The 55,340-nt window shown below is 73.4% G+C and carries 51 protein-coding genes and 1 pseudogene (1 of these 52 only partly in view); 27 read left to right on the top strand and 25 right to left on the bottom strand.

What is annotated here, in order from left to right; translation table 11 throughout:
* From ACH54P_RS01100 to ACH54P_RS01090, 3 genes are all read left to right on the top strand, one after another.
* Positions 1 to 1,028, top strand: the 3' portion of a protein-coding gene (locus ACH54P_RS01100; protein WP_489910403.1) for a PucR-like N-terminal domain-containing protein. The gene continues 220 nt to the left of window position 1, outside the view; only the last 1,028 of its 1,248 coding nucleotides appear in the window; its start codon lies off the left edge, out of view; it ends in the stop codon at positions 1,026 to 1,028.
* Positions 1,029 to 1,109: 81 nt separating this feature from the next.
* Positions 1,110 to 2,162 carry an aldose epimerase family protein gene (locus ACH54P_RS01095; RefSeq protein ID WP_489910402.1) on the top strand — a complete coding sequence of 351 codons (1,053 nt, stop codon included), beginning with the start codon at positions 1,110 to 1,112 and terminating at the stop codon, positions 2,160 to 2,162.
* A 49-nt stretch (positions 2,163 to 2,211) separates the two neighbouring features.
* Positions 2,212 to 2,922 carry a transporter substrate-binding domain-containing protein gene (locus tag ACH54P_RS01090; protein ID WP_489910401.1) on the top strand — a complete coding sequence of 237 codons (711 nt, stop codon included), beginning with the start codon at positions 2,212 to 2,214 and terminating at the stop codon, positions 2,920 to 2,922.
* A gap of 141 nt (positions 2,923 to 3,063) precedes the next feature.
* Here the strand turns inward: ACH54P_RS01090 and ACH54P_RS01085 are convergent, their stop codons facing one another.
* The 3 genes from ACH54P_RS01085 to ACH54P_RS01075 are packed head-to-tail and all read right to left on the bottom strand — an operon-like array spanning position 3,064 to position 4,885.
* Complete coding sequence (locus tag ACH54P_RS01085) at positions 3,064 to 4,020, bottom strand: TIGR03557 family F420-dependent LLM class oxidoreductase (protein WP_489910400.1); 957 nt, start codon at positions 4,018 to 4,020, stop codon at positions 3,064 to 3,066.
* 35 nt (positions 4,021 to 4,055) lie between these two features.
* A complete protein-coding gene (locus ACH54P_RS01080) occupies positions 4,056 to 4,469 on the bottom strand; it encodes a nitroreductase/quinone reductase family protein (RefSeq protein WP_489910399.1) in 414 nt (137 codons plus the stop codon).
* Positions 4,466 to 4,885 carry an ester cyclase gene (locus ACH54P_RS01075; RefSeq protein ID WP_489910398.1) on the bottom strand — a complete coding sequence of 140 codons (420 nt, stop codon included), beginning with the start codon at positions 4,883 to 4,885 and terminating at the stop codon, positions 4,466 to 4,468. Before ACH54P_RS01075 ends, ACH54P_RS01080 begins: the two co-directional genes overlap by 4 nt.
* 93 nt (positions 4,886 to 4,978) lie before the next feature.
* On the opposite strand from ACH54P_RS01075, the gene ACH54P_RS01070 reads away from it, so the two are divergent.
* Entirely contained in the window at positions 4,979 to 7,390 is a 2,412-nt protein-coding gene (locus ACH54P_RS01070) for an ATP-binding protein (RefSeq protein ID WP_489910397.1), read from the top strand.
* A gap of 132 nt (positions 7,391 to 7,522) precedes the next feature.
* Here ACH54P_RS01070 and ACH54P_RS01065 read toward each other — a convergent pair whose 3' ends face one another.
* Positions 7,523 to 7,984, bottom strand: coding sequence for a MarR family winged helix-turn-helix transcriptional regulator (locus tag ACH54P_RS01065; protein ID WP_489910396.1), 462 nt, complete (start codon positions 7,982 to 7,984; stop codon positions 7,523 to 7,525).
* An 87-nt stretch (positions 7,985 to 8,071) separates the two neighbouring features.
* Between ACH54P_RS01065 and ACH54P_RS01060 the strand changes: the two genes are divergently transcribed.
* The 3 genes from ACH54P_RS01060 to ACH54P_RS01050 are packed head-to-tail and all read left to right on the top strand — an operon-like array spanning position 8,072 to position 10,816.
* Positions 8,072 to 9,109 (top strand): LLM class flavin-dependent oxidoreductase, encoded by a 1,038-nt coding sequence (locus ACH54P_RS01060; RefSeq protein ID WP_489910395.1) that lies wholly within the window; start codon positions 8,072 to 8,074, stop codon positions 9,107 to 9,109.
* Positions 9,102 to 10,142, top strand: coding sequence for an LLM class flavin-dependent oxidoreductase (locus tag ACH54P_RS01055; protein ID WP_489910394.1), 1,041 nt, complete (start codon positions 9,102 to 9,104; stop codon positions 10,140 to 10,142). The genes ACH54P_RS01060 and ACH54P_RS01055 overlap by 8 nt, the downstream gene beginning before the upstream one ends.
* Complete coding sequence (locus ACH54P_RS01050; RefSeq protein ID WP_489910393.1) at positions 10,139 to 10,816, top strand: NADPH-dependent F420 reductase; 678 nt, start codon at positions 10,139 to 10,141, stop codon at positions 10,814 to 10,816. Before ACH54P_RS01055 ends, ACH54P_RS01050 begins: the two co-directional genes overlap by 4 nt.
* Before the next feature lie 45 nt (positions 10,817 to 10,861).
* Here the strand turns inward: ACH54P_RS01050 and ACH54P_RS01045 are convergent, their stop codons facing one another.
* The 6 genes from ACH54P_RS01045 to ACH54P_RS01020 all read right to left on the bottom strand — a co-directional run bounded on the left by ACH54P_RS01045 (position 10,862) and on the right by ACH54P_RS01020 (position 18,226).
* Positions 10,862 to 12,265, bottom strand: a complete 1,404-nt coding sequence (locus ACH54P_RS01045) for a tryptophanase (protein WP_489910392.1) — start codon at positions 12,263 to 12,265, stop codon at positions 10,862 to 10,864.
* 1 nt (position 12,266) lies between these two features.
* Complete coding sequence (locus ACH54P_RS01040; RefSeq protein ID WP_489910391.1) at positions 12,267 to 13,412, bottom strand: cation:proton antiporter; 1,146 nt, start codon at positions 13,410 to 13,412, stop codon at positions 12,267 to 12,269.
* A 155-nt stretch (positions 13,413 to 13,567) separates the two neighbouring features.
* Positions 13,568 to 14,926 (bottom strand): tryptophan 7-halogenase, encoded by a 1,359-nt coding sequence (locus ACH54P_RS01035; RefSeq protein WP_489910390.1) that lies wholly within the window; start codon positions 14,924 to 14,926, stop codon positions 13,568 to 13,570.
* Positions 14,926 to 16,668 (bottom strand): amino acid adenylation domain-containing protein, encoded by a 1,743-nt coding sequence (locus ACH54P_RS01030; protein ID WP_489910389.1) that lies wholly within the window; start codon positions 16,666 to 16,668, stop codon positions 14,926 to 14,928. Before ACH54P_RS01030 ends, ACH54P_RS01035 begins: the two co-directional genes overlap by 1 nt.
* Positions 16,661 to 17,443 (bottom strand): thioesterase II family protein, encoded by a 783-nt coding sequence (locus ACH54P_RS01025; RefSeq protein ID WP_489910388.1) that lies wholly within the window; start codon positions 17,441 to 17,443, stop codon positions 16,661 to 16,663. The genes ACH54P_RS01030 and ACH54P_RS01025 overlap by 8 nt, the downstream gene beginning before the upstream one ends.
* 483 nt (positions 17,444 to 17,926) lie before the next feature.
* Positions 17,927 to 18,226, bottom strand: a complete 300-nt coding sequence (locus ACH54P_RS01020) for an EthD family reductase (RefSeq protein ID WP_489910387.1) — start codon at positions 18,224 to 18,226, stop codon at positions 17,927 to 17,929.
* 124 nt (positions 18,227 to 18,350) lie between these two features.
* Here ACH54P_RS01020 and ACH54P_RS01015 point away from each other — a divergent pair, with 124 nt between their 5' ends.
* Entirely contained in the window at positions 18,351 to 19,172 is an 822-nt protein-coding gene (locus ACH54P_RS01015; RefSeq protein ID WP_489910386.1) for a SigB/SigF/SigG family RNA polymerase sigma factor, read from the top strand.
* Positions 19,173 to 19,195: 23 nt separating this feature from the next.
* Here the strand turns inward: ACH54P_RS01015 and ACH54P_RS01010 are convergent, their stop codons facing one another.
* The 7 genes from ACH54P_RS01010 to ACH54P_RS00980 all read right to left on the bottom strand — a co-directional run bounded on the left by ACH54P_RS01010 (position 19,196) and on the right by ACH54P_RS00980 (position 28,722).
* Entirely contained in the window at positions 19,196 to 19,546 is a 351-nt protein-coding gene (locus ACH54P_RS01010) for a CU044_2847 family protein (RefSeq protein ID WP_489910385.1), read from the bottom strand.
* Between the two features lie 10 nt (positions 19,547 to 19,556).
* Positions 19,557 to 20,858, bottom strand: coding sequence for an ABC transporter substrate-binding protein (locus ACH54P_RS01005; RefSeq protein WP_489910384.1), 1,302 nt, complete (start codon positions 20,856 to 20,858; stop codon positions 19,557 to 19,559).
* The gene (locus tag ACH54P_RS01000) at positions 20,855 to 21,967 is read right to left on the bottom strand and encodes a GlnX family signal transduction membrane protein (RefSeq protein WP_489910383.1); all 1,113 of its coding nucleotides are present in this window, start codon (positions 21,965 to 21,967) and stop codon (positions 20,855 to 20,857) included. The genes ACH54P_RS01005 and ACH54P_RS01000 overlap by 4 nt, the downstream gene beginning before the upstream one ends.
* The gene (locus ACH54P_RS00995; protein ID WP_489910382.1) at positions 21,964 to 23,376 is read right to left on the bottom strand and encodes a VWA domain-containing protein; all 1,413 of its coding nucleotides are present in this window, start codon (positions 23,374 to 23,376) and stop codon (positions 21,964 to 21,966) included. The genes ACH54P_RS01000 and ACH54P_RS00995 overlap by 4 nt, the downstream gene beginning before the upstream one ends.
* Before the next feature lie 29 nt (positions 23,377 to 23,405).
* Complete coding sequence (locus tag ACH54P_RS00990; protein WP_489910381.1) at positions 23,406 to 25,736, bottom strand: serine/threonine-protein kinase; 2,331 nt, start codon at positions 25,734 to 25,736, stop codon at positions 23,406 to 23,408.
* The gene (locus tag ACH54P_RS00985) at positions 25,733 to 27,361 is read right to left on the bottom strand and encodes a S1 family peptidase (RefSeq protein WP_489910380.1); all 1,629 of its coding nucleotides are present in this window, start codon (positions 27,359 to 27,361) and stop codon (positions 25,733 to 25,735) included. The genes ACH54P_RS00990 and ACH54P_RS00985 overlap by 4 nt, the downstream gene beginning before the upstream one ends.
* Before the next feature lie 218 nt (positions 27,362 to 27,579).
* Complete coding sequence (locus ACH54P_RS00980; RefSeq protein WP_489910379.1) at positions 27,580 to 28,722, bottom strand: glycosyltransferase; 1,143 nt, start codon at positions 28,720 to 28,722, stop codon at positions 27,580 to 27,582.
* 211 nt (positions 28,723 to 28,933) lie between these two features.
* Between ACH54P_RS00980 and ACH54P_RS00975 the strand changes: the two genes are divergently transcribed.
* Entirely contained in the window at positions 28,934 to 29,893 is a 960-nt protein-coding gene (locus ACH54P_RS00975; protein ID WP_489910378.1) for an extracellular catalytic domain type 1 short-chain-length polyhydroxyalkanoate depolymerase, read from the top strand.
* A gap of 59 nt (positions 29,894 to 29,952) precedes the next feature.
* Here the strand turns inward: ACH54P_RS00975 and ACH54P_RS00970 are convergent, their stop codons facing one another.
* Entirely contained in the window at positions 29,953 to 31,344 is a 1,392-nt protein-coding gene (locus ACH54P_RS00970) for a glycoside hydrolase family 10 protein (RefSeq protein WP_489910377.1), read from the bottom strand.
* 211 nt (positions 31,345 to 31,555) lie between these two features.
* Here ACH54P_RS00970 and ACH54P_RS00965 point away from each other — a divergent pair, with 211 nt between their 5' ends.
* Positions 31,556 to 32,320, top strand: coding sequence for a DUF1206 domain-containing protein (locus ACH54P_RS00965; RefSeq protein WP_489910376.1), 765 nt, complete (start codon positions 31,556 to 31,558; stop codon positions 32,318 to 32,320).
* 13 nt (positions 32,321 to 32,333) lie between these two features.
* On the opposite strand, the gene ACH54P_RS00960 is transcribed toward ACH54P_RS00965, so the two are convergent.
* Positions 32,334 to 33,233: a CHAT domain-containing protein gene (locus ACH54P_RS00960; protein ID WP_489910375.1), complete on the bottom strand. Its 900-nt coding sequence runs from the start codon at positions 33,231 to 33,233 to the stop codon at positions 32,334 to 32,336.
* A 737-nt stretch (positions 33,234 to 33,970) separates the two neighbouring features.
* On the opposite strand from ACH54P_RS00960, the gene ACH54P_RS00955 reads away from it, so the two are divergent.
* The 3 genes and pseudogenes from ACH54P_RS00955 to ACH54P_RS00945 all read left to right on the top strand — a co-directional run.
* The gene (locus ACH54P_RS00955) at positions 33,971 to 34,240 is read left to right on the top strand and encodes a hypothetical protein (protein ID WP_489910374.1); all 270 of its coding nucleotides are present in this window, start codon (positions 33,971 to 33,973) and stop codon (positions 34,238 to 34,240) included.
* 534 nt (positions 34,241 to 34,774) lie between these two features.
* Positions 34,775 to 35,212: a hypothetical protein gene (locus tag ACH54P_RS00950; RefSeq protein WP_489910373.1), complete on the top strand. Its 438-nt coding sequence runs from the start codon at positions 34,775 to 34,777 to the stop codon at positions 35,210 to 35,212.
* A 428-nt stretch (positions 35,213 to 35,640) separates the two neighbouring features.
* A pseudogene (locus tag ACH54P_RS00945) lies at positions 35,641 to 35,844 on the top strand (3-hydroxyacyl-CoA dehydrogenase NAD-binding domain-containing protein); the annotation flags it as partial.
* Between the two features lie 145 nt (positions 35,845 to 35,989).
* Here the strand turns inward: ACH54P_RS00945 and ACH54P_RS00940 are convergent.
* Positions 35,990 to 36,754 (bottom strand): IclR family transcriptional regulator, encoded by a 765-nt coding sequence (locus tag ACH54P_RS00940; RefSeq protein ID WP_489910372.1) that lies wholly within the window; start codon positions 36,752 to 36,754, stop codon positions 35,990 to 35,992.
* A gap of 105 nt (positions 36,755 to 36,859) precedes the next feature.
* Between ACH54P_RS00940 and ACH54P_RS00935 the strand changes: the two genes are divergently transcribed.
* On the top strand, positions 36,860 to 37,630 hold the full coding sequence (locus ACH54P_RS00935) for a CoA transferase subunit A (RefSeq protein WP_489910371.1): 771 nt from the start codon (positions 36,860 to 36,862) through the stop codon (positions 37,628 to 37,630).
* Position 37,631: 1 nt separating this feature from the next.
* A complete protein-coding gene (locus tag ACH54P_RS00930; protein WP_489910370.1) occupies positions 37,632 to 38,273 on the top strand; it encodes a CoA transferase subunit B in 642 nt (213 codons plus the stop codon).
* A gap of 16 nt (positions 38,274 to 38,289) precedes the next feature.
* Here ACH54P_RS00930 and ACH54P_RS00925 read toward each other — a convergent pair whose 3' ends face one another.
* Positions 38,290 to 38,712, bottom strand: a complete 423-nt coding sequence (locus ACH54P_RS00925; RefSeq protein WP_489910369.1) for a MarR family winged helix-turn-helix transcriptional regulator — start codon at positions 38,710 to 38,712, stop codon at positions 38,290 to 38,292.
* Between the two features lie 75 nt (positions 38,713 to 38,787).
* Here ACH54P_RS00925 and ACH54P_RS00920 point away from each other — a divergent pair, with 75 nt between their 5' ends.
* Both ACH54P_RS00920 and ACH54P_RS00915 read left to right on the top strand, forming a co-directional pair.
* The gene (locus tag ACH54P_RS00920; protein WP_489910368.1) at positions 38,788 to 39,570 is read left to right on the top strand and encodes an alpha/beta fold hydrolase; all 783 of its coding nucleotides are present in this window, start codon (positions 38,788 to 38,790) and stop codon (positions 39,568 to 39,570) included.
* Between the two features lie 21 nt (positions 39,571 to 39,591).
* Positions 39,592 to 40,347, top strand: a complete 756-nt coding sequence (locus ACH54P_RS00915; protein ID WP_489910367.1) for an MBL fold metallo-hydrolase — start codon at positions 39,592 to 39,594, stop codon at positions 40,345 to 40,347.
* Positions 40,348 to 40,353: 6 nt separating this feature from the next.
* On the opposite strand, the gene ACH54P_RS00910 is transcribed toward ACH54P_RS00915, so the two are convergent.
* Entirely contained in the window at positions 40,354 to 41,187 is an 834-nt protein-coding gene (locus ACH54P_RS00910) for a MarR family winged helix-turn-helix transcriptional regulator (protein ID WP_489910366.1), read from the bottom strand.
* A gap of 206 nt (positions 41,188 to 41,393) precedes the next feature.
* On the opposite strand from ACH54P_RS00910, the gene ACH54P_RS00905 reads away from it, so the two are divergent.
* From ACH54P_RS00905 to ACH54P_RS00865, 9 genes are all read left to right on the top strand, one after another.
* Positions 41,394 to 42,272, top strand: a complete 879-nt coding sequence (locus ACH54P_RS00905; RefSeq protein ID WP_489910365.1) for a serine/threonine-protein kinase — start codon at positions 41,394 to 41,396, stop codon at positions 42,270 to 42,272.
* A 7-nt stretch (positions 42,273 to 42,279) separates the two neighbouring features.
* Positions 42,280 to 43,602, top strand: a complete 1,323-nt coding sequence (locus ACH54P_RS00900; RefSeq protein WP_489910364.1) for a DUF5919 domain-containing protein — start codon at positions 42,280 to 42,282, stop codon at positions 43,600 to 43,602.
* 30 nt (positions 43,603 to 43,632) lie between these two features.
* Positions 43,633 to 44,073 (top strand): SMI1/KNR4 family protein, encoded by a 441-nt coding sequence (locus ACH54P_RS00895; protein WP_489910363.1) that lies wholly within the window; start codon positions 43,633 to 43,635, stop codon positions 44,071 to 44,073.
* 107 nt (positions 44,074 to 44,180) lie between these two features.
* Complete coding sequence (locus ACH54P_RS00890; RefSeq protein WP_489910362.1) at positions 44,181 to 45,329, top strand: hypothetical protein; 1,149 nt, start codon at positions 44,181 to 44,183, stop codon at positions 45,327 to 45,329.
* A gap of 107 nt (positions 45,330 to 45,436) precedes the next feature.
* A complete protein-coding gene (locus ACH54P_RS00885) occupies positions 45,437 to 45,796 on the top strand; it encodes a hypothetical protein (protein ID WP_489910361.1) in 360 nt (119 codons plus the stop codon).
* On the top strand, positions 45,793 to 46,404 hold the full coding sequence (locus tag ACH54P_RS00880; protein ID WP_489910360.1) for a hypothetical protein: 612 nt from the start codon (positions 45,793 to 45,795) through the stop codon (positions 46,402 to 46,404). Before ACH54P_RS00885 ends, ACH54P_RS00880 begins: the two co-directional genes overlap by 4 nt.
* A gap of 104 nt (positions 46,405 to 46,508) precedes the next feature.
* Positions 46,509 to 48,092, top strand: a complete 1,584-nt coding sequence (locus ACH54P_RS00875; RefSeq protein ID WP_489910359.1) for an AMP-binding protein — start codon at positions 46,509 to 46,511, stop codon at positions 48,090 to 48,092.
* Between the two features lie 435 nt (positions 48,093 to 48,527).
* Complete coding sequence (locus ACH54P_RS00870; RefSeq protein WP_489910358.1) at positions 48,528 to 49,622, top strand: J domain-containing protein; 1,095 nt, start codon at positions 48,528 to 48,530, stop codon at positions 49,620 to 49,622.
* Positions 49,623 to 49,683: 61 nt separating this feature from the next.
* The gene (locus ACH54P_RS00865; RefSeq protein ID WP_489910357.1) at positions 49,684 to 50,313 is read left to right on the top strand and encodes a LysE family translocator; all 630 of its coding nucleotides are present in this window, start codon (positions 49,684 to 49,686) and stop codon (positions 50,311 to 50,313) included.
* A gap of 49 nt (positions 50,314 to 50,362) precedes the next feature.
* Here ACH54P_RS00865 and ACH54P_RS00860 read toward each other — a convergent pair whose 3' ends face one another.
* Complete coding sequence (locus ACH54P_RS00860; protein ID WP_489910356.1) at positions 50,363 to 52,831, bottom strand: M14 family zinc carboxypeptidase; 2,469 nt, start codon at positions 52,829 to 52,831, stop codon at positions 50,363 to 50,365.
* Positions 52,832 to 53,033: 202 nt separating this feature from the next.
* Between ACH54P_RS00860 and ACH54P_RS00855 the strand changes: the two genes are divergently transcribed.
* Entirely contained in the window at positions 53,034 to 53,681 is a 648-nt protein-coding gene (locus ACH54P_RS00855) for a DUF998 domain-containing protein (protein ID WP_489910355.1), read from the top strand.
* A gap of 57 nt (positions 53,682 to 53,738) precedes the next feature.
* Here the strand turns inward: ACH54P_RS00855 and ACH54P_RS00850 are convergent, their stop codons facing one another.
* Both ACH54P_RS00850 and ACH54P_RS00845 read right to left on the bottom strand, forming a co-directional pair.
* Positions 53,739 to 54,266, bottom strand: coding sequence for an RICIN domain-containing protein (locus tag ACH54P_RS00850; RefSeq protein WP_489910354.1), 528 nt, complete (start codon positions 54,264 to 54,266; stop codon positions 53,739 to 53,741).
* Positions 54,267 to 54,388: 122 nt separating this feature from the next.
* Positions 54,389 to 55,042 carry a GTP pyrophosphokinase gene (locus tag ACH54P_RS00845; RefSeq protein WP_489910353.1) on the bottom strand — a complete coding sequence of 218 codons (654 nt, stop codon included), beginning with the start codon at positions 55,040 to 55,042 and terminating at the stop codon, positions 54,389 to 54,391.
* Positions 55,043 to 55,340 lie beyond the last annotated feature (298 nt).

Raw genomic sequence — 55,340 nt, 5'->3', positions numbered from 1 at the left:
AGGCGGTGGTCAGCTGCATCGACAGCATCGAGGATCTGGCGTCCACACAGGACAATTGGGCGAAGCTGTTCATGGAGGTCGGAAAGCGCGTTCACCACGACGGCGGCAGCCTGAACTCGCTGCAGGCCGCCTACCGCGCGGGCGGTCGCGCGGCGTGGCGCTACATGGCGGAACTGGGCCAGGCCCACCGCTTCCCGGCGGCGGTGCTCTGCGTCAGCGCGGAGGCCATTTTCGCCTACGTGGAAGAGATTTCCTCGTACTCGGTGGAGGGGTACACGCTGGCGCAGGCGATGGCGTCGGGCCCGCTCGAACGCCGCCGCCGTCGCCTGCTCGAACTGCTGCTGGCCACGCCGCCGTCGTCCCCGGCGACGATCGCGACGATGGCGCAGGCCGCGAAGTGGGCCATGCCGGAGTGGGTGACGGTCGTCGCGCTCGACCCGCGGACCGAGCAGCACCTGACGCCGGCGCCCCAGGTCGCCGACGACGTGCTGCTCGACCTCGAAGGCACCGAACCCTGCCTGCTGACCCCGAACCCGGACCGCGACCTGCGGCGGCTCGAAGGCCGCCTGCCGGGCCGGCGCGCGGCGGTCGGCCCCCGCGTCCGCCCGGCCGACGCGGCGACGTCGCTGCTCTGGGCGCGCCGCACCCTCGACCTGGCCCGCCGCGGCCTGGTCGGCGACCGCCCGGTGACGCACACGGCCGACCACCTGGCGACGCACTGGCTGCTGCTCGACCGGTTCCTGCTGGACGCGCTTTCGGCGAAGACGCTCGCGCCGTTCGCGGGCCTGACGGTGAAGCAGCAGACCCGGTTGGCCGAGACGTTGCTGAGCTGGCTGGAGCACAACGGGAACACGCCGGACATCGCGCAGGCGCTGGGCATCCACCCCCAGACCGTCCGCTACCGGGTGAGCCAGCTGAGCGACCTGTTCGGAGACCGGCTGACCGATCCGGCGCAGCGGCTGGAAATCCAGATGACCCTGCGTGCCCACCAGCTGCTGGGCACGCGGCCGGAGGCGGGTGACCACTGACCGGGCCTTGACGGTGCGCCGCGCCCGAACTTAAGGTGCCAGCACACTGTTAGCGCTAACAGTACGCTGGAGGACACGCCGATGCCCCTTTCCGAACCTGCCCGGGAGTTCTTCGGCCGCGTCGGCGACACCGACGTCCACCGCTACACCCTGACCCGGCCCGGCGGGCTGACCGTCCGCGTCCTCGACTACGGCGGCGTCATCCAGTCCCTGGACGCGCCCGACCGCGACGGGCGGCCGGGCAACGTCGTCCTCGGCTTTCCCGGCCTCGACGGGTACGTCGCGAACAACCGGCCCGGCGCGCCGCGGGTCTTCCTGGGCGCGGTGATCGGCCGGTTCGCCAACCGGATCGCCGGCGGGGCGTTCACCCTCGACGGCGTCCTGCACCGGGTGCCGGTGAACGACGGGAAGAACAGCCTGCACGGCGGGCCGGCCGGGTTCGACACGCGCGTGTGGTCCGCGACGCCGCTGCCCGGCGGCCTGCGGCTGACGCTGGTCAGCCCGGACGGCGACCAGGGCTACCCCGGCCGGCTCACCACCGAGGTCACCTACCGCCTCGACGACCGGCTGACCATCACCTACCGCGCGACCACCGACGCGCCGACGGTCGTCAACCTGACGAACCACACGTACTGGAACCTCGCCGGCACCGGCGACGTCCGCGAACACCGGCTGGCGATCGCCGCGAGCCGCTACTGCCCCACCGACGAGAACCTGATCCCCGAGGGTGATCCGGTGCCGGTCGGCGGCACGCCGTTCGACTTCCGCCTGCCGACGGCGATCGGCGCCCGGCTGGACGACCCCCACCCCCAGCTGGCCGTCGGGCACGGCTACGACCACAACTGGGTCCTCGACGGCGGCTCGCCGTTCGCCGCCCGGGCGTGGGACCCGGTGTCCGGCCGGCTGCTCACCATGACGACGACCGCGCCGGGCCTGCAGTTCTATTCGGGCAACCACCTCGGCAAGGACGGCCGCCCGTACCACCGCGGCGCGGGATTCGCGCTGGAGGCGCAGCACTTCCCGGACTCCCCGAACCGGCCGGGCTTCCCCAGCACGGTCCTGCGGCCGGGCGAGGTCTACCACCAGGAGACGGTGTTCGAGCTGACCACGGCGGACCGGCCGCCCGTGGCGTGAGCAACACAGCCGGGGCGGACGCGGGGCCGCGCCGTTACCCTCGCCGGTCATGGGAGATCTTGCCGCCGACCTCGCGCCCACCGGTGTGCTGCGCGCCGCCGTCAACCTCGGCAACCCGGTGCTCGCGCACGGAACGCCGGCTGCGCCCGGAGGCGTCACCGTCGACCTCGCGCGCGAGGTGGCGGCCCGGCTGGACGTGCCGGTGGAGTTCCGCTGCTTCGACGCGGCCCGCAAGTCGTTCGAGGCGTTGACCTCGGGGGCGGCCGACCTGTGCTTCCTGGCGATCGAACCGGCCCGCGCGGCCGAGGTCGCCTTCACCGCGCCCTACGTCGTCATCGAGGGCGTGTACGTCGTCCCGGACGGCTCGCCGTTCGAGACCCCGGCCGACGTCGACCGCGAGGGCGTCCGGATCGGGGTGAAGCGGGGCTCGGCCTACGACCTGTACCTCACACGGACCCTCGAGCACGCGACGATCGTGCGCGGCGAGGACGGCGTCGTCGCCTTCGAAGAGCAGGGCCTCGAAGTGGCCGCCGGCATCCGTCAGCCGATGACCGCCTACGCCGCCGCGCACCCCGGAACGCGCGTGCTCGGCGAGCGGTTCATGCAGATCCGGCAGGCGGTCGGCACGGGCCCGGACCGCCGGCCGGAGACGGTGGCGTTCCTGCGGGACCTGGTCGAGGAGCTGAAGGCGGACGGGTTCGTCGCGGAGGCTCTGCGCCGCGCGAACCAGCCGGACGCCGCGGTGGCCCCGCCCGCCTGATCACCCCCGGGCGGCGGCACGCAGGGCGGCGGGCCGGCCGCCGGACCTCGTGGGTCGACGGCACCGGCACCGTGCGGGCCAGCCGCCGAGGGGCTCGGCGTCCGCCTGCTGCCATGGCGGGCCTCGAGCCGGCCGTCGCGCTCAGCCGCGAAGCCGGGGCAGCACCTGGGTGCGCCAGGCCTCGAAGAACTGCTCCTGGCCGGGCCCGATCTGCTGGACGTAGACCTCGTCGAACCCGGCGTCGGCGAACTCGCGGACCGCGGCGACGTGCCGGTCGGCGTCGGGGCCGCACGGGAACTGCTCCCGCACCATGTCCTCGGTCACCAGGCTCGACGCGGCCGCGTAGTCGGCCGGGGTCGGGAGGGTCGACGGGAGCTTGCCGGGCAGCAGTTCGTTGCGCCACCGCTGGTGCGCCGTGCGGACACCCTCCTCTTCGGAGCCGGCCCAGCAGACCTTCAGGCCGCCCTGCACCGGCCGGTCGCCGCCGCCCGCCTCGCGGTACTTGCGCACCAGGTCGGCGTCCGGCATCACGGTGCAGAAGCCGTCCCCCACGCGCGCGGCCAGCTCGGTGGCCGACGGCCCGAACGCCGAGACGTAGATCGGCACCGGCTCGTCCGGCACCGTGTAGAGCCGGGCGTGGTCGACGGTGTAGTACCGGCCGCGGTGGTTGACCTCCTTGCCGGTGTGCAGCTGCCGGATGACGTCGATCGCCTCTTCGAGCATCTCCAGCCGCACCGCGGGCGGCGGCCACTGTTCCCCGGTGACGTGCTCGTTGAGCGCTTCCCCGGTGCCCACACCGAGGACGAACCGCCCTTCGCACTGCACGGCCACGGTGGCGGCCGCCTGGGCGATCACCGCGGGGTGCGTCCGGATGATCGGGCAGGTCACCGCCGTGGAGATCGGCAGCGACGTCACCTCGCTGAGCGCGCCGAGCACGGACCACACGAACGGGCTGCTGCCCTGCTCGTCGAGCCACGGGTGGAAGTGGTCGGAGATCCACAGCCGCTCGAACCCGGCGGCCTCGGCGAGCCGGGCCTGCCGGACCAGCTCACGCGGCGAAAACTCCTCGGACGACAGAAAATATCCGACACTCACCATGCCCGGGGGCTACCACCGCGGCGCCGGCCGAAACGTCACCGGACGGGAGTGAGCAGGCAGAGCGGGACGGTCCGGCCGGACTTGCGCTCGTAGTCCGCGAAGAACGGCGCCCGGCGCAGGACGACGTCCCGCCACAGCCGGTCGCGTTCGGCCGCGTCCGGGACGCGGACGTCGACGTCCCGGTGCCGGTCGCCGGCCCGGACGTGCGCGTGCCCCGCCGCGCGGACGTTGCGGAACCACTGCGGCTCCCGCTTCGCCCCACCCGCGGACGCGGCCACCAGGTAGGCGCCGTCGTGCTCGAAGTAGGCGACGGGGACCGTGTGCGGGGTGCCGGTCCGGCGGCCGGCGACGGTGAGCAGCAGGACAGGCACGTGCTTCGCGGTCCGGCCGACACCCCGGCCGTAGAGGGCCACCGCCAGCCTGTTCGCCAGGCGCGGGAGCGTCTTCACGACCCGAGTCCCAGCTGGACGCGGACGGTGTGCTCGTCCCAGAGCGTCCACCGCCGGGTGAAGCGGCCGGCCGGGCCGATCCGGTAGATGTCGACGACGCTGACCCGCAGGCGGGCGCCGGCCGCCGGCCGCCCGGCGAACGCCGCGCCGCGGTGGGTGCCGGTGACGGTGAGCCGCTGGGCGAGCGTGTCGCCTTCGACGACCTGCTGGTCGGTGTGCGCGCGCAGGTCGGGGAACGCGCGCCGGAGCCCGGTGACGAATCCGGCCAGCTCCGCGGCCCCGGTCGTGCGGTCCTCGGCGGCGAGGTACTGGACGTAGGCGGGGTCGACGAGCTCGTCGAGGACCGCCACGTCGCCCTGGTTGAACAGCTCGTCGGTGATTCTGCGGGCCCGCGCCCGGATCTCGTCGGGGGTCATGCGGCCAGCCTCGCGCCCGGGCACGGACGGGACCACGACGTTCACCCACCGTCGGCATGACACATCCGGCCGCCCCGCGACGATTCACAGGCCGTGAGCTTTTCCGCCCTGCTCAAGCGGCTGCGGCTGGCCGCGGGCCTGACCCAGGAGGCGCTCGCCGAGCGCGCCGGGGTGAGCCCGCGCGCGGTCAGCGACCTCGAACGCGACCCGCGCCGGATCCCGCGGCTGGACACGGTCCGGCTGCTCGCCGACGCCCTCGGGCTGGCCGGGCCGGACCGGGCCGCGCTGCTGGCCGCGGCCCGCCCGGCCGGCGCACCGCCCGCGCCGGGCCCGCCCCGGCTGCTGCCGCCGCTGATCGGCCGCGACGGGGTGGCCGCCGCCCTGGTCGAGCTGCTGGAACGCGGCGAGACGCGGCTGCTCACCCTCACCGGCCCCGGCGGCGTCGGCAAGACGCGGCTCGCGCTGGACGTCGTCGAGACGCTCCGGCCGCGCTACCCGGACGGCGCGCTCTTCACCGATCTCGCGCCGCTGCGCGATCCCGGGCAGGTTGTCGCCGCGATCGCGCACGAGGCCGGGCTCGACGACCGCGGGCCGGTCCCGGTGGCCGGCCGCCTGGCCGCCGCGTTCCGCGAGAAGCGGGCGATCCTGCTGCTCGACAACTTCGAGCACCTCGTCGACGCCGGCGCCGACGTCCTGGCCCTGCTGGGTGCGTGCCCCGGGGTGACGGTCCTGGTCACCAGCCGGGTGCCGCTGCGCGTGCGTGCCGAGCGCGAGTACCGCATCGCGCCGCTCGAGCCGGACCCGGCCGTGCGGCTGTTCACCGAGCGCGCCACCGCCGCGGGCGTGTCCCTCGAGGCGGACGACACGGTCATGCGGATCTGCCGCCGGCTCGAAGGCCTGCCGCTGGCGATCGAGCTCGCCGCCGCGCGGACCCGGGTGCTGCCACCCCGCGTCCTGCTCCGGCGCCTCGAACAGCGGCTGCCGATGCTGGTCGGCGGCCCGCGCGACCTGCCCGACCGGCAGCGCACCATGCGGGACGCGATCGGCTGGAGCCACCAGCTCCTGTCGCCGCCGGCGCAGGCGTTGTTCCGGACGCTGTCGGTGTTCGTGGGCGGCTGCCCGCTCGAGGCCGTCGACGACCTGGATACGCTCACCGAGCTCGTCGACGCCGGCCTCGTCACGGCCGAACGGGACGGCCGCCTGGGCATGCTCGAGACGATCCGGGAGTACGGGCTCGAACGGCTGCGGGCGGCCGGCGAAGAAGACGCCGCCGTCGCCCGGCACCTCGCGTTCTTCGCGGACCTGGACGCCGCCGCCGTCGAGTCCGAAAAGGACAATCTGCGGGCCGCGCTGGAGCGGGCCGTCACGCGCGGGGACGCGGAGCACGCGCTGCGGCTCTGGGTCGCCCTCTCCGGGTTCTGGGCGCACCACGGCCTGCTGCACGAAGGCGTCCGCGCCGCCGCGGCGGTGCTCGCCCTCCCCGGCGACGCGCCGGCCCGGCTCACCACCCTGGCCGGCGCGGCGCGGATGGCCACCGAGATCTCCGCCTTCGAGGAGGCGGCGGCGTGGTGCGAGGAGCTCGTCGGCCTCGCGCGGCGGGCCGGGACCGGGCTGGTCACCGCGCTCAACACCCGCGGCGTGCTGGCGCGGATGGTCGACCGCTACGCCGACTCGCTGGCCGACCACGAGGAGGCGCTGGCGCTGGCCGAGGCCGCCGGGGATCGCGCCGGGCGCGCCACCGCGCTGGTCGGGACGGCCTACACGCGGCTGTTCACCGGGCAGTCCGGCCAGGCCGCCGAGCTGGCCGAACGTGCGCTGGCCGAGACGCGCGCGACGGGGTCGGAGCGGGACGTCGCCGACGCGCTGATCCTGCTCGCCTGGCAGGCGATGCACGCGGGCCGGCACGACCGGGCGCGTGAGCTCGGCACCGAGGGGGCCGAGCTGGCGCGCTCGATCGGCGACCTCGGCCGGACCGCGGAGGCCCTGCGCGGCCTGGGCACGAACGCCGAGCTCATGGGCCGGTACCCCGAGGCGGTCGAGGCGCTGAAGGAGAGCGAACGGCTCAACCGCGAACGCGGCGACGACCGCACGGCCGACCAGCTGCTCGCCCACCTGGGTTACGTGGCGATGCTCGTCGGCGACCTCGCCGAGGCCCGCGAGCTCAGCGTCGAGGCCCTCGCCTCGGCCCGCCACCACGAGGACCTCTGGGCGACGGCGATGTCCACGACCCAGCTCGGCCACGTCGAGCTGGCGGACGGGCAGGTCGAGCGGGCGCGGGAGCTGTTCACGGAGAGCCGCACGCTGTTCCGCCGGATCGGCAACCCGATGTACCTGTCGTGGTGCCTGGAGGGCTTGGCGGCCATCGCGCTGGAGGACGGCGACCGTGCTGCGGCGGCCCGGCTGTGCGCGGACCGGGACGAGCTGCTCACCCGCCTCGACGCGCGGCTGCCCCCGATGAACCCGCCCCGGCACCAGGCCGTCGTCGAGGCGCTGCGGGAACCGTAGCCGGGCCTCGGCCGGACGCTGTGGTCCACAGTGGACCCGGCTGCCGCTTGACGGCCTTCCCCGGGCGACTGCCAGGCCCCAGGGCCGTTGCGCTCTCGCCCGTCTCGCGGGGGGACCTGGCCCACCCCTGAACTACCGCGCGTCGAGGCCGGACCGCAGCGCCGCCGCGATCTCGCCCGCCGCGGCGAGCTGAGCCGGGGTCAGCGCGTCCACGAACAGCTCGCGGACCGCCGTCAGGTGCGGGACCGTCGCCGCGCGGAACGCGGCCTCGCCGTCGGCCGTGAGGACGACCTCGGCGCCCCGGTTGTCGGCCACGCACTCCTCCCGCCGGACCAGGCCCCGCCGCTCCATCCGGCCGAGGTGGTGGGACAGGCGGCTGCGCTCCCAGCCGATGTCCCCGGCGAGCCGCGAGGAGCGCAACCGCTGTCCCGCCGCCTCGCTGAGCGCCAGCAGCACGGCGTAGTCCCCCGGCGACAGCGAACATTCGGCCTGCAGGCGCGAACCGAGTTCCGCCCGCAGCGCCTCGGCGGTCTCGATGAAGCCGCGCCAGACGCGCAGCTCCTCCGTGGTCGGCAGCACGCGTCGTCGTGTCATCCGGGTCACTCTCCTCCTGATTGACACGTCAATCATATCGGGCGCATGATTGACGTGTCAATCAAACCGGCGGGAGGAGCTGGACACGTGTTCGAGCTCGGGCTGAACTCGTTCGGCGAGGTGGCCACCGACGGCGGCCGCGTGCTGAGCGACGCGGAGACCGTCCGGCTGCTCGTCGAGGAAGCGCGGCTGGCGGAATCGGCGGGCCTGGACGTCTTCAGCGTCGGCGAGCACTACCGCGAGGGGCACACCGACAGCGCGACCCCGGTGCTGCTGGCGGCGATCGCGACGGCGACCCGCCGCATCCGGCTCGGCACGTCCGTGACGGTGCTGAGCACGAACGACCCGGTGCGGCTCTACCAGGAGTTCTCCACTTTGGACGCCGTCTCGGACGGGCGCGCCCAGCTCGTCCTCGGCCGGGCTTCGGCGACCGAGTCGTTCCCCTTGTTCGGCTACGACCTCGCCGACTACGAGCGGCTGTTCGAGGAGAAGCTCGACCTCTTCATGCGGCTGCAGCGCGAAGACGCCGTGACGTGGTCCGGCTCGGTGCGGGCGCCGTTGACCGGCGAGACGCTGCACCCCCGGATGCGCCCGGGCGGGATCCCGACCTGGATCGGCGTCGGCGGCAGCCCCGGCTCGGTGGTGCGGGCCGCCCGGTACGGGCGGCCGCTCATGCTGGCCGTCATCGGCGGCCGCCCCCAGCGGTTCGCCGGGCACGTCGAGCTCTACCACCGCGCCCTCGAGCAGTACGGCCAGGCGGCGCAGCCGGTCGGCCAGCACTCCCTCGGCCTCATCGCGGACACCGACGAGGAAGCGGTCGAGACGTGGTGGCGGTACTGGCAGCCGGTCGTGACGCGGCTCGCCGCCGAACGCGGCTTCTCCCGGCCCGACCGGGACCGCTACCTGGCCGAGATCGACACCGGCGCGCTGTTCGTGGGCTCGCCGGACACCGTCGCCCGCAAGATCGCCACCGTGGCGCGCGACCTGCGCCTGGACCGCTTCGACCTCAAGTACGACATCACGCACCTGCCGCGGCCGGCTCGTGCCCGGACGATCGAGCTGCTCGGCCGCGAGGTCGCGCCGCGGGTGCGCGAGCTGCTCGCGAAGGAGCCTTCCCATGTCTGACCCGGTTTTCGGCCTCGACACGTTCGGCGACGTCCCCGAGGACGACACCGGCCGGCCGCTTTCCCACGGCGCGGCCATCCGGCAGGTGGTCGAGGAAGCCGTCCTCGCCGACGAGACCGGGGTGGACGTGATCGCGCTCGGCGAGCACCACCGGCCCGAGTACTCGATCTCGGCGCCCGAGACCGTGCTGGCCGGCATCGCCACCCGCACGTCGCGGATCCGCCTGTCCTCCGGCGTCACCGTGCTGAGCTCGGACGATCCCGTCCGCGTGTTCCAGCGCTTCGCGACGGTCGACGCCCTCTCGAACGGCCGCGCCGAGGTCATCCTCGGCCGCGGCTCGTTCACCGAGTCGTTCCCGCTCTTCGGCTACGACCTGAGCGACTACGACGCGCTGTTCGAAGAGAAGCTCGACCTGTTCGTGCGGCTGCTCGACGAGAAGCCGGTCACCTGGAGCGGCACCCTCCGGCCACCGCTGGCGGACGCCGACGTCTACCCGAAGACCGATTCCGGGCACCTGACCACCTGGGTCGGGGTCGGCGGCTCCCCCCAGTCGGTGATCCGGACCGCCCGCCACGGCCTGCCGCTCATGCTCGCCATCATCGGCGGTCCGCCGCAACGGTTCGCGCCCTACCTGGACCTGTACCGCCGGGCCGCCGACCAGTTCGGCACCCCCGCGCACCCGGTCGGCATGCACTCCCCCGGGTTCGTCGCCGACACCGACGAGCAGGCCCGCGAGGTGTTCTGGCCGCGCTACCGCGTGATCCGCGACCGGATCGGGGCCCTGCGCGGCTGGCCCCCGATCCGCCGCGAGGAGTACGACCACGAAATCGAGCACGGCTCGCTGTACATCGGCTCGCCGGAGACCGTCGCCCGCAAGATCGCCCGCGCCGTCGCGGACCTCGGCGTCGGCCGCTTCGACCTCATCTACACGGGCGGGTCGCAGCCGGCCGGCGCCCGCCTGCGCGCCGTCGAGCTGTACGGCACGAAGGTGATCCCCATGGTCCGCGACATCCTCACGGAGGAGGAGAAATGACGGCCACGATCGGCATCCTCGGGGCCGGGAAGGTGGGCACGGTCCTGGCCCGGCTCGCGCTCGCCGCCGGCCACCGGGTGCTCCTCGCCGGCTCGGGGGCGCCCGCGAAGATCGCACTCACCGCCGAAGTCCTCACCCCCGGCGCGGTCCCGGTGACCGCCGCGCGGGCGGCGGCGGAGGCGGACGTCGTGCTCCTCGCCCTGCCGCTGGGCAAGTACCGCGCCGTCCCGGGCCCGGAGCTGCGCGGCAAGCTCGTCATCGACGCGATGAACTACTGGTGGGAGGTCGACGGCGGCCGCGACGACCTGAACGACCCGCGCACGTCGTCCAGCGAGACCGTCCAGGCGTACCTGGCGGATTCCCGCGTCGTGAAGGCGTTCAACCACATGGGCTACCACGACCTCGAGGACGGCGCCCGCCCCGCCGGCACCCCCGGCCGCAAGGCCATCGCGATCGCCGGCGACGACCCGGCCGACGTGGCGCGCGTCGCGGACCTGGTCGACGCGTTCGGCTTCGACCCGGTCATCGCCGGCTCCCTCGCCGACGGCGTCCGCCTCGAACCCGGCTCGGAAGCGTTCGGCGCGAACGTCAGTGCCGAGGAGCTGCGCGTCCTGCTGGCCCGGTTCGCGGACTCGGACCGGGGGCGCCTGGTCACCCAGGCCCGCTCGGCCTGAAAGGCGAACCCGGAACCGGTCGGGTGACCGGGGGCACCAGCCGCTTCAGGCATCGTCGAAGATCGTGGCACCGGACGTCGGCTCGAAGCGGGCCTGGAAGAACCTGAGGTGCCGGGGTTCGTAGGCGAACGCGAGCCCGCACCTGATCCGGTCGCGGTCGCGGTGGACGGCGATGACGCTGTCGGCGACGAGGTCGATGTGGGCGCGGGTGTAGACGCGGCGCGGGATCGCCAGGCGCAGCAGTTCCAGGCGGGGCAGGCGGTTCTCCCCGGTGTCCGGGTCCCGGCCGGCGGTGACCGCGCCGCGTTCGACGCCGCGGATGCCCGCTTCGAGGTACACCGCGCACGCCAGGGTCTGGGCGGTGAACGCGCTCCGGGGGATGTGCGGGAGGGCCGCGGCGGCGTCGATGCAGACGCAGTGCCCGCCGACCGGGCGGACGATCGGCACACCCGCTTCGCGCAGGCGCGTCCCGAGGTAGCCGACCTGGGCCACGCGGGCGCGGATGTGGTTCTCGTCGACGGATTCCGCGATGCCCGCGGCGATCGCTTCCATGTCGCGGCCGGCCATCCCGCCGTAGGTGTGCAGCCCCTCGTACAGCACGACGAGACCGCGGGCCCGGTCGGCCAGCGACGGGTCGCGCAGGGCGAGCCAGCCGCCGATGTTGGCGAGCGAGTCCTTCTTGGCGGACATGACCGCGCCGTCGGTCGGCGCGCACAGCGCGAGCAGGATGTCGGCGACCGTCCGCCGGGCCCAGCCGGGTTCGCGTTGCTTGACGAGCCAGGCGTTTTCGACCGCGCGGGCGGTGTCGAGGAAGACCGGGATCCCGTGGGCGTGCGCGAGCGCGCAGGTCTCGGTGAGGTTCGCGACGCTGATCGGCTGCCCGCCGGCCATGTTGACCGTCGCGGCGAGGGACACGTACGGGATCGCCTCGGCCCCGACGTCGTCGATCACCGCGCGCAGCTTGCCGAGGTCGACGTCGCCCTTGAAGGGGTGTTCGGAACCGGGGTCGTGGGCCTCGTCGACGATGACGTCGTGGAAGGTGGCGCCGTTGAGTTCCTGGTGGGCGCGGGTGCTGGGGAAGTACATGTTGCCGGGGACGTGGGTGCCGGGCCGGATGAGGCAGCGGGACAGGATGTTCTCGCCACCGCGGCCCTGGTGCACGGGGATGACGTGCTCGTAGCCGTAGAAGGTGCGCACGGCCTCTTCGAAGACGTAGAAGCTGCGGGCGCCGGCGTACGCTTCGTCGCCGCGCATGAGCGCCGACCACTGCCGGTCCGACATCGCGTTGGTGCCGGAGTCGGTGAACAGGTCGACGTAGACGTCCTCCGCGCGCAGCAGGCACGGGTTCCAGCCGGCCGCGCGCAGCGCCGTTTCGCGGTCGTCTCGGGTGGTGGCCCGCAGCGGCTCGACCATCTTGACGCGCCACGGTTCCGGTGGGTAGGCGGGCATGTCAGACTCCCTCGCGTCGCCGGGACAGCCGGGTGAGCAGCGGGCCGGTCATCGCCGTGGTCACCAGCGCCATGACGACCATCGCGGTGTAGAGCGCGCCGTCGATGACGCCCAGGCTCAGCCCGAGGCCGGCGAAGACCAGTTCGGTGGCGCCGCGGGTGTTCATCAGAACCGCGAACACCCCGGCCGGGCGCGGGGCCGCGCCGGCGAGGCGCGCCCCGAGGTAGGCGCCGCCGGCTTTGCCGAGCACGGCGACGGCGACGACGGCCGCGATGTCCGCGGCCAGCGCGGAATCGAACCGCCCGAGGTCGACGGCCCGGCCGGCGAGCACGAAGTACAGCGGCGCCAGCAGCGAGCCGACCGGGGTGACCAGCGCGGCCGGGTCGAGCGCGGGGACGGCGTGACCGAGGACGACGCCGGCGAAGAAGGCCCCGATCGCCGGGTGCAGGCCCGCCGCCTCCGTCACCGCCGCGGCCGCGCAGGCCAGCGCGACCAGCACCACCGCCGCGCCCGGCCGGGGCAGCCGGCCGATCCACCGGCGGAACCGGCCCCGGGCGAGCCACGGCAGCAGGACCAGCACGGCCAGCGGCGAACTCGCGGACCCGCCGTGCGGTACCGCGGCGGCGAGGACGAGCAGCAGCCACGCGGCGAGGTCGGTGACCGCGGCCGCGCCGAGCGCGTGGCGGCCGGCGGTCGTGTCGAGCAGGCCGCGTTCGGCGAGGATCCGGGCCAGGACCGGCAACGCCGTCACCGCCATCGCGGCCGCGACGAACACCACGAACGGCCCGGTGCCGCCGGGTGCGTGCCGCCGGGCCAGCCACCCGGCCAGCACCGCGCCGAGGCCGAGCGGGACGAGGGTCGCGCCGAGCGCCGGGACGACGATGCCCTTCAGCGCGCCCCCGGTCAGGGCCGGCGCCAGGTGCGCACCGGCGGCGAACAGGAACAGCACCAGGCCGAGCTGGGCGATCGCGGTGAGCGTCGTGTCGACCGGCGCCGGCAGCAGCCGCACGGCCGGCGCGACCGCCACGCCGCCCAGGATCTCGCCGAGCACCGCGGGCTGGCCCAGCCGGGCCACCGCCGCACCGGCGAGCCGGGCGAGCCCGAGCAGCACCGCGAGGGCGGCGAACAGCATGGCCGGCTCAGACATCCGGCACCTGCCGAGGGCGGCCATCCGAAGGAGGCACAAGGCCGCCGGGGACCATCGGCGGCTCGCCGGGCAGGCCCCGCAGCTGCACCGCACGCCGCCCCCGCCGGGCCACCGCCGCACCGGCGATCCGGGCCGGACCGGGCCACCCCACGGCCTCACACATCCGGCACCTGCCAGCGACGACCATCCGAACTGGACACCAACCCACCGGGGAACATCGGCGGCTCCTCACCGGCTTCGGCGCCGAGCAGGCCGCGCAGCTGCACCTGCGCGCCTTCGGCGAGGACCTCACCCAAGGTGTCGAAGTCCGGCGAGGACACCCCGCCGACGAGGTCGAGGAACGCCGTCCGGTCGTCGCCGTGGTGGCCGGTGATCCGGTGCGCGTGCCGGAAGTAGGACCGCTGGTCCGCTTCCAGCCGGTAGAAGCCGAGCAGGAAGTCGCGGAACAGGCCGAACTCGCGGCGGTAGCGGGCTTCGAATTCGGCGAAGCACCGCTCTTCGGGCACCAGGCCGGCCAGGGAGCTGTTGATCGACCGGGCCGCCAGCAGGGCGCTGTAGGTGGCCAGGTGGACGCCGGAGGAGAACACCGGGTCGATGAAGCAGGCTGCGTCACCGACCAGCACCATGCCCGGGCAGTGCAGCGAAGTCCGGTCGTAGGAGTAGTCCTTGCGCACCCGCAGCCGGTCGTACGGCGGCTCGGTGGCGCGCCGGGCGCCGCGGAGCAACCCGCCGATCAGCGGGCAGTCCGCGATCAGGCTCCGGAACGCCGCCTCCCGGTCGCCCCGGACCCGGGCCGCGGCGTCCCGCCGGACGACCGCGCCGACGCTGGTCAGCGTGGCCGAGAGCGGGATGTACCAGAACCACCCGTCGGCGAAGGCGGCGCACACGATGTTGCCCGCGTCCGGTTCGGGCAGCCGGGCGCCGTCGCGGAAGTAGCCGAACAAGGCCAGGTTGCGGAAGTCCGGGGAGTATTCGCGGGTACCGCCGGCATCGTGGTGCAGGCGGCTGGCGTGCCCGGAGGCGTCGACGACGAACCGCGCCGTCGCCGCCTGCTCGTGACCGGCGGCGTCGAGGTAGCGGACGCCGGTGATCCGGCCGCCCTCGCGGAGCGTGCCGAGCGCCCGGTGGCCCTCGCGGACGTCGGCGCCGAGGCGGCGCGCGTTGCGCAGCAGGATCGTGTCGAACCGGGTGCGCTCCACCTGGTAGGCGTAGGAGGTCGGCCCGGCCAGGTGCTCGGAGGCCGCGAACGCGAACGTCCACGGTTCGGGGCTGCTGCCCCAGCGGAACACGCCGCCGCGTTTGCGGACGAACCCGGCGCGTTCGACCTCGTCCCGCACCCCGAGCAGGGCGCAGATGCCGTGCACGGTCGCCGGCAGCAGCGACTCCCCGATCTGGTAGCGCGGCAGGTGCTCCTGCTCCAGCAGCAGGACGCGGTGGCCGTCGGCGGCGACCAGGCCCGCCGCGGTCGAGCCGCCGGGACCACCGCCGACGACGATGACGTCGAATCCGGTCATCACACCCCGCCTTCCGGGCTGTCGGGAACGAGTTCGGCGAGCCGGGCGACGGTGCGGCGGCGCAGGACGTCCCGCAGCGAACACGGCACCCCGCGGGACCGCAGCCGCGCCGCCAGCGCCGCGGCCGAAAGGCTGTGCCCCCCGAGGGCGAAGAAGTCGCTGTCCGGGGCGACCGCGGAGATCCCGAGCTGGTTCCGGAACGCCGCCGCGACCACGGTTTCGGCCGGGCTCAGCCGGCGCGGCCCGATCCGGACGGCGGTGCGGTCGACCTTGCCGGTGCGCCCGACCGGCAACGCGCCGGCCTCGACGATCCTCGTGGGCACGAGGTACTCGGGCAGCGTCTCGCGGAGCCGGTCACGCAGGTCTTCTGCCGCCCCGCTGCCGAGGACGACGTAGGCGACCAGGTGGCGGCGGTCGCCGGTGCCCTCGGCGCGGACGAGGGCCTGCCGCACGCCCGGCAGGGCGAGCAGGGCGTGTTCGGCTTCGCCCGGTTCGACCCGGAGGCCGCGGATCTTGACCTGGTCGTCGAACCGGCCCAGCCAGCGCAGCGTCCCGTCGGGCTCGCAGCGGCACCGGTCGCCGGTGCGGTACCAGTGCTGGGCCCCGGTCCCGAACCGCTCGGCCGTCCGCGACGCGTCGCCGAGATAACCGAGCGCGAGCGACGCCCCGCCGACGAGCAGCTCACCGGTCTCGCCGACCGGCACCGGCCGCAGGTCCGTGTCCACGACCCGGACGCAGGTGTTGGCGATCGGCCGCCCGATCGCCGGTGCGTCGTGCTCCGCCGGCCGGCACCAGGTGGTGAACACGGTGCATTCGGTCGGGCCGTACAGGTTGACCGCCGCCGGCCCGGGGGTCGCGCGCAGCCGGGCCCACAGCGACGGCCCGACCGCCTCGCCGCCCGTGAGCACCATCCGCGGGCGGTGGTCGCCGGCGAGCAGGCCGGCGTCGACCAGCGCCGTGAGCTGCGCCGGGACGGCTTCCACGACCGAGAGCCGCCGCTCACGGACGAACCGGACGTAGCTCTCGGGATCGGCGCGGACGTCTTCCGGCACCAGGTGCAGCTCGTGCCCGCCGATCAGCCACAGCAACGGGTCCCACGACGCGTCGAACGCCAGCGGCAGGCCGTGCGCGACCCGCTGCGGCTCGCGCCCGGCCGGGAACAGGCGCGCGGCGAGCTCGCAGTAGAGGTTGACCAGGCTCCGGTGCCCGACCACGACGCCCTTGGGACGCCCGGTGGACCCGGAGGTGTAGACGATGTACGCCCGCTCCCCCGCCCGGTTGCCCGCGACCGCGTGTTCGGGCCGGTGGGCGAGCTCACGACGCCAGTTCTCCGGCGACAGCGCGACGTCCGCGCCCGCGGCGAGGGCGGCGACGTCGGTGAGCAGCACCGCCGGGCGCGCCTCGGCGAGGATCAGCGCGCGCCGGGCCGGCGGGAGCCCCGGATCGAGGGGCAGGTACACCGCGCCGGCCTTGGCGACCGCCAGCGGAGCCAGCACCGCTCGCACGGACCTGGTCATCGCGCACGCGACCACCGAGCCGGGCACCGCGCCGGCCGCGCGCAGCGCGTTCGCCAGCCGCCCGCTCCACCGGTGCAGGTCACCGAAGGTCCACGCGACGCCGTCGGCGACCAGGGCCGTCAGCCCCGGGAACGCCCGCGCCCGCAGCTCGAACAGCTCCTGCCAGCCCACCTGCGGCACGAACCGCCGCCCACCCCCGACCACGGACGGCGGCCGGTCAGGCATCGCGCGTTCCCGCCGCGACGACGCCGTGTTCGATCCGCCGCATCCACGTCCAGAACTCCGCGCCGCGGCCCGGCGCGAGCAGCCCGAGGTGGCCGCCCGGCACGGTCGCGGCCAGGAACGGACCGGTCGTCCACGTCCGCCACGCTTCGGTCGCGTCTTCGGCCGCGATCGCGTCGTCGTCGCCGCACAAGGCGGCCAGCGGGCAGTGGACGGCCGTCGCGGCCGGTCCCCGGTACGCCGTCGTCAGGTCGACGTCGCGCCGCAGCAGGTCCGCGGCGTAGGTCCACACCTCGAAGGAAGCGCGGTTCCCCAGGCCGGGAACGAATCCCTCACCGCCCAGCACTTCGGCGAGGGTCTCCTCGCCGAGGCGCCCGTACCGCCCGCGGACCCGCCGGTCCGGGGCGGGTGTCCCGATGACGACGACGGCCGCGGGCGCCGGGCCGCAGCGGGTGTGCAGCCGCTGCGCCAGCTCCACCGCGACGAACGCGCCCATGCTGAAGCCGACGACGACGGTTCGCCGCACCCACACCGGGTTCCGGCGGAGGAGTTCGCCGGTGATCTGCTCGGCCAGCCGGCCGAGGGACGCCGGCGGCGGCGCGTCCAGCCGGTCGCCCCGGCCCGGGTACTCCGCGCCCCACACCTCGGCCCCGGACGCCGCCCCCGCGACGTGCCGGAACAGGCCGACGGTGCCACCGGCCGGTGGGAGGAGCAGATACCGGCAACCGTTCACGCCAGGCTGGTCCCCCGGAGACAACGACCTGATGGCAGCGGGCATGATGAATCCTTCGGCTTATTCGCTCCAGATTGTTTCGCCCCATTCCGGAAAGGAAACAGGGCATTCGAACCGCGATTTTCCGGTGGCCGAACACAGGCGAACAGGATTTCGCCGCCGGGGCGGGATCGCGACCCGCGTCTTCAGTTGCGCGCCGGAACTTCGCTCGTGACCCGCTCCACCGCACCGGTCCCGCTCCGCCGGCCCGGACCTCCGGGCCCGGCGGGACCCAACGCCGTTACCTCCGTCAACCGATGTCGATCATCGCCTGCTCGAAAAGATACGACTCGGCCGCCGCAAAACGCGTAACGGTTTGATCGCGTTGCCGGAAGTTGACCTCGACCGGACGCGGGATGCCGAAATCTCCCCCGCCGGGGTGAGAAAACCCGGGTGCGCACTTCGCCGGTACGAACGATTCGAAGAAGGTTCATCTTCGCGCGGGCCGGGCCCTCGGCGGAATGCCGGACCGCGTTCCGCCGCCGGCGCTCAGCCGAGCGGGTAGTGGATCATCTCCACGCCGCCGGTGGCGTAGTTCGGCACGTCCGCGGCGACGGCCTTGCCCGCCTCCGAGCCGAGGGCGGCGGCCATGGCCTCGGCGGACTCGAAGTCCGCGTGGAAGACGGCGAAGTACTTGCTCTGCCCGGCGAGCGAGGCGACCTCGAAGGAGTACTGCGACTGCACGAGGCCGGGGAGCTTCGCCGCCAGCGGCAGGTGGGTGCCGACGTAGTAGTCGCGGAAGTGGGCTTCGTCGGCGGGCGGCGGGTAGAGCACGGTGAGCCGGTGCATCGGGGTCCTCTCTTACCGGGTCAGGGGCGGTCCCCCAGCGTGGCACAGCGGGTGCGCCGCCGGAGCGCCCGGCGCGCCGACCATCGATCGTGTGATTCGCGAGGACTTTGGGTATGTGGTCACCATGGTTGTCAGAGCGCCTGAGCGAACCCGGTCCCCAGCGGTGCTCACCGTGCCCGCACCGCGGCCGACCGACCAGTACGTCCACTGTGTTCCCTTGTTCGACGAACGCAGCCAATTGGGGTCCGACGACCCCCGGCGCGACGACCTGCGCGCCCGCCTGATCACCGAGCACCTCGGTCTCGCCGAGAACATCGCCAAGCGCTTCAGCGGCCGCGGTGAACCGTTCGACGACCTGGTGCAGGTGGCGCGGACCGGCCTGATCCGCGCCGTCGACCGCTACGACCCGGAGCGCGGCAGCGACTTCCTGTCCTTCGCCGTGCCGACGATCATGGGCGAGGTCCGCCGCCACTTCCGCGACAGCGCGTGGTCGATGCGCGTGCCGCGCGCGTTGAAGGACCTCCAGCAGACCCTGGCCAAGGCCACCAACACCCTGACCCACGACCTGGGCCGCGCCCCCACTCCGAGCGAACTCGCGGCCCACCTCGACATCGACATCGAGACCGTCCGCGAAGGGCTCCTCGCCGCGGAGGCCTACAAACCCGCCTCCCTCGACGCCCCGGTGCGCGGCACCGAGGACACGATCACGGTCGCCGACCGCCTCACCGACCGCGACGCCCCGTTCTCGAAGGCCGACGACCGCCTCACGCTGGAAGCCGCGATGGCGGACCTCCCGCCCCGGGAACGCGCCATCATCCAGATGCGGTTCGTCGACGAGCTCACCCAGAGCCAGATCGCCGAGCGGATCGGCGTGTCCCAGATGCAGGTCTCCCGGCTGCTGACCAAAACCCTCGAGAAGCTGCGCCACCGCCTGGTGGCCGAATAGCCCGGGCCGCAGAGCTGGAGGGTTCAGTCCCCGGCGGCCGCAGGATCTTCGACCACCGCCGGGGGCTGTTTCCACTTCAGCTTCACCTCGAACTGGCCCTCCAACCCCGTTTTCGCGATCACCGCGCCCGCCTCGGCCGAGAGCTTCACCCCGAACTTGAGCTCCACCTCGTCCGGCTTGCGGCTCATCGCCTGGAACTGGCCGAGGGCGGCGGACGCCGCGTCCTTCACCGCGCCCAGTGCCCGCTCGAAGGACACCTTCGCGTCGAGCACGAGGTTCTCGTTCCGCGACACCCGGGCGGTCGCCGGTCCGGCAGCCACCTCGACCACCACCTCGCCGCCCTGCTGCAGTGCGAATCGCGCCAGCTCGGTCACTCCTGCTCCTTCACTGTCCACACGGGACGTCCAGCCACTCGCCGGCGGGCACGCCGCCGCGGACGGTTTCCAGGTCCTTCAGCAGCTCGTCCAGCCGCGACGGGTCGTCGAGGTACTCCAGCACCGCCCGGTAGAACGCCCCGGTCATCGTGGCCGGCATCAGGTCGGACGCGTCGAAGCACAGCCGCTGCTGCGGTGACGTCAGCGTCGAGGAAACCTGGCGGCTCACCACGTCGTCGTAGACGCCCCCGACGTTCCGGTCGACCGAGAACACGCTGCCCCGGTGGATGCCGGGCCAGATGCGCTGCGCCCGGTCCGACGCGAGGTACTTCATCAGCTCGCGCGCCTGGGGCGTGTCGTGGAACATCGCGGCGAGGTCGGCGGACACCTCCGACACGGCGGGCCCGGGGAACGGGAAGAACGCGAACCCGCTGCCGGGCAGGGGTTTGCTGCCGTCGGTCCGCTTCATGCCGAGGTAACGGCTCATGACGAACGAAGCCTGGTGCTCCAGCACGCACTGCGCCGGGCGGGTGAACAGCCCCCGCCCGGCGTCGCCGAAGTCGGTCAGCAACGCCGCGGGCGCCCCGCCGCGGACCGCGCCCGGCACGGCGACCAGCGCGCCCCAGTCCGTCCACGCCTGGCGGACCTGCGCCGAGCGCCACGACAGCTTGCCCGCCGCCCACTGCCGGTAGGTGCCGGGGCCGGCCGAGTGCAGCAGGATGTCTTCGATCCAGTCCGTGCCGGGCCAGCCGGAGGTGGGTGGCGCGCCCATGCCCAGGCACCACGGCGTGCGGCCGTCGGCGGTGAGCTGCCGGCTGAGCGCGAGCAGGTCGGCCCACGTGCCCGGCCGGGCGCCGCCGAGGTTGGTGACGTCGTACCAGATCGCGCTCTTCAGGTCGGCCTTGACGGCGATCGCGTACTGCTGCCCGGTGCCGGCCTTCTCCAGGTCCAGCCACTGCTTGCCGAACCCCGGCTGCGGGCCGAGCAGGGCGTCCAGCGGCTTGAGCTTCCCGCGCCGGGCGTAGGTGGCCAGCGATCCGGGGTTCGGCAGCACCGCGACGTCGGGGGCGGTGCCGCGCTGGACGTCGGAGGCGAGCACCTGGTCGAGCGCGCGGGTGCCCTGGTAGTCGACCTCGATGCCGGTGGCGGCGGTGAACGCCCGCAGCACCGCGCGGAAGTCGGCCTCCTCGGCGCCGGTCCACGACGCCAGCACGGTGACCCGGCCGGCGCCACCCGTCCCGCAGGCGTTCGCCCCGAGCAGCAGCACGACGAGCACGAGCAGCGGCAGCTTCGTCCACAGTGGATGCTTCATGCGCGGTACCGGTACTCGTCGATGCGGCGGGACATCCCCCACGCGATCAGGCCGAGCGCGGCGACGGAGAACGCCGGGGCGAGGTACTCGACCCCGCCGGAGTCGGCCGCGTCGCGCGCGCCGGCCGCTACACCCTCGGCGCCCGCGTCGACCGCGCTCTGTTCGACGGCGGTCGCGGCGAACCGGGGCTGGGCCGTGAAGTCCGCGACCGTGCTGCCGCACCCGGGCCCCCGGTCGCAGTGGCGGGCCAGCAGGACCACCAGCCCGGTCTGCCCGGCGGAGTCGGTCGCGGCGATCCGGGTCTGCCGGCCGGCGAGCACGGTGTCGGTCCGGGCCCGGACGTCGTCGAGCCGCAGCTGCAGGCCCAGCACGACGGCGAGGGTGACGCCGACGCCCACGGTCAGCGCGGTCGCCCCCAGCAGCGGCAGGTTGAACCGGCGGCGGAACCGGCGCCACAGGTACCACTGGGTGCCTGCCAGGGCCGCGGCCGCCGCGGCCGGGGCGAGCAGCCACACCGGCAGCAGAGCCGGGCTCATCCCGTCTTCGAGCTGGTCGTCGAGCGCGGCCCGCTGCAACCCCTGCAACGTCGTCAGCTGCGCGAGCACGCCGTCCGGGCCGTGCAGCAGCCGCGAGGCGTACCACAGGTCGGCCACGCCCAGCACCTCGCCGCCCGGCTGCCGGAAGTGCGCGTCCGCCTGCCCGACCGCCCCGGAATAGGCCGCGATCAGGCCCTCCACCACCTGCAGGATGCCGGTGCCCGCGGCGCCGGCCTGGTTGGCCTCGGCCACCGTGGCCAGGCTCTGGCTCGCCCCGGCGAGGCTGTTCGCGAAGTCCTGCCCCGGCCCGGCCAGCTTCGCCTCGCCCGTGCGGAACGCTTCGATCGCGCTCTGGTCGGCTTCACTCAGCGCGGCACGGGCCGCCGCGACCTCCAGCACCGCCTCGGTCGTGTGGTCGCGCACCGTCCGGGCGGCACCGAGGACGCCGAGCACCGCCCCCAGCGACACCGCGAGCATCACCAGCGTCGTGGCGAGCAGCAGCACCAGCAGGCGGATCAGGCGCACCCGCGTCCGGGTCGGGCGCAGGGGCGGGGCCTCGGCGGGCGCGGTCACGCCGTCGCCTCGTCCAGCACGGCCTGGCAGGCCGTGCAGAACCGCGCGCCCGCCGGGGACAGCTTCCGGCACTGCGGGCAGGTGACCGGCGATCCCGCCGGCTCCGGCTCGCGGGCCGGGGGCTCCGGCCCGATCCGGGACACCCGGGAGATCAGCACGTTGAGGACCGCGCTGAGCCCGGGATCGGGGCGCAGGCGGACTTGCCCGGTGCCGGCGTCGAGGACGTCGACCACCCGGCGCAGGCGGGCGAGGATCTCTTCGTTGCCTTGCTCGGTGGCGAGCCGGACCGCGGTGCCCCACGCCCGCTCGGCGTCTTCGGCCCGGCCCACGGCCAGCGCGTCCCCGCCCGCGGTGAGCGCCTCCCCCAGCTCGGCCTGCGCGGTGTAGCGCAGCACCATCGGGTGCACGAGGGTGGGCTGCACCGGATCGTGCGTCCACCGGCCGACCACCGCGACCGGGCCGTCCGTGCGCGCGCCGGCCACCGGCTCGACGGCGGCCCAGGCGAGCTGGCGGTCCTGGTCGAGACTGGGCTCCAGCCGCGGGTCGAGGTCGACGCGGAGGTGGTAGTCCCGGGACTCCTCCCCGGCGAAGGATCCCAGCGCCAGCACCACTTCGCCGTCGCCGGCCGGGCGGCAGCGGTCGGTGAGGTCGTACTCGTGGGGACGCACCTGCTTGACGAACCGCAGCGAGCTGTAGCCCATCAGGCCGATCCGCAGCCGGACCTCGGGCAGCACCTTGGTCAGTGCCGCGCCGATCAGCTCCCGGAAGTCCGCGGTCAGCTTCCGGTCCTCGACGACGGAGTCGGCGCCGCCGCGCAGGACCTTCACGATCTCGGCGAGCTCGTCGGGCACCCAGCCGTCCCCGACCCCGCGGGCGTCGCAGACGAACAGTCCTTCGCAGGCGTCGAGGGTGCTGACCAGCGCTTCGCGCGTCTCCGACTGGTTCTTGCCGTCGGTGAGCAGGATCGCGTGGCAGACCGCGCCGTCGTGCCCGGCGAACAGCCCCTTCGCGCGGTCGAGCCACCGGCCCATCGCGGTGCCGCCGTAGGCGCCCAGGTGCGCGACCTCCTGCCGCGCCGCGCGCCGGGTCTCCTCCGACGCCACGACGAGCTGCTCGTCGTGCGGGTACACCATGGTCGCGATCTCGGTGCCCCGCACGACGGCGAACAGCACGCCGTCGGGCAGGACGTCGATCGCGGCCGCGGCCGCCCGCTTGGCCTCCTCGATCTTCGTGTGCGGGTGACGCATCGAGCTGGAGCAGTCGACCAGCAGCACCTCCGCCGCGGTGGCACCGCTCGGCCGGTCGGGACCGCCGCGCGCGGTCACGGTCAGGATCGCGTGCATCGCGGTGTCCCCCTCGGCCAGGAACTTCTGCTGGTGCACCTCGATGCTCAGCTCCGCCCCGCTCATCGCCGCCGGCTCCCCTCTGTCCGTTCCGCTCAGATCCAGCTCGCCGGCCTGGTCGCGTTGGCCAGGTCGGTCAGCACGTCGTGCGCGTGCCTGCTGCCCGGCGCCCGCCACGCCAGGCCGCGCAGCGCTTCGGCCAGCCCGGCGCGCAGGCCCTTCCGCGTCGGTCCCGCCCCGCAGAGCGGCTTCGTGAGTTCGCCGTGGCACTCGAGGGCCGTCTGCAGCAGGAGCGCCCGCAGCCGGGTGGTGGCCGCCTCGCCGAGTTCGAGACCGGACAGCCGTTCGCCGGCTTCGCGGAGCTGTTCTTCGGACGGCGCGGTCCCGGCGGCGTCCGGCAGTTTTCCCGCCAGCACCCGGATCCCGGCGACCCGGGCCGCTTCGTCGTGCCGCGAGAACTCCGGGACCTCGTCGAGCACGCGCACCGCGCCCGTCCGGTCCCCGCGCCCCAGCGCCACCCTGACCAGCCCGAACGCGGCATTCACCTGGACCCGGTGCACCCACAGGGCCCGGTAGAACGGTTCCGGGTCCTCCTCGGTGTGCTCCGCGCACAGCCCCAGCGCGAGCTTCGGCGTCTCCTCGCCGGGGATGTCGCGGTAGACCGCTTCGAAGTCCTCGGCCGCGGTCCCGGCGTGCCCGTCGGCCAGCGCGATCAGGGCGCGGTGCCAGGGGAAGCGCCAGTCGTGCCCGGCGCGGCCGGCGAGCTTCCGCTCGGCGGCCGCCAGGCGGTGGCGGGCCCCGTCCACATCGGACAGTTCCAGTAATGCCCGCAGCCGGCGGAATTCGACCTCGACCGAGGACGGCGCCCGCTCCAGCTTCTTCAGCAGCCGGCCGGCGTCCGGGGCGCGGACCGTGCGCAGGAACGCGACCTGCGCGTCGTGCGGGTCTTCCCGGGGTGCCGGCAGCCCGAGTGCGATGTCCCGCGGCGAGGGCCGCGCCCCGAGGGAGAGCTCGACGCCGGCGGTCCAGTGCTCCAGGGGCGGCGGCTGGCCGAGCCCGGCGTCCAGCAGCACGGCGGGTTCGGTGAACAACGTCGAGACGACCGGCCGGGACCCGCCGTCGCGCAGCGAAAGGATTTCGTTGAGGACGCCGTCGAGCTGGACGAGCATCTCGCGCGCGCTGGCGAACCGCTGGTCGTACGGTGCCGTCGCGCGGGCGAGCACGTGCCGGAAGCTGCGGATGCCGAAGGCGATCGGGCCGTCCTGCGCGCCCGGCAGGGCCCCGTCGCTGGCGTCGAACAGTTCCCGCAGCGTCCTGCCGACGGTGTGGACGTCCGAGCGGACGGTCAGCCGGTGCCGGCGCAGTTCTTCGTCCGGGGCCTGGTAGGGCTTCGTGCCGACCCACGGGCTCTCGTGGTCGTCGATCCGCCGGATCCCGCCGAAGTCGATCAGCTTGATCCGCTGCTCGCCGTGGATGACGTTGTCCGGCTTCATGTCGCAGTACAGCAGGCCCTGGTCGTGCAGGTAGGCCAGCGCGGTGAGGATCTCCCGGCCGTAGACGACGACGTGCTCGGTCAGCAGCCGGCCCTCGGCCGGGTCCAGGAGGGCCCGGCCACGGTTCTTCACCTGGCGCAGGGAAAGCCCGTCGACGAACTCCATCACGATGTAGCGGGAGTCCTCGTGGGTCACCACGTCGAAGATCCGCACGATGTTCGGGTGCTCGAGCGCGACGAGGACCTCGCTCTCGAGCTCCGCGATCCGCACCGCGGCGGTGTTGTTGACGTCGATGAGCCCCTTGACCGCGACGGGCCGGTGGAGCCGGTTGTCGGTCGCGAGGTAGACGAAGCCGAGCCCGCCGTGGCCGACGCAGCCCTGGACGTCGTAGCGGCCCGCCACCCGATCGCCGGGCCGCAGCCGCGGGGTGAAGGAGAACGGGCTGCCGCAGGCCGGGCAGAAGCCCTCCTCGGCCGCCGGCTGCCCGGGCAGCGACCGGCCGACCGGCTCGCCGCAGCCCCGTTTTCCGCAGAACCGCTGCGTTTCGGGCACTTCCGGCCGGCTGAGCACCCGGCTGGGCAGGTCGGGCAGGCGGACCACCGGCAGCGGGACCGCGGTGTCGCCGGTGCCGTGCCCGGTGGTCTGCTGGGCCCGGGTGGCGACGGTGTCGGTGACCCGGCCCGCGGTCGCCGACGTCGGGCTCACCGACGTGACGGCGTCGGTGCCCCGGCCCGCAGCCGGGCTCACCGACGTCGGGCTCACCGACGTGACGATGTCGGTGGCCCGGCCCTCGGTGGCCGACGTCGGGCTCACCGGCACCGTCACGCCGGAGCCGTCCGGCGCGCCGGGTCCCGGCGGCGCGAGACCGCACTTCGAGCAGAACCCGGTCGGGCCGATGGTGCCGGTGCACGCCTGCCTCGGGCACGCCGTCATGGGCGGCTCCCGCCCCGGTCGTGCACCGCGGCGGCGTAGGCCGTCACGGCCTGCTCGGCCGCGTCCAGGTCGCACGGCGCCACGAACAGCGCTTCCCACGCCCGGCCGTACGCCCGATCGAGCTCCGGTTCCTCGACGACGCCGTGGTTGCGGGCCATCTCGGCGTAGCCGTCCAGCCGGGCCCGCAGCTCCGCGCGCCGCGCGAGCCTGCCGTCGAGATCCGCGCGCAGCCGCCGGCCGTCCTCGACCGCCCGGCCGACGGACCGCTCGCGGTCACCGAGGTGGCGCGCGACGCCCTCGGGATCGCCGCGGGCCTCGGTGGCGCGCAGCAGGTTGACCTCGGCGCGCAGCCGGTTCGCGCGCGGGCGCACCGTCTCGACGCCGGTGAAGCGGGGCGCCACCGTGGCCTGGAACTCCTCGATCGCGGCGAGCTCGTCGAGGTCCTTGGTGAGAACGTCGAGGCGCCCGCCCAGGTCTTCCCCGCCGGGCCGGGACGCGCCCGGCAGCGAACGCACGACCGTCACCCCCGGCGACGACTCCCGCCGGAACGCCAGCACCAGCCGGAGGCCGAGCCGGTCCGCGCGGCCGGCCAGCGGGGCGAGCACCTCGCGCACCAGCCGGTCCGGCTCGGCGGCGTCGTCGATGCCGTCGACGACCAGGGTGCGGCCCCGCGCGGAGCGGGCGCCGGTGAGGTCGAGCCGGTCCTCGATGCGGCCGCTGACTTCGTCGGCGGTCTTGCCCGACGCGTCGACGGCGAGGTCGACCGCGCCCGCCGGGGGCGGATCGCCGGCGCCGGCGGGCGGCCTCGGGGCGCTGAACGAGCGTTCCCGGTCGGCGTGCACGACGCCCAGCCGCAGCGCGTTCGCCGTCGCCGACTCCTCGCCGCCGGTGACGACCACCCAGACCGCGCCGGAACCGGGGTCGGACAGCCAGTTCCGCAGGCGCTGCACGAAGGAAGCGTCCACGGCGCCGTCCGGCCGGACGAAGCTCTCGTCGACGGCGGGTTCGCCGGTGGACCACTCCCGCAGCCCCGGCAGGTGGCCGAGCATGGTCTCGACCGGGATCATCCACGCGACCCGGCCGCCTTCGCCGGTGTACTTGCCGACGATCATGCCGACGACGACGCCGGTGGCCTCGTCGAGCACGGCGGTGCCGCTGAACCCCGGCTCGATCGGCTCGGCGTCGGCGGTCTTGTTCAGCTGGATCCATTCGCAGCCGGGGCCGCCCTCGCCGACGAGCCTGCCGAACGTCCACAGCCCGGCGTCCGCCCCGGCCGGGAACCCGTAGGCGCGCACCAGCTGGTGGTCGCGCAGGGCCATCCGGTGCAGCGGCGCGCCGAACACGCCGGCCACCGGCTTTTCCAGACGCAGCAGGGCGATGTCCCCGCGCTCGTCGTCGGTCGGCGGCTTCCAGCCGTCCGGAACCACGGCGGCGTGGCCGGTGCCGGCGCCGGGCAGGCCGACGAAGTCGACGGGGATCCGCGCCCGCGGCCCGCCGCAGCGGTCGACCACGTGCGCGCAGGTCAGCAGGTGCCGTTCGTCGAGCATCGTGCCGGCGCCGTGGATGCGGCCGGGGCCGTCGCGCAGCCGGACCCGCCACCGGCGCCGCTCGGCCTCCAACCCCATTCACGCGAACCTACGCCGACGCCGGCGCGGGGTGGCGCGACTTCGCCGAACTGCGCCGGGTCGGACCAGCGCACTCACCCGGATGGAGTGGCCACCGGCCCGGGGTTCGCGGCGGCAGGATTCCGGCCCGCCGCGATCGGGCCGCGCACCGCCTCAGCCGGGGACGGATCGCCGCCACCGGCCCGAGGTCCGCGATGGCCCGTTCCCGGCCCACCGCCTCAGGCGCACGCGATCAGCCCGGGCACCGCGTCCGCCGGGGACGGCATCGACGCGATCTCCGCCGCCACCGCGCGGGCCGCTTCGCGCACCGACGTGTCCTTCAGCAGTCCGGCGACCCGCTCGGTGACCGCCTCCGCCGTCACCTCCTCGGCCGGCAACCGGGCTCCCGCGCCCGACTCCGCGACCGCCTCGCTGTTGGCGAACTGGTCGCCGCCCTGGGGCAGGACCAGCTGGGGCAGCCCCGCGGCGAACGTCCCCAGCATCGTCCCGTTGCCGCCGTGGTGGACGACGAAGTCCACGTGGGGCAGCAGGCGGGCCTGCGGGACCCACGCCACGCTCCGGACGTTCGGCGGCAGCTCGCCGAGCGCGGCCGGGGCCACCGTCGGCCCCGACGCCACCAGCACGTCCACGTCGAGCACCGCCAGGCCGGCGATCGCCGTGCGCAGGACGTCCGCGCTGCCCATCACCGTGCCGAGCGTCAGGTAGACCAGGGGCCGGTCGCGGTCCGGCAGCTCCGGCAGCTCACCGGCGCCGCTCCAGCCGACCGGGCGGACCGGCAGCCGCGGGACCAGCTCGCGGAAACCGGGGTGCTGCACGGAATCCGGGCAGATGTCGACGAAGGGGTGGCCCAGTTCGGCCAGCCCGCGCCACTCGAGCCCGAACTCGGCCGCGAGCCGGGCCAGCGGCGCCACCTGGTCGGCGTCGGCCTCGACGCGCATCACGTGCCCGAACGTGTGGCCCACGGCCGGGATTCCGGCGGCCCGCGCGGCGAACGAGCCGCCGATGTTGGACGCCTCGTAGACGACCAGGTCGGGCCGGCGCCGGGCGAACACCTCGCTGAGGTCGGCGAAGTAGCTGCGCGGCAGCACATCGCCGAACACCTGCCCCGTCACCTCGGTCATCCGCTCCAGCGGCATCTCCGCGCCGGGCGTCTCACCGGCCTCGGCGAAGAGACGGTCGAACGCCGCACGCACGTCGAGCCCGGCGGCGACGGGCTCGACCCCGGCCGCGCGCAGGTGCGGCAGAAAGCCTTCGGCGGTGGCGAAGAGGACTTCGTGCCCGGCCGCCCGCGCGGCGACGGCGAGCGGCAGCAGCGGGTAGACGTGACCGTAGGCGGCCAGCGATGTGAAGAGGAGGCGCACGTGATCGACGGTAGCCACCCGCAAGCGCCTCCGGGGCGGTCTCGTCTCCGACCTTGCCGACTTAGGTTCACAGCGGGCTTTTCCGCGAGCCGCCGAGAATTTCGGGCAGCACACCGACACTCTCGAAAACCACCTTCGGCATATCATTGACGGTCGTCAAGAGAATGCCTATCTTCGCCCTGGAGGGGGAATACCTCACCGGAGGTCGATGATGACCCGGATCGGAAAGACGTTCGCGACGCTCGCCGGCACCCTGCTCCTCACCGCGGCCGCGGTCGCGCTCCCGCCGGCGGCTTCCGCCGCTTCCCTCGTGGAGGTGAGCGGCTTCGGCGACAACCCCGGCGGGATGCGCATGCACGTCTACGTGCCGGACTCCCGGCCGGCCCGCCCGGCGATCGTGGTCGCCATGCACGGCTGCGGCGGCACCGGACCCGGCTTCTACGCGGGCAGCGAATTCGCCTCGCTCGCCGACCGGTACGGATTCCTCGTCATCTACCCGAGTGCCCAGCAGCAGGCCGGCTTCGGCAACTGCTTCGACACCTGGTCGGACGCGGCCAAGCACCGGGGTGGCGGCAGCGACCCGGTGTCCATCGTCTCGATGGTGACCTACGCGGAACAGCACTACGGCGGCGACCCGGGCCGGGTCTTCGCCACCGGGTCGTCCTCCGGCGGCATGATGACCAACGAGATGCTCGCGCTCTACCCGGACGTGTTCAAGGCCGGCGCGGCCTTCATGGGCGTCCCGTTCGACTGCTTCGCCGGCGCCGCCGACTACCCGCCCGGCCGCAGCAAGTGCACCGGCGGGAGCATGGACCGGACCCCGCAGCAGTGGGGCGACGCGGTCCGGCAGGCGTATCCCGGCTACACCGGACCCCGCCCGCGAATCCAGCTGTGGCACGGCACCGCGGACACCCTGGTGCCGTATTCGCTGCTGCAGGAGGAAATCGAGCAGTGGACGAACGTGTCCGGGCTGAGCCAGACCCCGACGTCCACCGACACCCCGCAACCGGGCTGGCACCGCCGCCGCTACGGCTCCGGGACCGCGCAGGTGGAGGCCTACAGCGTCCAAGGCGCCGGGCACAGCCTGCCGGCCGGCGGGATGACGGCCTACGCGATCGCGTTCTTCGGCCTCGGCGGGCCGAGCACCCCGCGTCCCGCCGGCGCGGCCTGACGTCACCGCGGGCTCGTCCGCGAAGTTCCCTTCGCGAACGAGCCCGCACTCCCCTCGCCTCAGGTGGTGCTGCAGCTGACCGAGGGCCAGTTCCAGTTTCCGTTGTGCTGGATGGTGACACCCCAGTTGTCGCCGCTGCCGTTGGGTTTCGCGACGAGCACCTGGCTGCTGGGCCACGTGGCGTTGATGTTCCAGGTGGCACTGATTCTGGCGGGACTCGGCACGGTCATGGTCACCGTCCACGAGGACGACCCGCTGACCGCGACGTTGAGGTTGTACCGGTCACTCCAGCGCTGCCCCGCGGAAAGCGTTGCGGTGCAGCCGCCCCCGCCGGGCGTCGTGGGCGTCGTCGTCGGGGTGGTCGGGGTGGTCGGGGTCGTGGGACCCGTCGGGGTGGTCGTCGGAGTCGTGGTCGTGCCGCCGGCGTTGAGGGCGTTCAGCACCGAGTTGTAGGCGGCCTTCTTGTTCCCGCCGCCGTCGAACAGGAGCGGGCTCTCGCTGGACCGCCACGAGTCGCTGTCCCGCACGCCCCACACGGTGATGCCGACGCACCGCGCGACGTTCATGCACGCCTGGGTCAGCGCCGAGTACTGCGAGGTCGAGGCGTTCGTGACGTCGACCTCGGTGAGCGCCACGTCGACCCCGAGCGCCGCGAAACTGGAGATCGTGGTCTGGAAGTTGCTCGGGACCGAGCTGCCGCCGGTGAAGTGGGCCTGCAGGCCGACGCAGTCGATCGGCACGCCGCGGGACTTGAAGTCCTGGATCATGCGGTACACGCCCTGGGTCTTGCCGTAGTTCCAGTTGTCGATGTTGTAGTCGTTGTAGCAGAGCTTGACCGACGGGTCGGCCGCGCGCGCCGTCCGGAACGCGACCTCGATCCAGTCGTTGCCGGTGCCCTGCAGGTTCGACGACCGGCGGCTGCCGTCTTCGTTGAAGGCCTCGTTGACGACGTCCCAGTACGCGAGTTTGCCTTGGTAGTGGGCCATCACCTTCTGGATGTGGTTGATCATCGCGTTGCGGAGCGTGCTGCCGCTCATGCTCTGCATCCACCCCGGCTGCTGGGCGTGCCAGGCGAGGGTGTGCCCCCGCACCCGGGAGCCGTGGCCGACGGCCCAGTTGTAGATCTGGTCGCCCGACGAGAAGTTGAACTGGTTCTGGTTGGGTTCGGTCGCGTCCGGCTTCATCTCGTTTTCGGGCGTGACCATGTTGAACTCACGCGCCGCGATCGTGGTGTAGGCCGAATCGCCGAGCCGGCCGGCGGCGATCGCGGTGCCGAAGTACCGGCCGGACTGCGCGGCCGCGGCGCCCAGCGTGCCGGCCGCGGCGTCGGCGCCCGGCGCCGTCACCAGGACCGCCGCCGTCGCGGCTACGGTGGCCACTCCGGCCAGGACCCGGCCGGCCGGTGACCGCCACCACCGTCCCCCGCGCGGGCCCGACGAACTTGCTGCCATCCGTGGTCTCCTTCCAGGCACGCCCAGGAGACGCCCCAGGTCCCCGCCGACGTTGCCCGGCAAGGGAACCAAGTCATCGGCGACCTGGACGGATCGACGAACTTCACCTTTCAGCAGCAGAGCACGGCGCTCCGACGCCACGCAAAGAGTTTCGGCCGAGTTTCGAGCGCTGCCCCTGGCTATCCGGGCCCCGATGGACGAGGATCCACCGATGCCCGACATCAGAGGATTCAGCCTGTTCGCCCGGATCGGGCTGGCTTGCTACGCGTTCGTGCACCTGGTCGTCGCCTGGCTGACGGCCCAGGTGGCCCTCGGCGACAACGAGCGAGCCGACAAGGCCGGCGCGATGCAGATCGTCGCCGCGGGCGGCGGGGCGTGGCTGCTCTGGCTGGTCGCCGCCGGCACGGGGGTGCTGGCCCTGTGGCAGCTGTCCGAGGCGATCGTGGGTCACCGGCACGTCCCACCACGCCGCCGGTGGGTGCGGCGGACGACGAGCGGGGTCGAAGTGGTCTTGTACGCCCTGGTCGCCTACAGCGCGGGCAAGATCGCGACCGGCGGTTCCGGCAAGGCGGGCTCGGTGGTGGCGATGGTGCTCGACGAGCCCTGGGGAGCCGCGGCGGTGATCGCGGCGGGCGGCGTCGTGATCGCGGTCGCCGGGTTCCTCGCCCACCGCGGGATCAGGAAGAAGTTCGTCCAGGACCTCGATTTCGGCGAAGCCCCCCGGCATCTGCGGCGCTCGACGGAACGGCTCGGCCAGGTCGGCTGGTGCGCGATGGCGGTCGCCTACGGCACGGTGGGCGCGATGTTCGTCGTCGCCGCCGTCGAGTACGACCCCGCCAAAGCCGGCGGCCTGGACCCCGCGCTCAAGACGCTCGCCGTCCAGCCGTACGGGCAGGCTCTGCTGTTGGCGTTGGCCGCGGGCATCGCGGTCTTCGGGGTGTTCGCCCTGCTGGAAAGCCGGTACCGCAAGATCTGACGCCGGGGGGGGATCAGGTGCCGCCGGGCGCGCCGATCGACACCAGCGGAGCCCAGCAGATCAGCGGGCGGTCGCCGTGCTCGGCCAGGTACCGGCGTTGCGCGGACCGCAGCGCCGCCGGCGCCGGCCGGCCCTCGGCCAGGCCACCGTAAGCGGCCGCCAGGATGTGGCCCGTGGCGCGGTCCGGCACGACGTGCAAGGCGGCGATCACGGCCCGCGCGCCGCGGAGCAACGCCACGGTGGGCAGCCCCACCGGTTCCTCGCCCGGCTCGTTGGTCACCCGGCCCGACCAGCAGGCACCCATCACCCACCACAACGGCACGCTGCACCGCAGCAGGACGCCGGCGAACAACCGGGCCTCCTCGCCGAGGTGGAGGGAGTGGGCCAGCCCCCGGACGTGGTCGCCGTGCGCGCTCACCACGCCGAGGTCGAACTTGTTGTCCGGCTTCAACGCCGTGACGAGGTCCCCGGCGAGCGGCCGCACCTCCTTCAGCCGGAAGTGCCGCTTCAGCGCCGCCCGTTCGGCCGAGGTGCCGCGCAAACCCGGGTCCAGCACCGCCAACGCCCGCCGCACCCGCCGGGTCCGGCGGGTGCTCGCGGTCGCGGCGACCCCCAGCGACGGAGCGAGGGACAGGGTGGCCAGATCGAGCAGAGGCGTGTCGTCGAGGTGGAGCGCGGCGAACGGAATCGCCCACATCTCGCCCGCGGGAACGATCACGAGCTCGATGCCGTCCCGCTGCCGTCCGGCACCGAGGAGGACGTCCTGCAAGGGCCGGGGGATCAGCGAGGCGAGTCCCTTCTGCCACGCGTGCGACGGCTGGTCCAGCACCGTCGTCGCGGTGTCCTGGTCGGCGAGCGCACGGATCCACCGCCCGCTCCGGATCCAGGTCGATCCGGTCGACCGTGGGCACACCGGGCAGCGGCGGCACCCACACCGCGTGCACGGTGGCGCGGTCGACCTTCCATTCGAGGTCGTAGGCGAGCGTGTGGGTGCCGGGTGGCAGCGCGGCGCGGTGATCGGCGACGGGCTCGGGCGGCCCCGCCTTCCGGAGCAGCTCCGTGCCGACGAGGTCGGCGAGGCGCTCGTGGTCTTCCTCGAGTGCCTTCGCCATCGTCGCCGTCCACTTGGCGCGGGCTTGAGGCGTCAGGTTCCCGCCGGTCTCGAACACGTCCGGGGAGTCTTCGAACGTCGAGATGCGCCGCAGGAGCCGGTCGAGCTCACCGTCGAAGTCGAACGCGGTGCGCGCGATCAGCGCCGGATCACCGCCGAGCACCGCGGCCAGGGACTGCGCGCGGCCGCTTTCCACCACCTCCAGCGCGGCCTCGCCGTCGCCCGAGGCCGCGGCGAGTTCCAGTGCCCGCCGGTAGACCGGACGGTTCTTCCGGTAGGCGCGAGCCTGGTTGCGGGCGTTGCCCAGCCGGCGCCGCTGCTGTTCGAGCAGCCTCACCTGCTCGAGCGCCTCCCGGGTCGCCTTGTCGGTGCGTCCCCGGCCGGCCAGGCTGTCGGCCGCCGCGCCCCGGACGGCCGCGGTGCTTTCCGCCCACGCTTCGGTGTGGTAGCCGAGCGCCTCGTGCCGGTCGCGCTCGGCGGCGGCGAAGTCGCCGCGGCTCAGGCCGAGGCTCCCGAGCATCGTGTGGATGGTGATCGCCATGCCGCGGTCCGTGAGCCGGGGGATCAGCTCCCGCGCGGCGAGCACGTACTTCTCGGCGCGCTCGACGTCGCGCCGGGTGGCCATCATGTGGCTCGCGAGTCCGAGCAACGTCCCGGCCTCGCCGTCGACGTCCCCGCACGCCTTGGCGATGTCCAGCGCCTCCCGCAGGTGTTTCTCCGCCTGCGCCGGCCGGCCCCGCCGCTTCGCGGCGATCGACGCGAGGTTCAGCGCGAACAACCGGCCCTTGTCGTCGCCGATTTCGGCGTAGATCCGCACCGCGCGCTCCGCCCGACCCTGGTCGCGGTTCTCCCGCACGTCCAGCGCGGCCAGTTGCGTCAGCGCGTCGGCCTGCCCCTTGAGGTTCCCGTGCGCCTGGTGGACGGCGAGTGCCCGTTCGAAGACCATCCCGGCCAGCGAGGGGTTGTCGAGCCTGCGGCCCAGCGAGAGCAGGGAATCCCCGAGCGTTTCGGTGCCCTCGATGCCGTGGCGCAGACCGGCGTCCGCCAGTGCGGCCAGCTCGCTGCCGATCCGGCCGACGATCTCGTCCTTGGCCCTCGGATCGCCGCTCTCGCCGGAGAGCCGCACGGCGGCGTCGAGCGCTTCGGCGCGAACTTGGGGATCTCCCAGGGGGAACAGGTCCGACGCGAGCTCCAGGAGGGCCTGTGCCTTGGCTTTGGCGCCGAGCCGCGAGTCGCGGAGGATGGCCCGCAGCAACCGCTTCGCGTCCGGACCCGAGCGCCTGCCGAACATGCGCACCCCCGCTGTCTTCACAGTGGCCTCGTCCGGCATGTTAGCTTGCGGTGTGAGTTCCCGTACTCAAAGTCACTTCGGCGGGGTGGTCCTCGTCAGCGCGGGTGTCGCGTTCGTCGCCCTCGCGGCGACCGCGATGCTCACCGAGCACGAGGCCCTGGCCGGCACCTTCGGCGTGCTCGGCCTGCTCGCGTTCACGCTCGCGGCCCTGGCGCCGCGGATGCAGGGCCAGGTCACGGCCGGCCTGAACGGTTTCCGGTTCGAGCTGGTCCGGCAGGTTGTCGACGTCGGCGAACGGGCGGGCACCGCCGACGAGGTGATCCTCGACGCCGTCCGCAAGGCCCTGCAGGCCCGGGCCGACGATCCCGCGGACGACGGCCTCGTCGAAGGAGACGAAGACGAAGACCCCGACGTCGTCTACCGCAGTCCCCGCACCGCGCGCCCGGCCGACGCCCTGCTCGCCCGGGCGCGGCAGTCACTCGGCCGGTGACCTTCGCCCGGCACCCAGGACCGGCGGGCCGGTCCGTGGCGAGGACCCGGTTCAGTTCGGGCAGGACGGCGTCGAGGTCCGTCCTCGTGCGGAAGACCACAATGGACGGTGCGTCGTCTTCGCCGCAGTCGCGCAGCGCCGGCACACTCCGCGTGAGGCGGTAGCGGGTCCGCACGCGCTCACCTTCGGCGAGGTAGTGCCGCAGGACCAGCCGGGCTCCCTCGGTCGCCGCGATCAGGGCTGTGCGGTCGGTCGAGCCACGCAAGCGCTCCTCGACGGCCCGCAGGAGCACCTCGTGGTCCGGGAAGATCACGTCATGCCGGCCAAGGAACGCCTGACCGAGGCGGCGTTCGCGCTGTTCGCCGAACCGGGCGTGGTCGGATGCGGGCTGATGGGAGCCGGGATCGCCGAGGTGTGCGCCCGGTCCGGGCCGACGTCGTGGTCGTCCCGCCCAGGTTGTCGGCGTGCACTTCTTCACCCCGGTGCCGGTGCCCCCCCTGGTCGAGCTGGTCCCCAGCCTCCTCACCGCCGAAGCCACCGTCGACCGCGCCTTCGCCGGCGACACGCTCGGCAAACAGGCGATCCTCTGCCAGGACCGCGCGGGGTTCGTGGTCAACGCGCCGCTGATCCCAAGGCCGGCGCCGAATCGCGCTACGAGGAGTGCAAGGAACCGCTCGCGCCCCCCGCCGCTGCTCGGCCGCAAGACCGGCCGCGGCTTCTCCACCTACGACCGGCCGTGACGAGCCCCGGACGGCCGGCGCCTGCCGCACACCGGCGCTAGCTCCGGCCGGAGAGGGTTTCCGACAGGGCGTGCGCCTCGCGCAGCAGCAGTCCGCCCAGCTGCGGCAGCCGGTCGGCGGTGAACCGGTGCTCCACCCCGGTGAGCGTCAGCGCCCACCGCGGTGTCCCGGCCGCGTCGAAGACCGCCGCCGCGACGCCCCAGCTGCCCGCCACCACCAGGCCCGGGTTCACCGCGTAGCCGTACTTGCGCGTCCGCGCGATGTGCTTGCGCAGCTCCGCGGCCTCGTGCTGGGGGCCGAACTCCGCGGCGAGGGCCGCCCGGCCGAGGTACTCGTCGATCTCGGCGTCGGGCAGGTGCGCGAGGATCACCATGCCCGCGGACACGACCCCGAGCGGGAACCGGGCGCCCTCGTGCAGGACGTGGCTGCGGATCGGGAACGCCCCGTCCTCGCGGACCAGGCAGATCGTCTCCTCGCCGCGCCGGGCCGAGAAGAACGCGCTCTCCCCCGTGGCGAGCGCGAGCCGCCGGACGACCGGCAGGGCGAGCTCGGTGACGTCGTACCGGCGTGCCGCCGCCACGCCGAGCAGGTACAGCTCCGGCCCCAGCACCCAGTTGTCGGTGCCCGCGACCCGCTCCACCAGCGCCACCCGTTGCAGCGACGTCAGGAGCCGGTGCACGGTCGGCCGGGGCAGCCCCGCGTCCCGGGCGATGGCGGTTGTCGTCGCCCCCTCGGGCTCGTTCGCCGCGACCGCGCGCAACGAGCGGTAGATGCGGCCGACGAGGTCCGGTGGTGCGTTCACTCAGTGAACACTACCGGGCCGTCATCGACCGCGATACGAACAATCCCGAGGTGGAGCGCGTTCACTGGTTGACCGCGTGGCCCGGGCTGTCTTCTGATGTCCGGCATGGACAAAGTGATCGCGTCCGCCGCCGAAGCCGTCGCGGACATCCCCGACGGCGCCACGCTCGCCGTGGGCGGCTTCGGGATGTGCGGCGTTCCCGCCACCCTGATCGACGCCCTGTTCGCCGCCGGGACCACCGACCTCGAAGTCGTCTCGAACAACGCCGGCGTGGACGGCTGGGGCCTCGGGGTCCTGCTGGGCGCCGGCCGGCTGCGCCGGGTCGTGGCCTCCTACGTCGGCGAGAACAAGGAGTTCGCCCGCCAGTACCTGGCCGGCGAGCTCGAAGTCGAGCTGACGCCCCAGGGCACGCTCGCCGAGCGGCTCCGCGCCGGGGGTTCCGGGATCCCGGCGTTCTTCACCGCCACCGGGGTCGGCACCCAGGTCGCCGAGGGCGGCCTGCCGTGGAAGTACGACGCCCGCGGCCAAGTCGCGAAGGCGAGCCCGGCCAAGCAGCGCCAGGTCTTCGACGGCAAGGAGTACCTGCTCGAGCGCGCGATCTCCGCCGACTACGCGCTCGTGCGCGCCTGGCGGGGCGACCGGCACGGCAACCTCGTGTTCAAGGACTCGGCCCGCAACTTCAACCCGCTGGCCGCGATGGCCGGGCGCGTGACCGTCGCCGAGGTGGAGCAGCTGGTCGAGCCCGGCGACCTCGACCCGAACGCCGTCCACCTGCCCGGCGCGTTCGTCCACCGGGTGCTGCCGCTGACGCCCGCGCAGGCCGCCGACAAGCCGATCGAGAAGCGCACCGTGCGCATCCCCGAGGAGAGTGCCTGACATGCCGTGGAACCACGCCCAGATGGCCGGCCGCGCCGCGGCCGAACTCCGCGACGGCGACTACGTCAACCTCGGCATCGGCCTGCCCACGCTGGTGCCCAACTACGTGCCCGACGACGTCGAACTCGTGCTGCAGTCGGAAAACGGCATCCTCGGCGTCGGCCCCTACCCCGCCGAGGAGGAGGTGGACCCGGACCTGATCAACGCCGGCAAGGAAACCGTGACCGTCCACAAAGGTGCGTCCTTTTTCGACTCGGCCCTCTCCTTCGGCATGATCCGCGGCGGCAAGATCGACGCCGCGATCCTCGGCGCGATGCAGGTCTCCGCGGCGGGCGACCTCGCGAACTGGATGATCCCCGGCAAGATGGTCAAGGGGATGGGCGGCGCGATGGACCTCGTCCACGGGGCCAAGAGGGTCATCGTGCTGATGGAACACACCGCCCGCGACGGCAGCCACAAGGTTGTCGACGAGTGCACGCTGCCCTACACCGGCCGTGGCGTCGTCCAGCGGATCATCACCGACCTCTGCGTCCTGGACGTCACCGCGGACGGCCTCCGGCTGGCCGAACTCGCCCCCGGCGTCACGCTCGACGAAGTCCGGGAGAAGTCGGGCCCGCCCATCCGGACCGCCGGCGGTTCCTGACCCGAACGGGAGGCGGTCAGCGCGGTCCGGCGTGGGCGGCCTTGATCAGCAGCTCGTGCAGGACGACCCGCTCGGCTTCGGTGAGCGCGCCGACGGATTCGGCCAGGACCCCCTCGAGGATCACCGACCCGGCCTCGTACGCGCGCTTGCCGTCGTCGGTCAGTTCGTGCCGGGTGGCCCGGCCGGGGCCGTCGGCCCGCTTGAGCAGGCCCCGGTCGATCATCCGCTTGGCGAGGGTCCCCATCGACTGGTCGGTCTGGAAGGTCAGTTCCGCCAGCGTGTGCAGCGTGGCTTCCGGCTGCTCGTGCAGGTGCCGCAGCACGTCCCACTGCACCAGGGAAAGCCCCGCGTGCGCGGACAGCCGGCGGTTGGCCTCACGGTGGTGCCGCCACTGCAGCCGCTTCACCGCGAGCCCGATTTCCTTAAGCGACGGTGACACCGACGCAGCGTATCCCACCACCGGCGGTCCTCCTCGCGTTTGGCAAACTAAGGATATTTATATAAGGTTACTTACATGAGTATCCCCGTCCCGGCCGGCAGCCTCCGGCCCACCCGCGTCTTGACCGCACCGCTCGCCGACGGCACCGTCACCGTCGAGGACCGCGACCACACCCGCCCCTTCCTCCTCCTGCACGGCGGCGGTGGCCCGGCGACGGTGACCGGGTTCGCCGACCTGCTCGCGCAGCGCACGCACTCCCGGGTGCTGACCCCGACCCACCCCGGCTTCGCCGGCACGCCGCGGGTGCCGAGCGTGGACTCCACCCGCGCCCTCGCCGCGGCCTACGTCGGCCTGCTCGACGAACTCGGGCTCAGCGACGTCACCGTGCTCGGCAATTCGTTCGGCGGCTGGCTGGCCGCGGAAATCGCGCTGCTGGGCAGCCCCCGGGTCAGCGGCGCCGTGATCGTCGACGGCATCGGGATCGAGGTCGAAGGACACCCCGTGACCAGCGTCGCCGGCCTCGCGCCCGCCGACCTGCGGAAGCTGTCGTTCCACGACCCGGGCAAGGCCCCCGCGCCCCCGGCGGCGGCCGGCAGCGGGCCGAGCCCGGACATCCAGGCCCTGATCTCCTACGCGGGGCCCACCATGTCCGACCCGACCCTGCTGGACCGGCTCACCACCCTCGGCCACTTCCCCGTGCACGTCGTGTGGGGCGAAAGCGACGGGATCGTCAGCCCGGAGTACGGCAAGGCGTACGCGGCCGCCATCCCGACGTCGAAGTTCACCCTGCTCCCCCGCTCCGGCCACCTGCCCCAGGTCGAGACGCCCGAAGAACTGCTCGGCGCCCTCTTCGACTGATCGCTCCTGGAAGGACCCGGAATGCGCACCCCTCTCGCGGTCACCCGGATCGCGCACGCCTGCCAGCTGATCGAGCTCGGCGACCTGCGGATCCTCACCGACCCGTGGTTCACCCAGACCGCCACCTACTACCAGGGCGAGGAACTCGCGGCGCCCGCGTCCTTGCCGGACCGCCTCGACGCCGTCGTGATCAGCCACGAGCACTACGACCACTGCGACCTCGACGCCCTCGTGGCCCGCGGTCTCGACCCGGACACGCCCATCGTCGGGCCCGGCACCGTCACCGCCCTCGCGAAGGACAAGGGGTTCCGCACCCTGCACACCATCGAGGCGTGGGAGTCCACCCGGATCGGGGACCTCACGATCACCGCCACGCCGGGCAAGCACGGCGTCCACGAGGTGACCTTCGTGCTCCAGGCGGGCGGCCGCACCGTCTTCTTCGGCGGCGACTCGCTGCGCGTGCCCGAACTCGACCTGATCCCCGGCCGGCTGGGGCCGATCGACCTCACGATCCTGCCCACCAACGGCCTGTGCGTGCGCCCGGCCGACCTGACGCAGGTGGTGATGGACGCCGAGCAGGCGGCGGAACTGACCGCCGTGCTGCGGCCGGCCGTCGCCGTCCCCCACCACTACGCGTTCCACAGCGGCCGGCTCGGCGACCGGATGCTCACCAAGGCCGATCAGGATCCGCGCCACTACGCCGACGCGGTCGCGCGTCTCGCTCCCGACGTCGACGTGCGCATCGTCCTGCCCGGGGTCCGGGTGGACGTGCCGTAAGGGGCGCTACATCGGGAAGGCCGCCCGGAAGGCAGCCGAAATCGGCTCGAGGTCGGCGAGGAGGCGCTCGAGCTCGCTGGGGCTCAGGGCGTGGTACGGCGCTTCCGCGAGCCGGTCGGTCAGCGCCTCGACGCGTTCCTTCGTGGCCCGGCCGGCGGCGGTGAGCCGGCCGTCGGTCCCGACGAGGCCGCGGGCGCGCATGCCGTCGACGACCGCGGTCAGCTGCGCGGCGGGGAGGTGGCCGACCCGCCCGAATTCGTGCGCGGGCATGCCGACGGACAGCGCGTGGAGCACGTGGGCCTCCGTCCCGCCGACGCCCTCGGCCACCAACGCGACGGTGTGGCCGTCCCCGCGGTGCTCGCGGAGCAGGGTGGCCGCGTGCCACAGCCGGGCCACGGGCTCCCGCGGTACCGGCAGCGCGCGCAGGGCGGCGTAGAGGGGACGTCCCTCCACCGGCGCGCTGGTCGCCGCCTTCAGCAGGAGGTCGCCGGCGCGCGCGACGCCGGGGTCGTCGGCGAGGTCGCCGAGGACCCGCCGCATCCCCGCGACGCACCCCCGCTCGCGGGCGGCCAGCGCGGCCTCGGGCGTGGTCAGGTCCCAGACGCGCGGGAGGTGGCGGGCGACCTCGCCGGGCGCGAAGTTGTAGAAGACGGCGTGGACCACTTCGGCCGGCACCGACCGGCCGAAGGGCGCGGCCCGCCCGGCGAAGTAGGCGTCCCACACGTTGCGCAGGCCCAGCGCCATCAGGGCCTCGTCCGACTCGTCGGCGAAGTAGGGCACCAGGCCGATGGGCTCGACCAGGTCGTACATGCGGCGGGCAACGGGCTCCGGGTGCGACATCTCATCCCCTGCGGGTTCCGGCGGCGCCCCTCGTGGCGGCCGCTCACCTGCTCCACGAACGGTGCACCGCCGATCCGACACCGTCGCCCACGATATTTCGAGGGTTTCACCGATCGGCCGATCGGCTCAGCCAATGCACCGTTTTGCCGAACCGAAGTCCTCGTCCGGCCGTAGTGCCTGATGACGCCGTCGACTTTGGAGGGTCCGTGGTGGCAACGAAGAAGAACAAGCTCGCCGGCCGCTACCACCTGCTCCACCAAGCCGGCCACGGCCCGGCGGGTTCCGCGTGGCGAGCGAAAGACGAGCTGCACGACCGGTTCGTCACCGTGAAACGGCTTTCCGCCACTTGCCCGTTCGACGCGGCGCATTCCGACCGCGCTCGCGCCAAAGCGATCCGCGACGCCCGCGTGGCCCTCTCGTTGCGGCACCCGCACGCGGTCGTCGTCCACGACGTCTTCGAAGTGAACGCCACGCCGTACGTGATCACCGAAGACCTGGCGGCGCGGACCCTGACCGAACTGATCGAGCAGCAGGGAGGTCTCGAGCCGGAAGACGTCGCCAAGCTCGGCGCGCAGGTGGCTTCGGCGTTGGCGGCCGCGCACGCGGAAGGCATCCTCCACCGCGGGATCAGCCCGGACCGGGTGCTGGTCACCCCGGACGGCACGGCCAAGATCGCCGACTTCGGGCTGGGCCCGGCCCGCGCCTTCCAGGCCCCGGAAGTGGCCGCCGGCGGGACCGCGCACTTCCTGTCCGACGTCTACTCGCTCGGCGCCACCCTGCACACGGCACTCGACGAAGCTCCATCCGGCGGCGAAGCTCCAGCACGACAGCGCAAAGCCGTCCTCGACACGGTGCTGGGGCTGATGCGCCCCGAGCCGTCCGCCCGGCCCACGATGGCGGAGGCGGAGCGGATGTTCGCCGACCTGGCCATGCCCCGCCGGGCGGCCGAACTGCCCGCGCCCCGGGTCCGCGTCCTGCTTGCCGGAACGGTCCTCGTCGTGGCGCTGGGCGCGGTGGTGCTCTCCCGCGCCCGGCACCTACCGTGGTCGGAGATACTGGAGGGCGAGCGCAGCCGACGACGGTAGGACATTCGTGGGAGACGAGCACGGGCGGATCAGGCGAGCCCTGGTCCGTGCGATCAACGACGACAACCTGGATCTCTACCTGCTGGGCGTGGTCGCCCTGGCGTTCACCGTCCTCGGGGCGACCGGCGTCTCCGACGTGAAGACGCTGTCGTCGGTGGTCCTGGCTTTGCTGGCCCTGCTGGCCTTCTCGCAGATCCGGTCACGGCGGCTGATCGACCAGGTCAGAAGATCCCACCAGGCCGACCCGACGGCGCTGTTCAAGACCCGCTTCCCGGACGACCTCATTCCCCGGCGGGCCGCTGCGTTCGACGTCCTGCTCGTCGGCCACTCGATGACCAGGACCGTCCAGGGCATGCGCAGCGACATGCTCGCCATCCTCGAAGCCGGCGGCCGCATCCGCGTGCTGGTGCTGGACCCGACCGACGACGTCCTCATCGAAACGGCCGATCGCCGCGTTTCGCAGAGCCTCGGCAGCGGCCGGCTGCGGCAGCGGGTCATGACGACACTCGAAGAACTGACGGCCTTGCGGAGCAAGACGACCGGCCGGCTGGAGGTGCGCGTCTCCTCGCGGATTTCGTCGGCGGGGTTCAACTGCCTCGACGTGGCCGGGCCGCGCGGGATGGTCTGCGTCCAGCACTACGAGTACCACCCGGTCGGCGAAGCGGCGCCGGTGTTCGTCCTCGAGCCGAAGGACACTCCCTGGTACCAGCACTTCGCGGCGGAGGCGGAGCGCCTGTGGGAGGACGGCACGCCCTGGCCGCTGTCACTGCCCCAGCAGCTCGCCCGCGCCCGCCGTCCCGTCTTCGGCGAGAGCTTCGGCCCGGAGCTGGAGCTGGCGATCGAAAGCGCCACCGACCTGTTCATCACGGGCATGGCCCGCAACGCCTTCGTCAACAACCACTACTCCAAGCTCGAAAAACTCCTGAAGGCCGGCACCGCGATCAGGTTCCTGCTCGTCGACCCCGAATCGGCCGCGATCGACGCCGTCGCTTCGCGCTACCCGGTGCACCGGTCACCCGCCAGCGTCCGGGAACGGGTGCGCTACACGCTGAGGCTCCTGTCGGAGCTCAAGAGCGCGACGGACGGCGACCTGACCGTCCGGCTGGTCTCGCACCCGCTCACGGTCGGGATCATCGCCACGGACAGCCGTCCCGGCCACACCGGTCCCCTGTCCGCCGTCTTCGCCGAGTACTACACCTACCAGGCACCCGGGGAACCGAAGTTCGTCCTCCAGCCCGGAAGCTCACCGGGCTACCAGACGTTCGTCGACGAGGCCGAAGCACTGTGGAACAACGGCGTACCCCCTCTCACCGGGACCGAGAACGGCTGACTCGCCGGCGCGTACGACAGGCTGGCCGCCATGCACCAGACCGCCCGCGAGTTCGCGCGGTTGCAGCCCCTCATCGAGCGGCGGTTGCCCGGGACCGCCCCGTTCCGGCCCGGCGCGACCGACCACGACCTCGACCGGCTCGCCGCCGCGACCGGGCTCGCCCTCCCGGACGGCCTGGGTGCGCGGCCGCGCGCGTCGGCCGGCCAGGACGACCCCGGCCAGCTGTCCGGCCCGCCCGGCTTCCACCACTTCCTGGCCGTCGAGGAGATCATCGACACGCACCGCATGCCGACCGACGCGGTCGGCGAGCGCGGCACCCACGGCCAGGTCGTGTTCCGGCCCGACGTGCCCGACCTGGACGAGCCGAAGGCGCCGTCGCTCACGGCGTTCCTCGCCCGCGCCGCGGACCTCACCGAAACCGGCCACGCCCGGGCGGAGGAGAGCACGCTCGTCCTCCTCGGCCGGTTCTGAACGGCAGAGCGCAGGGCAGCCCATTCGGCCCTTTCGGGCGGCCTGGTGGTCCTTACCTCCCTCCCGTCGACCCGTCACTCTGGGTGAAAGTCGGGGGGAGGTCAGGCATGCGGGACCACCAGCAACGTCCGGTGTCGCGGGCCGAGGCGGCGCCGAAGGCGGTGCCCTCGCCCCGCCGAGACTCGGACCTGTTGTTCCTTCAGCGCGCGGCGGGGAATCGCGCGACCGCGGACCTGGTCGTGGCCCAGCGGTTCGGCGGGGACCTGGCGAGCGCGGTGGCACCGCAGCTGGCCGGGCCCGTGCCGCTGACGGTGATCGGGATCATCGGGGGCGCCGAGGGCGCGGCACTGGTGACCGTGGTGGTCGGCGGCGCCGCCAAGCTCGCGGCCGGGGCGGCGGCGGTAGTGGTGGAGAGCCCGGTGGTGCTGATCGGGCTGGCGGTCGTCGGCACGGGGGTGCTGGTGTACCTGGCGGCGCAGGACTGGCAGCGGTTCAGCCAGGCCGCGGCGGCTCCGGCTGCCGCTCCCCGGCCGAGGTTGCCGGACGAGGCGAGGATTCCGCGTGCCGCCGCGCGGCCGTCGGCGCTGACGCCGGGAAATCTCGTGGGGCCGTTCGTCGCGACGCTCGCCGGTGGCATCACGGCGACGCAGATCCGGCAGCACATCGTGGTACGCGAGCGGACATGCGGGCAAAACTGTGTCCCGCCGAATCCGGCACCGCTGGCGGCTTGGGTCCTCACCAGGGCGATGGCCGACCTGCCGGACAACTTGCGGCGGTTCTGGTCGCACCGGCCCGGTGTGCCGCGCACGACCATGGCCGTACGGCGCGATCGGCGCAGCTTCCTGCGCGAGCTGCGCCGGGCGATGAACTGCGCGATGGTGGCCGCGAAGTGCGACGGCGAGATCGTCGGGTTCGCGCAAGGGAACAAGCACGTCGACGAGCGCAGGCACGCGGAGGAGTTCGCGCTCGACGAGATCAAGGTGCAGTTGCGCTCCCGCAGCCGGGCCGGGCTGACCGGGGCGACCCTGCTCAGCGTGTGCGAGCAGGTCCCCTGCAACGGCCGATACGCCGGCAAGAACTGTGACCGGTTGCTCCGCCGATACTGGCACGGAAAGTCCTACGGCGGCGCGGTGACCGGGTTGGCGACGGGGTGGCCTCCCGGCTACGACGCCGGAGCCGACACCGTTTACAACACCGCGTGGGAGAACCTGTACCAGCAGTCGATGCCGGCGGCGATGCGTGTTCCGCTGCCGTGAGCCGGCGCCGGGCCGCGGAACGGTGAGCGCTCGGTGGGCGCGCGTCGTGGTCCGGGGAGCCTGGTCGGCCCAGTCTGGAGGCCGCTTCGAGACTCCAGGAGGACACCATGACCCGCACTCCCGCCTTCACCACCGGTTACGTCATCTGCGTCGTGCTCGGCGTGGCCGATCTCGTCGGCGTCGCCGCCGTCAACGTCGAGGGGGCGCCGCCGCTGGTCGTTGTCGTGCTCGGCGGGGTCTTCGGGCTCATCACCCTCGCCGCGGCCGTTCCGGCCTGGCGGGGCAACCGGGCCGGGCGGCTGGCGATGAGCGTCTCCCGGGCGCTGTCCGGGCTGCTCGCGCTGCCCGCCTTCTTCGTCGAGGCCCCGACGTGGGCGCGGCTCATCGCGGGCGCCACGATCGTGCTGACGATCGCCGGCGTCGGACTGCTCGAGAGCGGCGCGCGGCAACGCGCTCTCGCCCGATGAGCCGCCTCGCGGGCCCGCTCGCCGCCGGCGGTGCGGCGGGCCTGACCTGGGCCGCCGGGCTGCGCGGGATGATGGTCGAGGTCGCCGGGCCGGAGACCACCGTGCACTGGTACGGCACCTTCGTCCAGATCCTGCTGCCCGGCCTGGTCACCGGCGCGCTGTTCGGCTGGACGTGGCTCACCCGCCGCCACCGGTGGCTCGTCGCCGCGCCGCTGGCGTTCCCCATCGCCGTGATCGTCTCGCCCGACACCGTCACCACGATCGTGGCCGGTCAGGTCCCGTTCAGCGACGGCCTCGGCGGCGGGGCGCTCGTGTTGCCCCTGTTCGGCATGGCGGGCGGCTACGCGATCGCGGGCCGGGGTGCCCTCTGGTCGCGGATCGCGCTCGGGGCCTTCGCCTTAGCCGCCGTTCCCGCCTGGGCGGTCGCCGGCTCGGTGATCTCGCCGGCGCTGAGCCTCGCCACCGCGCGCGGCGCCTGGGTCGCGGTCCTGTTCTGGAGCTCGATCGCGACGCTCGCCCTCGGCTGCGCGATCCCGCTCGCGCGCGCCGAACCCCCGGTGGACGACGTCGCGGCCCCGCCCGACCCCAGGGAGCACGCCCGGCCCTGACATCGCTCTTCCGTCGTCGCCGTCATCGATGCGACATTGCGTCTTCTGAACGGTCGCAACGAGTGCTACGTTCCTCGGGGTGCAGGCCGACCCGAGGAGCTGCGATGAGGCTTACTCCCAGCGCTCACACCGACTCGTTCTGCCGTGACCGGCTGCCGCCCGGTGACCAGTGGCCGCGGCTGGTGTTCGACCTGCCGGAGCTGCGGTACCCGGACCGGCTGAACGCCGCGACCGCGCTGCTCGACGACACGGCCGCCCGCCTCGGCCCGGACCGGCCCTGCCTGCGCTCGCTGCACGAGACGTGGACCTACGGCGAGGTCGTCGCGCGCGCCAACCGGATCGCGCACGTCCTCACCGCGGAGCTCGGGATCGTGCCGGGGAACCGCGTGCTGCTGCGCGGCACCAACACGCCGTGGCTCGCGGCGTGCTGGCTGGGCGTGCTCAAGGCCGGGGCCGTCGCCGTCACCACGATGCCGATGCTGCGCCGCCACGAGCTCGGCAAGATCGTCGACCGGGCGCGGCCGGCGGTCGCCCTCTGCGACGAGCGCCTGCTCGACGAGCTGCCGCCCGGGCTGCCCGTGGTGTCCTACGGCGCCGAGCTCGCCGGACGCTGCGCACGGCACCCGGCGACCTTCGCCGACGTGCCGACGGCCGCCGACGACGTCGCACTCCTCGCCTTCACCTCCGGCACCACCGGGACGCCCAAGGCGACGATGCACTTCCACCGCGACCTGCTCGCCATCGCCGACACGTTCTCCCGGCACGTCGTGCGGCCGGAAGCGGACGACCTCTTCTGCGGCACCCCGCCGCTGGCGTTCACCTTCGGCCTCGGCGGCCTGCTGGTGTTCCCGCTGCGCGCCGGCGCGTCCGTGCTCCTGCTGGACCGCGCCACGCCCAAGGAGCTGGCGTCGATCGTGGCCGAGCGGTCGGTGACCGTGCTGTTCACCGCGCCGACCGCCTACCGCGCGATCCTCGGCTCCGGCGACGGACCGCTGCTGGCCGGGGTCCGCCGCGCCGTGTCCGCCGGCGAAGCCCTGCCCGCCGCCGTGGCCGAGCAGTTCCGCGAGGTCACCGGACGGCCGCTCATCGACGGGATCGGCAGCACGGAGATGCTCCACGTCTTCATCTCCGCGGCCGACGAGGCGGCCCGGCCCGGCACGACCGGCACCGCGGTGCCGGGCTTCCGCGCCGCCGTCCTGGATCTCGACGGCAAGCCGGTGCCCGACGGCACGCCCGGACGGCTCGCCGTGCAGGGCCCCACCGGCTGCCGCTACCTCGAGGATCCGCGCCAGGCCGACTACGTCCGCGACGGCTGGAACATCACGGGTGACACCTACGTGCGCGAACCCGGCGGCTACTTCCGGTTCGTGGCGCGCAGCGACGACATGATCGTCTCCTCCGGTTACAACATCGCCGCTCCCGAGGTCGAAGAGGTGCTGCTGACCCACCCGGACGTCGAGGAGTGCGCCGTCGTCGGCACGCCCGACCCGGACCGCGGGGCGGTCGTGACCGCCTTCGTCGTGCTGCGCCCCGGCGTCACGCCCGGCCCGGACGTCGTGCACGCCCTGCAGGAGCACGCCAAAGCCGTTGCGGCGCCGTACAAGTACCCCCGCCGGGTGCGGTTCATCGACGCGCTGCCGCGCAACGCGAGCGGGAAGCTGCAGCGGTTCCTGCTGCGCGAGCGCTGACGGGGGTGACGGGCCCGCTGCCGAGGTGGGGTGGCGGTGGGCCCGTCACGTCTGGGGAATGCCGGGGACATGCCTCCATCCTAGCCGAGTATTCGAACACCTGTTCCCGTCCATCCAGGTGAAATCCGGTTACGAAAAGTCACCACGATCCCCGCGTTTCCGGCCCCGGCAACACTTCCGGGCGACAAACGGTCCTCAGTGGACACTCACGGACCACCGCAAACGCCCCGCCGAAGGCGCGCGAGCCCCCGTCACGCGGCCCGCGGGCTCCGCGAGCCCGGGCGCGCGAACCCGCCGCCGTCACCGGTAAAACTCCGGACACGGCCCTGACCTGCGTCGCGGGAACATCACCCGGCCGCGCCGCGGAGGCGGTGACCGGCCCCGCGACGCGACCCCATAAAGTCTTCGCGCAGCCATCCGGAGGTGAACGCCAGCGTGCCCGAGGTCGACTACTACGAGGTGCTCGGCGTCCGCCGGGACGCGACGGCGGCCGACGTCAAGACGGCCTACCGCCGCCTGGCGAAGACCATGCACCCGGACGGCGGCGGCACGGTCGGCACGTTCCGGCTGCTGCGCGAGGCCTACGACGTCCTGAGCGACCCGCTGGCCCGCGCGCGCTACGACGCCGGCGGTGCCACCGTGGTGCCCGTCCCCGTCCGGCCGCGCCCCCGGCGGCGCTTCGGCGACGAGCCCGGGTTCGTCCCCGACCTGCCCGAACTCGACGCCGAAGACCTGAGCTGGTGGCACTTCGCCGGCGAGGACACCCGCATGCGGCACGGCCGCCGCCGCGGGCCGGGGCACACGCCGGTGGTCGCCGCGGTCGCCGGGATGGTGCTCGTGCTGCTGCCGCTGGTCACCGGGGTCGGGTTCTCGCCGCCGGTGCTCATCGTCTGGCTGATCCTGACCGCGGGGACCGCCCTGCTGGTCCAGCGGCTGGCCCGCGGGTACCTGCGGGCCGCCCGGGCGCGCGAGGCCTACGCCGAGGAGTTCGGCGGCCGCACCGTCTTCGGCACCCCCGGCACCGAGCGCGACGAGCTGGCCGAGCGGCTCACCGCCGACCTGCTCGAGGGCTACCTGACCCGCCTGCCCGGCGCCCGGATCTTCCACGGGCTCGCCTGGCCCGGGTCGGTGTTCGCCGACGTCGACCACGCCGTGCTGTGCGGGAAGCGGCTGGTCCTCATCGAGTCGAAGCTGTGGCTGCCGGGGCACTACGAGACCGCCGAGGACGGCAGGCTCCTGCGCAACGGACGGCCGTTCCGCGGCGGCGGCAGCCGGCTCGCCGAGAGCCTCGCCGCGTACCGCGACCTGCTGCCCGGCGTGGCGCTGCGCGGCGCGATGATCGTGTACCCGAGCCGCAGCGGCGACCTGACCACGGCCGTCCCCGGCGACCTGCCGGCCGCGCCGATGACGCCGGAGACGTTCCTCCACGAGATCGGCGAGTGGCTGGCCGCCGATCCGTCCACAGTGGATCACGAGGCGCTGCGCGCGATGCGCGACCAGGTGGTCGGCGGGGGCGGCCGGGCGGCGTGAGCGCCGCCCTCGACGCGGGGCCCGCCGCAACCGCGGGCCCCGGCGCTACTCGCCCAGCCGCATGAACACGACCGCCACGCTCGGCACCGTGCTGCTGGCCTACCTCCCCGCCGCCGTCTCCCCCGGGCCCAACTTCGTCCTCATCGCCCACACCGCCGCCGCCGGGAGCCGGCGCGCCGCCGTGGGGGTCGCGCTCGGGGTCGTCGCCGCGGGCGGGCTGCTGGCCGCCGTCGCCGTCTTCGGGCTGGGTGCCGTGCTGGCGCGCGAACCGTGGCTGGCGACGGCCCTGCGCGTGGTCTGCGGCGGCTACCTCGCTTGGCTCGGCCTGCGGCTCTGGCTGCGGGCCCGGACCCCCGAAGCCGCGCCGGGCGAATCCGGCAGCCCGGCGGCGGAAGGCCGGAAGGCCACGGCCTTCCGCCGTGGCGTGGTCAGCAACCTGACCAACCCGAAGGCCGCCGCGTTCTTCGGCAGCGTGCTCACCGCGACGCTCCCGCCCACCGAGCCCGTCGCCGTCAAGGCCGCCGCGGTGGCGCTGATCGTCGCCGCCTCGGCCGCGTGGCACCTGAGTGTGGCGCTGCTGTTCTCCTCGCCCGCCACCCAGCGCTGGTACGCCCACGCGAAACCGGCCCTCAACCGCGTCGTGGGCGCCGTTCTCGTCGTCCTCGGCGTCACCCTGGCCTTGACGCCGTGAAGGCCTCCCCGCGCGAGCGAGGAGGCCTTCACGAACGAACCGGAACTCCTTACCGGACCCCGCCCGAGGCGCGCTGCTTCTGCGCGTGCGCGGAGCGGGTGCAGACCTCGCCGACGTCGACCGTCTGCGCGCGGTCGACGAAGACGTCCGCCACGCCGACGAGCTTGCCGTTCGGCGCCGAGCAGGTCAGCTGGTAGGCCTCCTTCGTCCCGTAGGTCGGCGGGATCGGCGACGAGAACGACACGTCACCGGCCCAGTCGTCGACCGCGTTCGGGTCGGCCTGGTCGTAGTTGACCACCACGGCCTTGTAGTCGCCGGCCGGCGGGTCGAACAGCACGGCGTGCTCGGACGTCGTGCCGCCGTTCGCCGACGAGCTGACCAGGTTGCCCGCCGAGTCGTAGATGTAGAGGTCCCAGTCGGTCGCGGTGTTCGCCCAGTTGATGTTGACGCTGAACTTCCCGTTGTCGACCTTCGGCAGGCCGTCGACGTGGAAGGTGAACGAGTCACCCGCCGGGTCGACCGGGTAGTTCTGGTTGATCGGCGGCACCCCGGCCGGGTTCGTGACCGCGAAGCCCTGCTGCGCCGGGCCCTGCGGGTCGCGTCCGTACCGGCCGGCCACGTACGGCCGGGTCGACGGGTTGACCGACCAGGCGAAGCGCCCGCCGGTGGCGGTGAACTTCGAGTTCAGGTCGTCGGTGTAGTAGATCGGCGGCTTGGTGGAGCCGTCCGGCTGCAGCACCGGCGACGTCGGCGTCTGGAACGTCTTGTGCAGCTTGAGCTGGTAGCCCTTGGGCGCCGAGCCGATCAGCGTCGAGTGCTGCTGCGGGTCGGCCGCGTTGCCCAGCATGTCCAGGAACGCCTGGCGGTTGCCGCCCTTGCCGGCGCCGGCCGCGGGGGCCAGGCCCTCGTACTCGGCCACGACGCTGTCGGCGTAGGGCCCGTGGAAGCCGTTGCCGCCGACCTCGATGGTGAAGCCCCAGCCGCCGGTGGCCCAGTACGACCAGTCCTCGGTGGTGCCGGTCGTGTCGTAGAGCGCCCAGCTCGGCTCGCTGGTGTAGCCGTTGCGCGAGGCCAGCTTGTCACCGAGGGCCTTGTACTGCGGCTCCTCCAGCGGCGGGCGGACGTCCGCCACGCCCGGCGGGCGCAGCACCAGCGCGGCGACGGTGTGCATCGTGATCAGGTTCGTCACCTGGCGCGACGACACGATCGAGCGCACGTTGCGGACCTCGGGCTCGCTGAACGGCGCGGACCCGCGGAAGGTGTCCCCGCTCCAGGTCAGCTCGGCGCCGTTGCCGCCCCAGAAGCCCGCGTAGTTGCGGTTGGGGTCGGTGCCGCGGAGGCGGCCGCCCGGGTTCGCCTTGCACACGCCGGTCGCGAACTGCGGCGGCGAGTCGTTGACGTTGCAGTTCTTGCGCTTCATCTCGTAGTCGAACCGGGTGAAGTCGCCCTTGGGCTCGGCCTCGCGGGAGATCTCGAAGCCGTCCGGGTTGATGATCGGCACGACGATGTTGCGCGTCTTGCTCACCATGCCGCGGATCGAGGCGTCGCGCGAATAGCCGTTGACCAGCTCGTACGCCCACTCCATGACGTGCTCGCCGGCCGGCCACTCCCGGGCGTGGTGCACGCCCATGGTGAAGTTCACCGGCTTGCCGTCGGTCACGTTCTTGACGTCGGTGGCGATCTCGACGCCGACGACGTCGCGGCCTTCCCACGTCGACTCCGGCATGGTGAACGCCGAGACCAGGCCCGGGTTCTTGCGGGCCAGTTCCTTCAGCTCGTAGTTGTAGTCGTAGAGGTGCCGGTAGCTGGTCCGCCCGGACGGCAGCGCCGAGGTGGCGGTCGCCGCGGCGTACTGGCGGTCGGTCTTCGCGTCCTGCACCGACTTGGCCGAGAGGTCGGCCTCGATCACCTTCGACTTGAAACCGCTGTCCTTGAGCGTCTTGCGGTCGGCGTCGTTGGCGAGCACGACCTCGACCCCGGTCGCGTCGCCCTTCTCCGTGACGTCGAGGCCGAGGCCGGTCAGCTTGTTCTTGTCGGCGCGCGTCGGCGTCTCGACGCGGACGAGCTCCGCGCGCTGGGGCGCCGCGGCGGTGCCGGTCGGCGTGCCCTGCGGGGTCAGCGCCAGGAAGTCGACGCCGAGCTGGGCCTGCCCGGCCGAGCCGCCGTAGCGGCAGCCCTGGACGACGAGCTCCTGGCCCTTTTTCACGAAGCTCTCGGCGAGTTCGCGAGTGCGCAACGCCGTGGAGGCGGCGACCACGGCGCCGGTGGCCTTGTCGAAGACGGCGACGTCCCAGTCGCCCTCGGCGCCCTGGGCCGGCTTGAGCCGGGCCTGCACGAGACCGTCCACGGTGGACGTGACCTCGCGGCGATCAGCGCCCGAGGTGCCCTTGGGCAGCACTTTCGCGAAGCACGAGCGAGGTACCGACTTGTCGGCACGCAGGATGTTCTGCGCCGCGCCGGCGGTGCCGGTCGGCAGCGCGACGAACGTTGCGGCCAGCGCGACAGCCGAGACCGTCATCACCAACCGTCTTGGTGAATTCCCCACAGGAAAAGCCTCCTTGACCGAGGGCCGGCACCGCGGACGTACCGGTAGCGAGTGACCATAATGGAGGAAATCCGGCTGGGGTAACCGCCGGAAGTTGTACAGCTTTCAACGCCGGCGCCTGTCCGAAAGGCCGGTTTCACCGGGAGTTCAACTGCCCGTCGGCTACTGTCGGTTCATGGTCACGGTCCCTGCGCGACGGGTTTCGGTCGCTGTTTCGCTCTCGGGTGTCGCCGCGCTGGTGATCGGCGCCGGCCTGGTGCTGTTGCTGCAGGTCATCCCGCCGACCGACGAGATCAGCGTGACGCGGCGGACGATCAGCGAGTACGGTCTGTCCGACCACAAGTGGGTGTTCGACCTCGCCGTGGTCCTGGTCGCGCTCGGCTCGGCCGCGGGGCTCGCGGTCCTGGGCCGCCAGCGGCGGCTGCCGGTGCCGGCGGCCATCCTGGGTACATTGTGGACGGTCGGGCTGCTGGTCATCGTGGCCTTCCCGAAGCCCGACTGGGCCACGGTTTCGCGCGCGGACTTCGGCGGCACGCTGCACCGGATCGCGAGCGTGGTCGCGTTCGTCGCGCTCCCGCTGGCGGTGCTGGTCGCGGCGCGGACGGCGTTCCCCGGCTCCCCCGGCCGGCGCCGGCTGGTCCGGGTGCTGGCGATCGCGTCGCTGGGCTGGTTCGCGGTCATCCTGGGTGCGGTCGTGGTCGCCGCGGTGGACGGCGGCCGCTGGTGGACGCTGATCCCGCTCGGCCTGGTGGAACGCGGGATGGCGCTGACCGAGCTGGTCGCGCTGGGTGTCCTGCTCGCGCCGGCCGGACGACAGCCGTAACGGGTTCGTGCAGATCCCTCGGGCGGGGACGGCCCGGGCCGTCCCCGCCTTCCGCGGCTACAGGTCGAAGCCGATCACCCAGCGCTGCGCGGGCGTGCCGTTGCACCGGAAGATCTGCATGGCCAGGCCGATCGTCGGCTGGCCGCCGGGCACGTCGACGCAGAACCCGGTGTCGGTGAAGTGCACCCGCGACTCGATGAACGTGATGTTCGGCAGGTCGACGCCGGTGTTGAACTCCTCGTTGCTGATCCGCTTGCACGTGCCCTGCAGCAGCCGCGCGCCGTTGAACGCGCCGTCGAAGGCGTCGAAGCAGAAGCCGCTGGCCTGGTTCAGGAACATGTAGTGGTGGGTGGCGACCTTCTGCTCCAGCCACCCCTGCGCGGGGGTGCGGTTGCACGGCACCTGCACGATCGCCGCGAACTCCGCGGTCGAGCCGCCTTCGGGCTGGAGGCAGAGGTTGCTGCCGGTGTTCTTGATCGGGTGGAAGGCGGCGGCGCCGGCGGCCGGGGCGGTGGCCAGACCGGCACCGGCCAGCAGGAACGTGGCGGCGAGGCCGCCGAGGATCTTTCTGAAGGTGTGACGCATGGTCTCGGGCTCTCCTTCGGCGAATGTCCCCGTGATCGGGCTGAGGAGGCGAGACTGGCAGCCGCCGTCGACAGTTCGTCGACAGCGCGTCGACAGCGCGTCGACAGTGCTTCCGGCGCCGGTCAGCGCAGGCGTTCGTGCAGGGCCGCCATGCGGGCGTCGAGGTCCGCCGCCGTCCGGGCGGCCGCGGCGAGTTCACCCGCGAAGTCCGGCGGCACGTCGTCGCTGTACTTGTACGACAGCTTGTGTTCGACGGCCGCCCAGAAGTCCATGGCGATGGTGCGCAGCTGCACCTCGACCTTGACCTTCTCCACCCGGTCGGACAGGAACACGGGGATGCGCACGATGAGGTGCAGGCTGCGGTAGCCGTTGGCCTTCGGCCGCGCGATGTAGTCCTTGGTGCGCAACAGCTCGACGTCGTCCTGCGCGGTGAGCATGCGGGCGACGCCGTAGACGTCGGAGACGAACGGGCAGACGACGCGCACGCCGGCGATGTCGTCGAGGGAGTGGGCCGCGGAGACCCAGTCGCCGCCGAGGCCGCGGCGGTGCACCTTTTCCTTGATCGCCTCGGGCCGTTTCACCCGGCTCGTGATGTGCTCGATCGGGTCGTGCCGGTGGACGAAGTCGAACTCCTCGCTGAGGATCCGCAGCTTCGTCATCAGCTCTTCGATGGCGAACTTGTACATCAGGAGGAACCGGGGGAGCTGCCCGGCGACGGCGAGCTCATCGGCCACCTCGCGCAGGGAAGCGTCCTCGGCCGCCGGGTCGGTGGTCACTGAAGCCTCGTGCTGTCGTCGGTCGTTTCCGAGCACCAGGTTACTGCGCTCACTTGGATCAACGGACAGCGACGGGCCGGAGTTCCCGCCGGTCACCGGTTCGGGTGGGTTGAGCCGTCACTGGGCTGCGCGGAGGGCACGACCTCGGCAGGCGGCGGCTCGGTTAGCGCCGGCGCCGCTGGCGGAGGCCAGGTCGCCGGGCACCCGGCGCGGGTGCCCGGCCCGGCTTCGCGCCGTTGGTTTCGCGGCTGTCCCCCTGCCGCTGGCGGAGGGGGTGCCCCGGCCCGCCACCGAGGCA

It is taken from the genome of Amycolatopsis sp. N2S4-7 (assembly GCF_058119595.1).
Note: the sequence above shows the minus strand (reverse complement) of the source record. Positions and strands in the feature narration are given on the sequence as shown.

What these genes read in the sequence shown, in the direction of transcription:
- ACH54P_RS01025 (WP_489910388.1), bottom strand. Translation starts at nt 17,443, where the DNA reads ATGCCCGCTGCCATCAGGTCGTTGTCTCCGGGGGACCAGCCTGGCGTG.
- ACH54P_RS01040 (WP_489910391.1), bottom strand. Translation starts at nt 13,412, where the DNA reads ATGTCTGAGCCGGCCATGCTGTTCGCCGCCCTCGCGGTGCTGCTCGGG.
- ACH54P_RS01050 (WP_489910393.1), top strand. Translation starts at nt 10,139, where the DNA reads ATGACGGCCACGATCGGCATCCTCGGGGCCGGGAAGGTGGGCACGGTC.
- ACH54P_RS00920 (WP_489910368.1), top strand. Translation starts at nt 38,788, where the DNA reads ATGAGTATCCCCGTCCCGGCCGGCAGCCTCCGGCCCACCCGCGTCTTG.
- ACH54P_RS00990 (WP_489910381.1), bottom strand. Translation starts at nt 25,736, where the DNA reads ATGACGGCGTGCCCGAGGCAGGCGTGCACCGGCACCATCGGCCCGACC.
- ACH54P_RS01090 (WP_489910401.1), top strand. Translation starts at nt 2,212, where the DNA reads ATGGGAGATCTTGCCGCCGACCTCGCGCCCACCGGTGTGCTGCGCGCC.
- ACH54P_RS00985 (WP_489910380.1), bottom strand. Translation starts at nt 27,361, where the DNA reads ATGGGGTTGGAGGCCGAGCGGCGCCGGTGGCGGGTCCGGCTGCGCGAC.
- ACH54P_RS00875 (WP_489910359.1), top strand. Translation starts at nt 46,509, where the DNA reads ATGAGGCTTACTCCCAGCGCTCACACCGACTCGTTCTGCCGTGACCGG.
- ACH54P_RS00955 (WP_489910374.1), top strand. Translation starts at nt 33,971, where the DNA reads ATGCCGCGGTCCGTGAGCCGGGGGATCAGCTCCCGCGCGGCGAGCACG.
- ACH54P_RS00915 (WP_489910367.1), top strand. Translation starts at nt 39,592, where the DNA reads ATGCGCACCCCTCTCGCGGTCACCCGGATCGCGCACGCCTGCCAGCTG.
- ACH54P_RS01095 (WP_489910402.1), top strand. Translation starts at nt 1,110, where the DNA reads ATGCCCCTTTCCGAACCTGCCCGGGAGTTCTTCGGCCGCGTCGGCGAC.
- ACH54P_RS00995 (WP_489910382.1), bottom strand. Translation starts at nt 23,376, where the DNA reads ATGAGCGGGGCGGAGCTGAGCATCGAGGTGCACCAGCAGAAGTTCCTG.
- ACH54P_RS00970 (WP_489910377.1), bottom strand. Translation starts at nt 31,344, where the DNA reads ATGGCAGCAAGTTCGTCGGGCCCGCGCGGGGGACGGTGGTGGCGGTCA.
- ACH54P_RS01015 (WP_489910386.1), top strand. Translation starts at nt 18,351, where the DNA reads ATGGTTGTCAGAGCGCCTGAGCGAACCCGGTCCCCAGCGGTGCTCACC.
- ACH54P_RS01035 (WP_489910390.1), bottom strand. Translation starts at nt 14,926, where the DNA reads ATGACCGGATTCGACGTCATCGTCGTCGGCGGTGGTCCCGGCGGCTCG.
- ACH54P_RS01030 (WP_489910389.1), bottom strand. Translation starts at nt 16,668, where the DNA reads ATGCCTGACCGGCCGCCGTCCGTGGTCGGGGGTGGGCGGCGGTTCGTG.
- ACH54P_RS00935 (WP_489910371.1), top strand. Translation starts at nt 36,860, where the DNA reads ATGGACAAAGTGATCGCGTCCGCCGCCGAAGCCGTCGCGGACATCCCC.
- ACH54P_RS00965 (WP_489910376.1), top strand. Translation starts at nt 31,556, where the DNA reads ATGCCCGACATCAGAGGATTCAGCCTGTTCGCCCGGATCGGGCTGGCT.
- ACH54P_RS00855 (WP_489910355.1), top strand. Translation starts at nt 53,034, where the DNA reads ATGGTCACGGTCCCTGCGCGACGGGTTTCGGTCGCTGTTTCGCTCTCG.
- ACH54P_RS01020 (WP_489910387.1), bottom strand. Translation starts at nt 18,226, where the DNA reads ATGCACCGGCTCACCGTGCTCTACCCGCCGCCCGCCGACGAAGCCCAC.
- ACH54P_RS00860 (WP_489910356.1), bottom strand. Translation starts at nt 52,831, where the DNA reads ATGACGGTCTCGGCTGTCGCGCTGGCCGCAACGTTCGTCGCGCTGCCG.
- ACH54P_RS01075 (WP_489910398.1), bottom strand. Translation starts at nt 4,885, where the DNA reads ATGACCCCCGACGAGATCCGGGCGCGGGCCCGCAGAATCACCGACGAG.
- ACH54P_RS00850 (WP_489910354.1), bottom strand. Translation starts at nt 54,266, where the DNA reads ATGCGTCACACCTTCAGAAAGATCCTCGGCGGCCTCGCCGCCACGTTC.
- ACH54P_RS00890 (WP_489910362.1), top strand. Translation starts at nt 44,181, where the DNA reads ATGCGGGACCACCAGCAACGTCCGGTGTCGCGGGCCGAGGCGGCGCCG.
- ACH54P_RS00975 (WP_489910378.1), top strand. Translation starts at nt 28,934, where the DNA reads ATGACCCGGATCGGAAAGACGTTCGCGACGCTCGCCGGCACCCTGCTC.
- ACH54P_RS00885 (WP_489910361.1), top strand. Translation starts at nt 45,437, where the DNA reads ATGACCCGCACTCCCGCCTTCACCACCGGTTACGTCATCTGCGTCGTG.
- ACH54P_RS01045 (WP_489910392.1), bottom strand. Translation starts at nt 12,265, where the DNA reads ATGCCCGCCTACCCACCGGAACCGTGGCGCGTCAAGATGGTCGAGCCG.
- ACH54P_RS00880 (WP_489910360.1), top strand. Translation starts at nt 45,793, where the DNA reads ATGAGCCGCCTCGCGGGCCCGCTCGCCGCCGGCGGTGCGGCGGGCCTG.
- ACH54P_RS00910 (WP_489910366.1), bottom strand. Translation starts at nt 41,187, where the DNA reads ATGTCGCACCCGGAGCCCGTTGCCCGCCGCATGTACGACCTGGTCGAG.
- ACH54P_RS00895 (WP_489910363.1), top strand. Translation starts at nt 43,633, where the DNA reads ATGCACCAGACCGCCCGCGAGTTCGCGCGGTTGCAGCCCCTCATCGAG.
- ACH54P_RS01085 (WP_489910400.1), bottom strand. Translation starts at nt 4,020, where the DNA reads ATGGTGAGTGTCGGATATTTTCTGTCGTCCGAGGAGTTTTCGCCGCGT.
- ACH54P_RS01005 (WP_489910384.1), bottom strand. Translation starts at nt 20,858, where the DNA reads ATGAAGCATCCACTGTGGACGAAGCTGCCGCTGCTCGTGCTCGTCGTG.
- ACH54P_RS01065 (WP_489910396.1), bottom strand. Translation starts at nt 7,984, where the DNA reads ATGACACGACGACGCGTGCTGCCGACCACGGAGGAGCTGCGCGTCTGG.
- ACH54P_RS00865 (WP_489910357.1), top strand. Translation starts at nt 49,684, where the DNA reads ATGAACACGACCGCCACGCTCGGCACCGTGCTGCTGGCCTACCTCCCC.
- ACH54P_RS01055 (WP_489910394.1), top strand. Translation starts at nt 9,102, where the DNA reads ATGTCTGACCCGGTTTTCGGCCTCGACACGTTCGGCGACGTCCCCGAG.
- ACH54P_RS00930 (WP_489910370.1), top strand. Translation starts at nt 37,632, where the DNA reads ATGCCGTGGAACCACGCCCAGATGGCCGGCCGCGCCGCGGCCGAACTC.